A 55372-nucleotide genomic window follows, 5' to 3' on the forward strand; every position below is an offset into this window, starting at 1 on the left:
CGGCGACGATTTGTTCGTCACCAACGTCACCCGGCTTGCCGACGGCATCAAGCACGGCCGCGCCAATTCGATCCTGGTCAAGGTCAACCAGATCGGCACGCTGACCGAGACGCTCGCGGCGATCGAGATGGCCTACAAGGCCGGCTACACCGCTGTCATGTCACATCGCTCCGGCGAGACCGAGGACTCCACGATCGCCGACCTCGCGGTCGCCACCAATTGCGGGCAGATCAAGACCGGCTCGCTGGCGCGCTCCGACCGTACCGCCAAGTACAACCAGCTGCTGCGCATCGAGCAGCAGCTCGGCACTCAGGCGAAATACGCCGGCAGGGCGGCCTTGAAGGCGCTGGCCTAGCGCCCCAACTGATCGGGACTGAACAAGACTCAAAAAGGGGAGGTCGGGATGAGTGACGGCAAGAACGGTCTGCAACTGCGTTCGCTGCTCAAGAAGGATGGCGAACTGGAATTGTCACTGGTCAATGTCCCGACCCCCGAGCCCGGTCCCGACGAAGTCGTGGTCCGGGTCGAGGCGACCCCGATCAATCCGTCCGATCTCGGTCTCCTGATCGGCCCGGCCGACATGGCCGCCGCCAAGGTCTCCGGCAGCAAGGAATTGCCTGTGGTGACCGCGCGGGTGCCGGAAGCGGCGCTGCCGGGCCTCGCCGCCCGGCTCGACGAGTCGATGCCGGTCGGCAATGAAGGTGCCGGCGTCGTGATCAAGACCGGTTCATCGGACGCGGCGAAGGCGCTGATGGGCAAGACCGTCGCGATGATCGGTGGCGCAATGTATGCGCAATACCGCACCTTGCGTGTCAACGAATGTCTGCCGTTGCCCGAGGGCACCACGCCGGCGGAAGGCGCGTCCTGCTTCGTCAATCCGCTGACCGCGCTCGGCATGACCGAGACGATGCGGCGCGAGGGCCACAAGGCGCTGGTGCACACCGCGGCTGCGTCCAATCTCGGCCAGATGCTCAACAAGATCTGCCTCAAGGACGACATCGGCCTCGTCAACATCGTGCGCAACAGGGAGCAGGCCGAGATCCTGCACAAGATCGGCGCGAAGCATGTCGTCGATTCCAGCGCGCCCGATTTCATGGACAAGCTCACCGGTGCCCTGGTCGAGACCGGCGCGACCATCGCCTTCGATGCGATCGGCGGCGGCAAGCTCGCAGGCCAGATCCTGGTTGCGATGGAGACCGCGATCAACAAGACCGCCAAGGCCTATAGCCGCTATGGCTCGAACGTGCACAAGCAGGTCTATGTCTATGGCAGCCTCGATACCCGTTCGATCGAGCTGCCGCGCGGCTTCGGCATGGCCTGGGGCGTCGGCGGCTGGCTCCTGTTCCCGTTCCTGATGAAGATCGGTCCGGAGGCCGGCAACAAGCTGCGCCAGCGCGTGGTCGCCGAGCTGAAGACCACCTTCGCCAGCCACTACACCAAGGTGGTGTCGTTGCAGGAGACCCTGCAACTCGACAACATCGCCGTCTACGGCAAGCGCGCGACCGGCGAGAAATTCCTGATCAACCCGAACAAGGGCTGAGGATCGAGACAAGAGGGCCGTCCCGCAAGGGGCGGCCTTTTTGCGTTGTATAGACCAATTCCGCGAAACCCTGCGTTTCCGGAATTGGATGATCCATGCACTTGCATCTTTCTTGGCGCGCCGGTAGGTGAAGGCCACCCGTTTCACGCGCAACCCGAGGGGAATTTGCTATGGCCTATAACATCGTCACCATCGTCGGCAGCATCCGCAAACAGAGCTTCTCGCTCAAGATTGCCAATGCGCTGGCCAAGCTCGCGCCGGCTTCGCTGAAGCTCGACGTGACGACCCTCGAGGGCATCTCTTTCTTCAACCAGGACCTCGAGGCGGCCCCGCCCGCGGACTGGCTCGCCTTCCGCGACAAGCTGCAGAAGTCGAACGGCGTGCTGTTCGTGACCCCCGAATACAACCGCTCGATCCCGGGCGTGCTGAAGAACGCGATCGACGTCGCCTCGCGGCCCTATGGCAAGAGCTCCTTCATCGGCAAGCCGGTCGGCATCATCGGCAATTCGCCCGGACCGCTCGGCGGCGTCAGCGCGGTGAAGCACCTGCAGAACATCCTGCCGGGCATTTCCGGCCCGATCCTCGGTCAGCCGGAGACCTATCTCAACGGCGTCGGCGATGCCTTCGACGACAATGGCGAGCTGACCAAGGACTCGCTCAAGGGCGTGTTGCAGCAGTATCTCGACGCCTTCGCGGCCTTCATCGAAAAGCAGAACCGCTGACAGCATGATCCGGAAAAGTGCCTAGCGGTTTTCCGATCAAGATCATGCTCAAATAATAGCGTTTTAGCACTCCGTTAACCCCATGGCCGCATCTTCGCGGCCATGGTTTCCCGCACACGCCTCAAATCCATTCTGACCGGGCTCGCCCTCTATACGCTGGCGGCGCTGATGGTCGGTTATTTCGGCGTCAACGCCTATACCGGCAAATACGGCCTGAACGCGCGGCAGGAGCTCGACCAGGAAATCATCGCGCTGACCTCGGAGCTCGCGCGATTGAAGAAGGAGCGGGCCGAGGGCGAGCAGCGGGTGTCGCTGTTGCGGTCGGACCGGGTCGATCCCGACATGCTGGACGAGCGTGCACGCTTCCAGCTCGACTACGCCAACCCGCGTGATCTCGTCCGGATCAACAAGTCGAACTGACGCGTTCTCAAATTTCAAAAACACGCGCGCGCTATCACAAAAGTGTCGCGCCGCGCTGCACTGCGGCATAGCAAAATTCCATCGGGCGAACGCAATCCTTCCAAGGCGATTTGAGTTGGGTTAGAGAGGGTTCTTCGACTTCTCTCACCCGGAATTGCCATGGCCACACCCAAGAAAACCGTCGCAAAAGAATCAGGGCAGGAGAAGGCTGGCTCTCCCCCCGAATTCACTAGGGAGCAGGAGCTCAAGGCGCTGCGCGACATGCTCCTGATCCGGCGCTTCGAGGAGAAGGCTGGTCAGCTCTACGGCATGGGTGCGATCGGCGGTTTCTGCCATCTCTATATCGGCCAGGAAGCGGTCGTGGTCGGCATGCAGATGGCGCTGAAGCAGGGCGACGAGGTCATAACGGGCTACCGCGACCACGGCCACATGCTGGCCTGCGACATGGAAGCCAGGGGCGTGATGGCCGAACTGACCGGACGCCGCGGCGGCTATTCCCGCGGCAAGGGCGGCTCCATGCACATGTTCAGCAAGGAGAAGCATTTCTACGGCGGTCACGGAATCGTGGGTGCGCAGGTGTCGCTCGGCACCGGGCTTGCGTTCGCCAACCGCTATCGCGGCAACGATAACGTCAGCGTGACCTATTTCGGCGATGGCGCGGCCAACCAGGGCCAGGTCTACGAAAGCTTCAACATGGCGGAGCTGTGGAAGCTGCCGGTGATCTACGTGATCGAGAACAATCGTTATGCAATGGGCACCGCGGTGTCGCGCGCCTCGGCGCAGCAGGATTTCTCCAAGCGCGGCGTCTCCTTCAACATTCCCGGCAAGCAGGTCGACGGCATGGACGTGCGCGCGGTCAAGGCTGCCGCCGATGAGGCCACGGCGTGGTGCCGCGGCGGCAACGGTCCGATGATTCTGGAGATGCAGACCTACCGCTACCGCGGCCACTCGATGTCCGATCCCGCGAAGTACCGCACGCGCGAGGAGGTCGAGAAGGTTCGTCACGACCAGGACCCGATCGAGCAGGTGCGCAACCGCTTGCTGGCCTCGGGCGTGAGCGAGCAGGATCTGAAGGCGATCGATGCCGAGGTGCGCGAGATCGTCAACGAAGCCGCCGACTTCGCCCAGCACGATCCGGAGCCCGATCCGTCCGAGCTCTACACCGACATCTACCGCTGACCCCACCCGCGCAGACGAATTTCAAGACCGATTTCGGGAGCCGATATGCCCATTCAAGTGCTGATGCCTGCGCTGTCGCCCACCATGGAGAAGGGCAACCTCGCCAAATGGCTGAAAAAGGAAGGCGAGACCATCAAGTCCGGTGACGTGATCGCCGAGATCGAAACCGACAAGGCGACGATGGAGGTCGAGGCGACCGACGAGGGCACGCTCGGCAAGATCCTGATTCCGGAGGGCACCGCCGACGTCGCGGTGAATACGCCGATCGCCACCATCCTGGCCGACGGCGAAAGCGCCGCCGACCTCGCCAAGGCGCCGGCAGCTCCTGCGCCGCAGCCGAAGGCGGCGGAGGCTCCTGCTGCAGAAGCCAAGGTGGAAGCGCCGCAGCCCGCGGCGAAGGCGCCGGCCGCGCCCGCCAGCGAGCCGCTGCCTGATCCGGAAATTCCGCCCGGCACCGAGATGGTCACGCAGACCATTCGCGAGGCGCTGCGTGATGCGATGGCCGAGGAGATGCGCCGCGACGGCGACGTCTTCATCATGGGCGAGGAGGTCGCCGAGTATCAGGGCGCCTACAAGGTGACGCAGGGCCTGCTGCAGGAATTCGGCGCCCGGCGCGTGATCGACACGCCGATCACCGAGCACGGCTTTGCCGGTGTTGGCGTCGGCGCGGCGATGGCCGGCTTGAAGCCGATCGTCGAGTTCATGACCTGGAATTTCGCGATGCAGGCGATCGACCAGATCATCAACTCCGCGGCCAAGACGCTCTATATGTCGGGCGGCCAGATGGGCTGCTCGATCGTGTTCCGCGGCCCGAACGGCGCCGCCGCGCGCGTCGCCGCCCAGCACAGCCAAGACTACGCCGCCTGGTATTCGCAGGTGCCGGGCCTCAAGGTGATCGCGCCGTATTCGGCCGCCGACTACAAGGGCCTGCTCAAGGCCGCGATCCGCGATCCCAATCCGGTGGTCTTCCTCGAGAACGAGATGCTGTACGGCCACACCGGCGAGGTGCCGAAGCTCGACGATTTCGTGGTGCCGATCGGCAAGGCGCGGATTGCCCGCGCCGGCAATCACGTCACCATCGTCTCCTGGGCGATGGGCATGTCCTATGCACTGAAGGCCGCCGATGAACTCGCCAAGGAAGGAATCGAGGCCGAGCTGATCGACCTGCGCACCATCCGTCCGATGGACACCGAGACCGTCATCAACTCGGTGAAGAAGACCGGACGTGCGGTCGTGGTGGAGGAGGGCTGGCAGCAGAGCGGCGTCGGTTCCGAGGTCGCCGCGCGCATCATGGAGCACGCCTTCGATTATCTGGACGCGCCGGTCGCGCGCGTCTCGGGCAAGGACGTGCCGATGCCCTATGCCGCGAACCTGGAAAAGCTCGCTCTGCCCTCCGTCGCCGAGGTGGTCGCGGCCGCCAAGGCCGTGTCCTACCGGTAACGCCGATGGCTGGTCCCAAGGAGCAGCCGCTGCCGCCCGACGTGATGGGCCGCGACGACGCCATCGAGGTGCTGCGTGCCTTCGTCGTCGACGGCGGCCTGTCGATCGCGTTCCAGCGCGCCTTCGAGGAGCCGGACATGTGGGGGCTGATGCTCGTCGACATCGCCCGCCACGCTGCCCGCGCCTATTCGCGCGAGAGCGAATACACCGAAGACGAGGCGCTCGCGCGCATCGTCGAGATGTTCGAAGCCGAAATCGCCCGGCCGACCGACATGGGCCAAACCAAACCGCGGTCGCAACAAGGTCACTGACAATGCCGATCAATATTCTCATGCCCGCGCTGTCGCCGACGATGGAAAAGGGCAACCTCGCCAAGTGGCTCAAGAAAGAGGGCGACAAGGTCAAGTCCGGCGACGTGATCGCGGAGATCGAGACCGACAAGGCGACGATGGAAGTCGAGGCGGTCGATGAAGGCACGATCGCCAAGATCCTGGTGCCGGAAGGCACCCAGGACGTGCCGGTCAACGACGTCATCGCTGTCATGGCCGGCGACGGCGAGGACGTGAAGGCGGCAGCCAGCGCCGGAGCAGGCGCTGCACCCGCAGCCAAGCCTGCCGAAGCCCCGAAGCCGGCCGCGCAGGCTGCGCCCGCGGCGGCTCCCGCACCGGCGGCTGCACCAGCGCCGGCCGCCGCGCCGGCGCCCCAACCCGCTGCGGCACCCGCCGCGCAAGCCAACGGCCATGCCCGCGTCTTCTCGTCGCCGCTGGCGCGCCGGTTGGCAAAGGAGGCCGGTATCGACCTCTCGCGGATCACCGGCACCGGTCCGCACGGCCGCGTCATCGCGCGCGACGTCGACGACGCCAAGTCCGGCAAGGGCCTGAAGGCGCCGGCTGCGGCGCCCGCCGCGGGGCCGAGCATTGCGCCCTCGATGTCGGACAAGCAGATCCTGGCGCTGTTCGAGCCGGGCTCCTACGAAATCGTGCCGCATGACGGCATGCGCCGCACCATCGCGCAGCGCCTCACCGCCTCGGTGCAGAACGTCCCGCACTTCTATCTCACGATCGACTGCGACATCGGCAAGCTGCTCGCCGCGCGCGAGGAGATCAACGCCGCAGCGCCGAAGGACAAGGAGAAGAAGCCGCTCTACAAGATCTCGGTCAACGACTTCGTCATCAAGGCGATGGCGGTGGCGCTGCAGAAGATCCCGAACTGCAACGTCAGCTGGACCGAAGGCGGCATGCTGAAGCACAAGCATTCCGACGTCGGCGTCGCGGTGGCGATGCCGGGCGGCCTGATCACGCCGATCATCCGCAAGGCGGAGACCAAGACGCTGTCGACCATCTCCAACGAGATGAAGGATTTTGCCGCGCGCGCCCGGGCCCGCAAGCTGAAGCCCGAAGAATACCAGGGCGGCACCACCGCGGTCTCCAACCTCGGCATGTACGGCATCAACCACTTCACCGCCGTGATCAACCCGCCGCACGCTTCGATCCTGGCGGTCGGCACCTCGGAGGAGCGCCCCGTCGTGCGCGGCGGCAAGATCGAGATCGCGCACATGATGAGCGTCACGCTGTCGTGCGACCATCGCGCGATCGACGGCGCGCTCGGCGCCGAACTGATCGGCGCCTTCAAGCAGCTGATCGAAAACCCCGTGATGATGATGGTGTGACGGGCATCCGCCATGTACGCGATCTACGGTCCGTACGTCCTGCTCGCGGCCGCGGCCGCCGCGCTGCTCGTCGCGGTCAATCGCGACCTGATATCGACGTTCCAGTTCAGGATCATGATGATCGGCGCGGGCGTGCTGGCGCTGGCGTGGTCTGTATTCCTCGGTGCGGTATGGCACGAGTACCGATGAATGGCGGGCAGGGCTCCGATGCGCTTGCCGTGGATCTCGCTCTCGCTGTCGGCCGTATTGGTGCTCAACCCGGTCGGGTTGGATTTTCTGCATTCTGCGTTTTTCGCCGGCGAACAGCTGGCGCGGAACATCGCCCAGCCGATCGTGCTGACGGCCCTGGCCATCATGGCCGTGGTGATCGGGCTCGAATGGCTGGTCAGGTCGTTGATCGCAAGAAGCCGCGCCCGCGGCGTCACAGATTGAGTTGAACGGGAGCCGCCATGGCCGACACATCCTTCGACGTCATCATCATCGGCTCCGGCCCCGGCGGCTACGTGACCGCGATCCGTGCCGCGCAGCTCGGCTTCAAGACCGCGATCGTCGAGAAGTCCTATCTCGGCGGCATCTGCCTGAACTGGGGTTGCATCCCGACCAAGGCGCTGCTGCGCTCGGCCGAGATCTATCACTACATGCAGCACGCCAAGGATTACGGGCTGTCGGCCGACAATGTCTCGTTCGATCCGAAGGCCGTGGTGCAGCGCTCGCGCGGCGTTTCGAAACGCCTCAATGACGGCGTCGGCTTCCTGATGAAGAAGAACAAGGTCACGGTGATCTGGGGCGATGCCACGATCGACGCGCCTGGCAAGATCACGGTGAAGAAGTCGGCGGTCGAGGCGCCGAAGGGCGCGAGCGGCGAGGGCGTCTACCAGGCCAAGCACATCATCGTCGCGACCGGCGCGCGGCCGCGCGTGCTGCCGGGGCTCGAGCCCGACAAGAAGCTGATCTGGACCTATTTCGAGGCGATGGTGCCGGAGCGGATGCCGAAATCGCTGCTGGTGGTCGGCTCGGGCGCGATCGGTATCGAGTTCGCCTCGTTCTTCCACACCATGGGCGCCGACGTCACCGTGGTCGAGGTGCTGCCGCAGATCCTCCCCGTGGAGGATGCGGAGATCGCGGGTCTCGCCCGCAAGCGGTTCGAGAAGATGGGCATCAAGATCATGTCCTCGACCAAGGTGACCAAGCTGGAGAAGAAGGCCGACAGCGTGGTCGCGACCATCGACGACGGCAAGGGCCAGCCGCAGACCAAGGAGTTCGAGCGCGTGATCTCGGCGGTCGGCGTGGTCGGCAACATCGAGGGTCTCGGGCTCGAAAAGCTCGGCGTCAAGACTGACCGCGGCTGCATCGTGATCGACGGCCTCGGCAAGACCAATGTCCCCGGCATCTATGCGATCGGCGACGTCGCGGGCCCGCCGATGCTGGCGCACAAGGCCGAGCATGAGGGCGTGATCTGCATCGAGGCGATCAAGGGCCTGCATCCGCATCCGATGGACAAGCTGATGATCCCGGGCTGCACCTACTGCAACCCGCAGGTCGCCTCCGTCGGCCTCACCGAGGCCAAGGCCAAGGAAGGCGGCCGCGAGATCCGCGTCGGCCGCTTCCCGTTCGTCGGCAACGGCAAGGCGATCGCGCTCGGCGAGGATCAGGGCCTCGTCAAGGTGGTGTTCGACAAGAAGACCGGCCAGCTGCTCGGTGCACACATGATCGGCGCCGAGGTCACCGAGTTGATTCAGGGCTATGTCGTGGCGATGAACCTGGAGACCACGGAAGAGGAATTGATGCACACCGTGTTCCCGCATCCGACCTTGTCGGAAATGATGAAGGAAGCGGTGCTCGACGCCTACGGGCGCGTGCTGAATATTTGATTGGCTGGATTCAGCTCGTCATGCGCGGGCTTGACCCGCGCATCCATCAGGCGAGAGTCTTTTGCAGATGGATCGCCGGGTCGAGCCCGGCGATGACAAGCGGGAAGAGCCCTTGATGCAAGAAGCCTGAGAAAGAACAGAGCCAGTGAAAGACAACGACAACCTCACCATCGAACGCCCGACCTTCGTCACCCACCTCGAATGCGCGATGGAGGGCGATCATTATGCGGCCGACCAGGTCCACAACCTCTCCAAGGCCGGCAAGCCGCTCTTGGTACGCTACGACCTCGCCGGAGTGAAGAAGGCGCTCACCAAGGACGCGTTGGCCCAGCGTCCCGCCGACCTGTGGCGCTACCGCGAGCTGCTGCCGGTGCGCAAATGCCAGGACATCGTCAGCCTCGGCGAGGTCACGACGCCGCTGATCCGGCTGCCGCGGCTCGGTGCAAAACTTGGCGGCGGCGAAATCATCGTCAAGGACGAGGGACGGCTGCCGACCGGCTCGTTCAAGGCACGTGGCCTGGTGATGGCGGTGTCGATGGGCAAGGCGCTCGGCATCAAGCACATGGCGATGCCGACCAACGGCAATGCCGGCGCGGCGCTGGCGGCCTACGCCACGTCCTGCGGCATCAAGACCACGATCTTCTGCCCGGCCGACACGCCGGAGGTGAATGTCAGCGAGATCGAGCTGCAGGGCGCCACCGTCTACCGCGTCAACGGCTATATCGACGACTGCGGCAAGATCGTCGGCGAGGGCAAGGCCAAGGTCGGCTGGTTCGATACCTCGACGTTGAAGGAGCCGTACCGGATCGAGGGCAAGAAGACGATGGGCCTCGAGCTCGCCGAGCAGCTCGGCTGGGACGTGCCCGACGTGATCTTCTATCCGACCGGCGGCGGCACCGGCCTGATCGGCATGTGGAAGGCGTTCGACGAGCTCGAGAAGATCGGCTTCATCGGCTCGAAGCGCCCGCGCATGGTCGCGGTGCAGGCCTCGGGCTGCGCGCCGATGGTGCGGGCCTATGAAGCCGGCACCGAGCACGCCGCGCGCTGGGAAGACGCCCACACCATCGCCTCGGGCATTCGCGTGCCGCAGGCGATCGGCGACTTCCTCATCCTGCGCGCGGTGCGCGAGAGCAAGGGGTTTGCGATCGCCGTCGATGACGACAAGATCTCGGCCGCCCTCAACGAGGTCGCGCGCGAGGAGGGGCTCTTGCTGTGCCCCGAGGGCGCCGCGACCTATGCCGCCTACAAGGAGAGCCTTGCCGACGGCCGCGTCTCGAAGAGCGACCGCGTGATGCTGTTCAATTGCGCCAGCGGCCTGAAATACCCGCTGCCGCCGATCACCCGCACGCTGGACCGGCACAAGCCGATCGACTTCTCGCAGTTCTGAGAGCGCCGTCATTGCGAGCGTAGCGAAGCAATCCATTTTACCGCCTGCGCTGAAAGATGGATTGCTTCGTCGCTTCGCTCCTCGCAATGACGAGGTAAATGTTTCAGGAGGATGTGATGCGGAAGCTGGTGCTGGCCGTGTTGGCGATGTTGGCATTCACGGGAACCGCATCGGCGGAAACCTATCCCGCGCATCCGATCACCATCGTGGTGCCGTTCGCGGCCGGCGGCCCCTCGGATGCGATGGCGCGCATCCTCGGCGAGCGCATGAAGCAGTCGCTCGGCGAGGTGCTGCTGATCGAGAACGTGACCGGGGCGGGCGGCTCGATCGGCGTCGGCCGCGCGGTGCGCGCGGCGCCCGACGGCTACACCATCTCGTTCGGCCATCTCGGCACCCATGTCGCCAACGGCGCGATCTACAAGCTCGGTTACGACCTCGTCGCCGACCTCGAGCCGGTGGTGCTGCTGCCGAGCAATCCGATGATCATCGTCAGCAAGAACGCCGTGCCGGCGAAATCGCTGAAGGAGCTGCTGGAGTGGCTGAAGTCGCGGCCTCAGCCGCCGACCGCGGGCACCGCCGGCGCCGGCAGCGGCAGCCACATCGCCGGGCTGTATTTCGAGAACGTCTCCGGCATCAAGCTGCAATACGTGCCATATCGCGGCACCGGGCCGGCGCTGAACGACCTCGTCGCCGGCCAGATCGACATCATCGTCGACCAGACCTCGAACTCGATCAACCAGGTCCGCGCCGGCAATATCCGCGCCTATGCCGTCACCGATTCCAAGCGGGTCGCGAACGCGCCCGAGGTTCCAACGGTCGACGAGGCCGGCCTGCCGGGCTTCCACATGACGCTGTGGTCCGGCCTCTGGGTGCCGAAGGGCACGCCGAAGGAGATCGTGGCCAAGCTCAATGCCGCTGCGGTCCAGGCGATGGCCGATCCGGCCGTGCAGAAGCAGCTCGAGAATTTGGGCTTGCAGATGCCGCCGAAGGACCAGCTCACGCCGGAAGCGCTCGGCACCTGGCAGAAGGCCGAAATCGCAAAATGGTGGCCGATGATCAAGGCGGCCAATGTGAAAGTGGATTGAGAAGCAACCAGATTCCGGGTCAGCGAGGGAGGCTTCTCATGAGGAACCTTGTTCTTGCGTGGCTTGCGTCCAGCGTCGCCTTTGCGGTCGCCTTCGTCGGCTGGATGGTGCCTTGGGCGACGCCGGAAGGCGTGCACATCTTGTACTGGAGCGATTATCTTCGCTTGTTCCTCATGATGCTGGCCGCAGCACTGGCGTTCCAGTTCGTTTACGGCGGCCTCGTCTACGTCATTCTGAGCCGCTTTGGGCTCTGGAGCATCTGGACTGTCGCGTTCGCGTATCTGTTGCCCGTTTTCATCGTCGATCACTACAGAATCGACACTCCCGGCGAAGCTCGCGCGATGATCGTCTGGCTCGGATTTGCCTGTCTGATCGCAGGCGTCTCATGGTTCTTCGCGCGCAGAGAGGTTCGCAGGCCGGCGGACATCCCCTAGCGAGGCTCACTGCGCCGGCGCCGCGTTGCTCTCCTGCGTCACGACGGGCTCGCCGCTCTTGGCGGCCAGCGCTGTGCCGGCGTCCTCGAACCGCACCTGATAGACCGCGAAATTCTCCATGACGCGCTGCACGTAGTTGCGCGTCTCCGAGATCGGGATCCGCTCCACCCAGTCGACTGGATCAACGTTGGGATCGCGCGGATCGCCATAGGCCTTGATCCAGTCGCGGACGCGACCGCGGCCGGCATTGTAGCCGGCAAAGGTCATGATGTGGCAGCCGCGATATTCCGACAGCAGCGCGCTGAGCTCGGCTGCGCCCATCTGGGTATTGTAGACCGGATCGGACACCATCCGGCTCCAATCATAGCTGACGCCGAAGCGTTTTGCGGTGTCGCGGCCGGCCTCGGGGGTCACCTGCATCAGGCCGACGGCGTTGGCCGCCGATTTGTCGCGCTGGTCGAACGCGCTTTCGGTGCGGGCGATCGAGTAGGTCATGCTGCGCCCGATATCGGGAGCGATCGGGCTGTGCTTGGGAATGCCGATGACCGGGAAGGCGTAATGGTCAAAGGCAAAGCCCCGCCCGAGCGCGATCTTGCCGATCTGTAGCATGGCACGGGCATCGTTACGGCGGCCGGTGAGTTCGCCGAGCGCCTCGAGCATCCCGACATCCGTGCTCTCCTCGGCGAGGTCGGCGGCGAAATAGAGCACGATGTCGGGCTCGCCGATCGCATAGAGCATGTCGGCGGCGCGGACGCGCTCGTCGGCCGCCATGCTGCCGGCGCTGGCCGCCGGCGAGGGCGCGCGCAGCTCGACGCCGTCACGGCCGAGCTTGGCCAGCGCGAGCTGACCGTAATAGGCGGTCGGGTAGCGCGCGGCGGCCTGGTAATCGGCCCGCATCGCCGCGGAATTGCCAAGCGCCTCGGCGGCGCGGCCGCGCCAATAGGCGGCGCGCGCCAGAACGGTCGGATTGGTCTGCCCTTCGTCGATATGCGCGAAATGCGCCGCGGCGGTCCTGGCGTCGTTGAGATAACGCAGCGCGATCCAGCCGCGCATGAAGTGCATGTCGGAGCGGTAATAGGGGTTGTCCGGCGCCGCCGCGCCCCGGATCACGTCATAGGCCGCCTGGTATTCGCTCTGGTCGAGCAGCTTGCGGGAGAGGATGCGGCGCTCGCGCCACCACTGGTCGGTGTCCTGCTGCGCCATCGTCTCGGGCGCGGCGGCAATCGTCACGCGCGCCGCATCGTCGATCCTGTTCTTGGCGAGCAGCCACTGGATCCGGCAGAGCGTATAGCCGAGGTCGCTGCGGGCATCGGAAGGCACGTCGTTGAGCGTGTCCTCGGCCTTGCTGGATTGCCCGCGAACCGCGCCGCAGGCCTTCACGATGGCGAGCTGATCGCTGCCGAGCCGCTGCGCCGCGCGCCTGGCGGCGGCGAGATCCTTGGCGCCGATCCGCTTGTCCATGCGCGCACGATGATCGTCGCGCGTGAGCAGGTCCTTGAAGGCGTCGTAGGCGTCATTCTCGGTGCGCTCCAGCAATTCGTCCGAACGCCAGGCCTCGCGCACCAGCCGCGTAGCGCCGTCACGGTCGCCTTCGGCCAGCAGCGTGCGGGCGAGCGCGAACTTGCCCTTGGCGCTGATCGGCTGATCGAGGGTGAAGCCGTGCACCGTGGCCGGATCGCTGCGTTCCTGCCACAGCCGCGCTTCGGCCCGTCTGCGCAACAGCGAGACGCTCGGCCAGTCCGGGTTGGCGTTGACGAAGGCCGCATAGCGGCTGAACGGCGCATTCGATTCCGAGTGACGCAGCAGGTACCACTCGACGAGCTTGCGCCCGACCGGGTCGGTGATCTTGGCCTGGATATCGGTCGCGTCGTTGGTCTTGCCCCGGCGCGCAGCGAGGATGGCGTCCCTGATATTGGCGAGGTCGCCGGACAATTGCGGCCCGGCGGGTTTCTCCGGCTCGGGCGCCTTCTCGGCAGATTTGGAAGGCGCGGATTTGGCCTTCGCGGATTTACGCTTGTCGGCGCCGTGCCTGGCATGCCGGCGCTTGCCGGAGGCGCTCTCGCGTGCGGCCTTGCCGCCATGCGCCTTCTTGTCCCCGTGGCCGCTCTTGGCCTGGTGCTGGTGATGCGGCTTGGCGACTGCCTGAACGGGAAGCAGCGCGAGCGCGGCGGCGGTGGCGAAGCACGCCAGCGGACGTAGGCAACGGTTCATTCCCTGGTCCCCCCTGAGAAACCATGAGGCACAAACAGAACGCGTCATACGGCGGCACAACCGCCGCAGATTACCACTACCCTCGATTCTCGAGTGTTAATGCGCCGCAACTCAACAGGGAAAACGCGGCGAAATATGGAATATCACGTGTGGAACCGGAGGGAACCCGGGGATTCACGGGCAGAAAATGGCATTGGGGACCGCACTTTGATGGGTTCCCTGCGGGATGTATGCTCGTTGAACGTGTGCCGCGGGGAATGCCGATGTCACTGACAGATCACTTATCGACGGCCGAAGTGTCATGACGGCTCGGCTCACGACCATCCTCGACGGCGGCCGCTATTTCGAGGGCCCGCGCTGGCATCGCGGGCGGCTCTGGTTCGTCGACTGCATGGCGCGGACGCTGCTCAGCATCGGCCCGTCGGGCGATGTGCGGGAGCATGCTGTCGTGACCGACGACACGCCGTGCGGTCTCGGTGTGTTGCCTGACGGTGATATCGTCGTGCTGACGATGTTTCGGAAGCGGCTGCTGCGGTTCTCCGATGCGGGGCTGTCGCTCTATGCCGACCTTTCGGAGGTCGCGACAGGCACGATCGACGACATGATCGTCGACGGGCAGGGGCGCGCCTATGTCGGCGATCTCGGCTTCAATCTGCCGCCGCCGGAAGGCCGCGGCGCGGTGGGCCGGATCATCCTCGTGATGCCCGACGGCGGCGCCCGTATCGTGGCCGACGGCCTGCGCTTTCCCAACGGCATTGCCGTGTCCTCCGACCATCGCCGGCTCGTGGTTGCCGAAATGGAAGGGGCTGGTCTCGCCGACTACGACATCGCGCCGGACGGCGGCCTCAGCCTCCGCGGGCGGCTCGGCCGCGTCAACGATCCCGACGGCATCTGCCTCGATGGCGAGGGCGCAGTCTGGGTCGCCTCGTTCACGGAAGATGCTTTTGTGCGGATCGATCGCACGGGTGTTGAGCGCGCGCGCATCGCGGTACCCGGCCGCCGCGCGCTTGCCTGCGCGCTCGGCGGCGCGGACCGCAGGACGTTGTTCTGCCTGAGCGCGGAGACATCGTACGAGGAGCTGCGGAAGGGCAAATCGGTGTCGCGGATCGATGTGGTCGAGGTTGACGTGCCGGGAGATGGTTATCCCTAGTCGCTATCCGGGCGAGACGGCTTCTTCTTCCGCTTCTCTTTCTTCTTCAGAATATCAGCCTGGCTTCTGAAGGCGCGGGCGAGCGAGCGCATCTGGTTGGCGACGATAGCGTCGGCCGTCGTTGTCGCGACCCGCTCTGCGGTCTGCGCCTGCTTGCGAATTGCCTTGGCCATTTTCATGACAGAGCAAATCCGGCGACGCCGCTCTGGTTCCAGCGCGTGCGCCGGCAGCTTTCGGTCTTGAATTGCGTTCTCGTTTCGTTCATAGTGAGGTGCCCGGGAGTATGCCGCCATGGACGCCGAGCGAGACCGCGAAATCATCAGGCTGTGGAACGAGCTGCGCCGGCTGCAGCGCGAGGGACGTCCGACGGCGCTGCTGGTCCGCCGGATCGAGCAGGCGCTGGCGGCACGGGAGCAGGAGGCGGCCTGACCGCTCGCCGCCTCGCTCGAAAACGCCTCTAGCGTCCGCCGTCCGGCCCCATCACCAGGTTGGGCAGCGCGGTCGAGATCTCCGGGAAGAAGCAGAGCATCAGCACGGCGAACATCATCAGCAGCACGAACGGCAGCGTGCCCCAGATCACCTCGCTCAAGGGGATGTCGGGCGCGACGTTGCGGATGACGAAGATGTTGAGCCCGACCGGCGGGTGGATCAGGCCCATCTCCATCACGATGGTCATGACGACGCCGAACCAGATGATGTCGAACTCGGCGGCACGGAGCGGCGGCAGGATGATCGGCGCAGTCATCAGGATGATCGAGACCGGCGGCAGAAAGAAGCCGAGCACGATCACCATCACGAGGATCGCAAACAGCAGCTCCCAGCGCGGCAGATGCATCGCGACGATCGCTTCCGCCGCCGACTGCGAGATGTGCAGGTAGCTCATCACGTAGGAATAGAGCAGCGACATGCCGATGATCAGCATCAGCATGGTGGATTCGCGGATGGTCGATTTCAGGATCGGCGACAGGTCGCTCGGCTTCCACACGCTGTAGATCACCGCGATCAGCCCGAGCGCCAACAGGCCGCCGAGGCCGGCGGTTTCCGACGGCGTGGCATAGCCGCCATAGAGCGCGATCATCACGCCGGTCAACAGCAGCACGAACGGGATCACGCGCGGCAGCGCGCTGAAGCGCTCGGCCATGGTGAACTCGTCGCGCTGCAGGATCGCGGCGTCCTTGCCGGTCGCGTCATAGGCCGCCTTGGCCATGGCGTATTCCTTGCGGAAGCGGAACACGGCGTAGAAGCCGAACAACGACACCAGCAGCAATCCGGGGCCGATGCCGGCGAGGAACAGCCGGCCGAGCGATTTCTCGGCGGCGACCGCGAACAGGATCATCGTGATCGAGGGCGGCAGCAGGATGCCGAGCGTGCCGCCGGCGGCGATGATCCCCGCGGCAAAGCCGCCGGAATAGCCGCGCTTGCGCATCTCGGGAATGCCGGCCGAGCCGATCGCCGAGCAGGTCGCGGGCGACGAGCCGGCCATCGCCGCGAACAGGGCGCAGGCGAAGACGTTGGCGACGCCGAGGCCGCCGGGCACCCGGTGCAGCCAGGCGTGCAGCGCCGAATAGAGATCCTGGCCGGCGCGCGACTTGCCGATCGCCGCGCCCTTCAGGATGAACAGCGGGATCGACAGCAGCGTGATCGAGGCCATCTCCTCGTAGACGTTCTGCGTCACCGTATCGAGCGAGGCGGCGGGCATATAGATCGCCATGAAGACGACTGCGACCGCGCCGAGCGCGAATGCGATCGGCATGCCGGAGAACATCGCAAACAGGGTGGCAAGCCCGTAGGAGATACCAATACCAAACACGGTCATCGACGCGCGCCACCAGTCAGCGGAATGAGGATCTGCAAAAGCAGCTGGATGCAGAGCAGCGTCATGCCCAGCGCCATCAGCCCGTAGGGGATGGCAAGCGGCGGCGACCACATCGAGTTGGACACCTGGCCGTCGACATAGGCCTCGTGCGCCAGCGTCCAGGATTTCCAGGCGAAGAAGGTGCAGAACGCGAAGCTTGCGACATCGACCAGCCACAGCCGGATGCTGTTGGCGCGCGGCGAGAGCAGGCCGACGAACGCCTCGATGCTGACATGGCCGCGCTGGCTTTGCACATAGGCCGAAGTCATGAAGGTCGCGCCGACCAAGAGGAACACGGCGGCTTCGTCCTGCCAGTAGTTCGGGCTGTGAAACAGGGCGCGGCCGAGCACGCTGTAGCTCAGGATCACGCAGGCCGCGATCAAGGCCAGCGCGGCGAACACCACGATGATGTTGTTGCAGACGGACAGCGCCCGCCCGAGCATGGCCACGGGGCTGTTGCCCGTGGCCATGCTCGCGGTTTCGGCTTGATCCGCGACCGGACCATGCATCATGCGGCGACGTCGCTTGCGAGCTTCAGCAGGTTGGCGGCGGTCGCCGTCTTGGCGCCGTAGTCCTTCCAGGCGGTGTCGCGCGCGATGTCGCGCCACTTGCCGACGGTCGCGGCGTCGAGCGCGCTGACCTTCGCGCCAGCCTTCTCATAGACCTTGGCGACTTCGGCATCGTCGTCCTGCGCGCCCTTGCGGCCGAAGGCCTCGAGCTCGGTGCCGACGGCGAGGATGATGTCCTGCTGGTTCTTCGGCAGCTTGTCGAAGATCGCCTTCGACATCATCAGCGGCTCCAGCATGAACCAGTAGGAGGCGCCGGCGCCCGAGGTCAGCGACTTCGCGACCTCCTCGAGGCGGAACGAGATCAGGCTGGTGGAGGAGGTGATGCCGGCATCGCAGGCGCCGGTCTGCATCGCGGCGTAGATCTCGTTGGAGGGTACCGAGAGCACGGCGGCGCCGGCGGTCTGCAGCACCATGTCCATCTCGCGCGAGCCGCCGCGCACCTTGAGGCCCTTGGCGTCTTCTGGCGCCACGATCGCCTTGGAGCGGCTGGCGACGCCGCCGGCCTGCCAGACCCAGGAGATCAGCAGAATGCCCTTGTCGGCCAGGAAGTCGGTCAATGCCTTGCCGACCGGCTCCTTCTTCCAGCGCAGGCCCTGGTCGTAGGTCGTGACGAGGCCCGGCATCAAGCCGATATTGGTCTCCGGCAACTCGCCGCCGGCATAGGGCATCGGATAGAGGCTGAGGTCGAGCGCGCCCTTGCGCATCGCCGAGAACTGCGCGTTGGTCTTGATCAGCGAGGAGTTCGGGTAGATCTCGGCGGTGAGGTCGCCGCCGGAGCGCTTGGCGACCTCGGCTGCGAACATCCGGCACAGCCGGTCGCGGAAGTCGCCCTTGTCGATGGTGCCGCCGGGGAACTGGTGCGAGATCTTCAGCGTGGTCGCGGCATGCGCGGTCCCAATGCCCATCCGCAGGACGGCGGGCGCGGCGAAGGCGGAAGCGAGGACGTGGCGGCGTGTGAGCATGGTTCTTCCCCTAGGAGAGCTTCTTGAGTGGCTGCTAGGCCGGTGCGGAGCTTCAGCTTAGCCGTTCTTCGCGTGAATATACTCTAGTCTGATAGTTCGAGGCGCCCTGATAGTGCGAGCCGATACGTGGCCGCAAGTCCTTGCGTTCACGTCTTGCCGTTGCTGCGGCGCACACTGCCGCGTCGCCACGCAACCTTCGCGCGACTCCGCCTCGGGCGTGCGCGGCACGATGGCTCAAGAATTTGTTATTGGAGGTAACAACGGGCGGCGCAAGTGCGTCGAGGAGAGAGCGGCAAGTCGTCGCGCTCACATTCGACCACACAAGGGATCATCATCATGACCACCAAGACCCGCCTCGGCCTCACTGCCGCGCTGCTCTCGTTTAGCCTCGCGCTGGCGCCCGCCGCCTTCGCTCAGGACAAGATGGGCAAGGATGACGCGATGAAGAAGGACACGATGTCCAAGGATTCGATGTCCAAGGATGCCATGAAAAAGGACGATGGCATGAAGAAGGGCGACGCCATGAAGAAGGACGACGGGATGATGAAGAAAGATGACGGCATGAAGAAGAACTGACCGCCGCCACCGCTCATCGTCGGCAGGCCCGCCGTCATGGCGGGCCTGGTTGCGCCTCAGCGCTTCTTCTTGCCGCGCTCCTTGCGCGCCGCGTAGCGGGCGTCACGCTTGGCCTTCTGCTCGGCGAGCAGCGCCTCCTCGCGAGCGGATTCCTCTTCCTTTTCGCGCGCAATGCGCGCGGCCTCGGCCGCGGCGGCTTCTTCGGCGAGTCGCTTCTGCTCGGCCTTCTCGGCTTCACGGGCTTCCTTGGCCTGGGTGCGGCGCGCAGCGATTGCCGCGCGCTCCTCGGCCCGCGCCTTCACAGTGGGATCGTCGGCGCCCGGCTGGGCGCGAAACTTGTTGAGGAGGTTTTGCCGCGCCTGCAGGGCCGCCTTTTGGCGGTCGGCAAAACCCGGTTCCTTGAAGCCACTCATAGAGGAGCCTTGCTGCTTTCTGTTCGGGTGATGGAAGGGGTTGGGTTCGGCGCTTCAATAAGTGAACGGCGACGAAAACGCCAGTGGCGAACGGAGGGCTGTGGAGCAGGGGAGATATGAGCGCACAGCAAACGGTCGATGGCGGTGATTGCCTCCTGCCGGCCACCGGCGTGGTGAGTGGTTGGTCACCGAATCTGCCGACAAGTCTGGATCTGCCGAAAGGTCTAGCCGCGCTGATTCTGCTCGCGCCGGCCATTGCCCAGCACCTTGGCGACGGTCTCGGCGGTCATCGCGCTGCGGTCCGAGGCGCGCTGGACTTCCAGCCTGTCGCGGGCCTTTTCGCTGATCAGGAGGCTGATCAGTCGCAGCCTGCTGGTTTCGTCGACAGCCTCCGAAAGCAGCTGCCTGTAACGCTGATAATCGTAAGTCGATTCTTGTTCGCCCACCGGCACGCCCCGCACACGCGCTCCACTTCAGCGGGTAGTGTTTCGCGAGTCGCCGCTGCCCGCAATCGAATTGCGGCACTGACGGCCGCGGCTTGCGCATTTCGCTGTGCCACTGTTGCAGAATTGATCGCACGCAACCGTGCAAACCGTCATGATGCGCGCGTTGCAATCGGGAACCGAAACAAGGATGAGCGAACCCGAAGATGGAGGCAGCCGCCGGGGCGCGCTGATCGGATTGCTGGTGGCCGCGGTGATGCTCGCGGTCGGTCTTTGGCTTGCGCACAGCCTGACGGCGGCGAGCAAGCTGCAGGACTGCGTGATGTCGGGCCGGACCAACTGTAATGTGATCGAACCGGCGCGCTGATCCCGTCTTGCGGCAGTGCAATATCGATCCCACATCAACCCCAAAGACTCGGGCTGAACTGTTTGGTCCCGGTTGTGATTCCGGTCACACGCGGACGGGCGGGCTGCCTCATCTAGTCCCAGAGATCGGCGGGAACCAAGGCCATGATGTCCAAGCTGTGGTCCGTAAAGGGCGCGGCGCTGGCTGCTGCAGGCGCGGCGGGTGCCGTTTTGGTAGCGTTTCTATCCCTGACACTGGCGTCGCCCGAGCCGGTGACCAGCGCGGCTCTCGGGCCGGACTGGCAGTGCAGCCGGGTGGCTTTTGTGCTGACCACCTGCAGCCGCGCGACCGATACTGAGCGCGAGGCCAAGGTCGAGCGCGAGGCCAAGGTCGAGGGCGAAGCCAAGGCTGAGGGCGAGGTCAAGGCGATCCCGGTGCGGGCGAAGGACGACTGTCCGCCGGAGCTCTAGCTTCTTGCCTCCGCCGCGTTGTCTTCACGCAGGTGCGGGCAGCGAGCTTTGCTCTAAGGCGCCTTGGGGCAGACCGCTACGGCGGCCGCATTCCTTAGTCATTTCTTGGTGGCACTACGTGGCTTGATCGACAGGCCGAGGCGCATCGCCATCTTCTTGATGCGCTCCGGCGAGCGGCCGGTCGCCTTCACGACCTCCTCAAGCGACTTGGAGGAGCGTGCCAGTTCCATCAGTCGTCGGTCCTCCTTGAACGACCACCGCGGCTTTCGGGCCATCTTGTTGGTATCCTTGTGCATTGCTGGGCAACAAAGCCGCCAGGCGGGGTCGCCTGACGGCCTTGCCGGTGTGGGCCCGGACCTTGGGGAAATGTCCGGTGGATAAGCAATACTGCTTCCGGATAAGGTCGCAATTGAAACCGGAATTTAACCTAACCCATCAAGGTTACTGAGGTTTACGCGTGGCAGGAGGCCTTATGCGCAAGGTCGCCATTTTGAGTGCCGCAGCATTTTTACTGTCCGGCTGCTGGTCCGACCCCGAGGTCACGGGATCGACCAACAGCTGTGCGGCCAATCTCTATAGTCAGTACAATCCCAAGGTCATGGATCAGTGCGTCAACGCCTGCATCAAATGTGACCGCGGCAACGTAACGACCTGCACGACCTCCTGTACGCTGAAGGGCGCGCGGTAATCGATCCGCGCATCCTCAGTTGTGAGCGGGGCCTGAACGGGCGGGCTGCGCTATTGCCGGTCGCGGCCGCGCCATCAAAACTTAACTGCGCGGGTCTAACAAGCTGCCCATGGCGCTTGGGGGATCCTCGGAGGGATGGCGGCGGCACGCGATGCGGATCGGCATCGCGGCGGCGCTGACGGCCGCCTCCACCACGTTCTGCGCCGGCGCGGAACCGGCGGCGTTAGCCGACGATGCGGACGCGCGTGATCCTGCGCCGATCGAGCCGCCGGCTGTGGCGGGCGCGCAGGCCTATCCGGCGCGCGCGGCGATGCGCGCGCTGATCGCAAAGGAGACCGCCGGCAGCGGCCTGCCGGCCGATGTCGCCGAGGCCGTCATGTTCGTCGAGAGCCGCTACGATTCCAGCGTGATCGGCAGCGTCGGCGAGATCGGCGCGATGCAGGTGCGCCCGGAGACCGCGGCGATGCTCGGCTTTCGCGGCAGCAATGCCGAGCTGGCTCGGCCCGAGGTCAACATCCACTACGGCGTGATCTATCTGGCGAAAGCCTGGCGGCTGGCGCAAGGCGATCTGTGCCGCGCATTGATGAAATACCGTGCCGGCCATGGCGAGGAAACCATGACGCCGCGCTCGGTGATCTACTGCAACCGCGCCCGCAACCGCCTGGTCGCGATGAACTCGCCGTTTGCCGGGCAGGGCGTCGCCGCGCTCCCGGCGGCCGAGGCCGTGGCCGCGCCGGTCGTGCGCAGTCCGGCGGTGACACCGCTCAGCACCGGTATCAGGCCGACGAAGGCGCCGCCCGCATTGCCGGCCCGGCCGGCCAGCGTCTACGCCACCTACCGGCAGGGCACGGAAGCCGCCAGCCGCGCGTATTGGGCCGCGCACGAGGCAAGGGTTCGTGCCATCAAGGCCAGGATCGAAGCGAAATGGCACCGCGTTGCGTCGCGATAATCGGGCGCCTTGCGCGCCGCGATGAACGCCTTTATCGCGTCTTTGCAACGGCGCCATCGTCGCGCCGGCAACCGGAAGCGTGGAACAGGGCGCGATGAGCGGATCTTCCTATGTCGCGGTCGATTGGGGCACCAGCAGCTTCCGGCTCTGGCAGATGAATGCCGGCGGCCAGGTGCTCGGCGAACGCCGCAGCGACCAAGGCATGACCGTGGCTGCCAAGACCGGCTTTGCGTCCGTGCTGCAATCGCATCTCGACGCGCTGGGGGGGCCGGCCGATCTGCCGGTCGTGATCTGCGGCATGGCGGGCGCACGGCAGGGCTGGGTCGAGGCCGGCTATCTCGATACGCCCGCGCATCTCTCCGACATCCTCAGCGCCGCTGTCGTGGTCAGCGGGCAGCCGCGCGATATCCGCATCCTGCCCGGGATCGCGCAGCGCGATGCCGCCGCGCCCGATGTGATGCGCGGCGAGGAAACCCAATTGCTCGGCGCGCTCGGTCTCGACGCAGCCCGTGAGGCCCTTGTCTGCATGCCGGGAACGCATTCCAAATGGGTGCGCGTGCGCGGTGGAATGGTCGAAGGCTTTGCGACGTTCATGACCGGAGAGCTGTTCAGCGCGGTCGTGCGCGACACCATCCTGTCGCACGCCGTCGCCGAGGCGGACGAGGCGGTCGATGCCGATGCGTTCGGCGCGGCCGTCGCGGAAGCCTTCGCGGCGCCGGCGCTATCAGCCAATCTGCTGTTTCGGGTGCGCGCGCGGCAGCTGCTGTTCGCAGGCAGTGCGCAGGCCGCGCGTGAGACGATCTCGGGCACCTTGATCGGCGTCGAGCTGGCGGCGGGGCTTGCGGAGCGGGAGCACGCAACGCCGGTGACGCTGATCGCGTCGGGCCGGCTGCAGCGGCTCTATCAGATTGCACTCGAACGGCTTTCGATTCCGTTCAATGTCATGGATGCGGAGGAGGCGGTTCGCCGTGGCCTCGCCAGCGCCGCGACGGCGATCTGGAAAAATTGAGGGATCAACGCATGAGCATTGCATTTCCGCCGATGAAGCGCCCGCTGGTCGCGATCCTGCGCGGCGTCAAGCCGGAAGAGACTTCCGATATCATCAGCGCGCTGATCGAGGCGGGGCTGACCGCGATCGAGATTCCGCTCAACTCGCCGGAGCCGTTCCGTTCGATCGAGATCGCGGCGAAGCGCGCGCCCGCCGATGTGCTGATCGGCGCCGGCACGGTGCTGTCTGTTGTTGACGTCGATCGTCTCCATGACGCCGGTGGCCGCCTCATGGTGTCGCCGAATGTCGATGCCGACGTGCTGGCCCGCGCGCGGGACCATGCGATGGTGACGATGCCCGGCGTGTTCTCGCCGACGGAAGCGCTGCTCGCCGCGCGCGCGGGCGCGTCGAGCCTGAAATTCTTTCCGGCGAGCGTGCTCGGCGCTTCCGGCATCACTGCGATCCGTGCGGTGCTGCCGCCGGACGTGATGATCGCCGCAGTCGGCGGCGTCTCGGAGCAGAATTTCGCCGAGTATGTGAAGGCCGGCATTCGCGCCTTCGGTCTCGGCAGCAGCCTGTACAAGCCGGGCATCACGGCCGCGGACGTTGCCGTCCGCGCCAAGGTCACGATCGAGGCGTATGACAGGGCGCTGCAAGCCGCAAGCTAATGTGCTGCGAACGCGATCTTCAGCTGCCCGTTTACAGCAAAGTCGTTGCCGCCTTCTCGTGCAAAGGTGGTCGCTCCATTGACCGACAAGCCGATTCGATCGCTGATTTGTGTGCTGATGCCGCCAGCGACCTTGCCGTAAGTAACCTGTCCAGACCCAGGCACGAACGAGTAGATCGGAAGAAGAGGGGCTTGGGATTCAATCGAGAGCAACGTGCGATTTCCGTTCTTGAAGTCGTGCTCGGCCGTAATATTCAGGTACGGGCTAACGACGGTTGAGCCGACATCAAGCGGAACGCGGAACTGCACGCCGGCACTTGCAGCGAGCGATTCCAGGTTTGGTTGAGAAACCGAGAAAGTCAGCAAAGGATCGCCGGTTTCTGTGTAGGGGTGAATGCTCGATCTGGCATAGTTTATGCCGACGACCGGTCCCATCCTCACCGACGCAACGTCGAATAGATAGCCGCTCTTGAAGCCGGCAGTGAAGCTATTCCCGTCGGTTCTTCCATTGATTTTGTCGATGATGCCCACGCGATCGGTTTGGTAGTCGTTACGGCCATATGTAACTACGAAGTCGGAGAACCATGCAGGGAAATCCAGCGAAGCATACGCTCCGAATTGAAAGGCATTCAAGTTGATATGACCCGCTGCGTGATTCAAGTCCGCCGTCGGGTTGGCGTAGTTGAATGCGCCGCCAACGCGCAGGGTTCGATCGATCTTGTACTCGGCGCCGACGGTGCCGCCGACCATCTCGTAGCTATATCCTGTGGCGCCGAAGCGGTCGTCGCGCTTGCCGGCTGCGTAATCACCGGACACGTAGACCGAAAAAGGCTGCTCCTGGTAAGACATGGGCAAACGGCCCGTCGCGGCAGCCTTTTGATTTGCTCCCGGATCGGCAGTGCCCATTGTTGCGAAAGCAGACCGGCTGCTGCTTTGCCCAAACCCGCGATAGCTATCGAGTCTCTGGAAGATTGAGCCGGAAAAATTGTTGATGGCGATTTGGCTGAGATCGGCCTGCGCGGCAATTGTATCCGGTGCATTGACGAGGTTCGCCATGTACTGCGCTAGAATCTCATAGCCTCTGGCCGTTGGGTGAACTCCCCCGGGATCGAACAGGCTCGGTGTCTGCGCGTTGACGTATTCGTAGGAACGAAGGCCATACGCTGCGAGATTGTTCTTCGCCTGCCGCATCACGCCGGTGATGTCGACCAGGAAAATACGGACACCTGATTGCGCCAGTGGTGCGAGTCCGCTTTGCAAGCCCTGATAGTAAAGTTGGCTGTAGAGCGCCGATGAGCTCGGAATAGGGGTCGCCGCTACCAGAGGCAACAAGCTGATGTCCGTAAAGCCCCCGATCATGAAGTTGCGCGCTCCGGCGGAAGCCATCTGCTGCACGGCCGAAACCGTCGTGGCTGTGGCTTGTGTCGCCAAGGCGCTGGCTTGGGCCGGCACGAAACCCGTTCCATCGGGGCCCAGCCCGATCGCCTTGAAGACCACTCCGCTGGGCAAGAGCGCATCATTTCCTCCGATATTGACTGCAACCAATTCGTTGGGTCCGAACGGCGCTCCATTCCAACGGGCCAACTCGTAGGGAAAGCTCAACGCTGGTCCCTGAACATTGAGTTGCTGTGTCGTGGCTCCCCCGATCGCGTAGTTGGACACTTGCGAATTCGAGATGCCAAGCAAGCTCTGCAAATAGTACGGAAACGTGATGTTGGTGGCCGAAGGCGCTGCTCCCTGCGAAGGATAGAGCGCCAGGTTCTGGACGTTCGCCAAGGAATTTGCACTGCTGGCGGCATAGCTGTCACCGAACACTGTCATCCGGTCATAGCGCTGTTGGGCTTGGGCTCCTGATACCAGTGTCATGAGGCCTGAAAGTGCCAGGCCCCAGATGACGCCTGCTTGGGTTTTCCTCCCCGAGCGTCCTTGTCGAGAACTTCCCGCGAATCGAATTCTCATTGCGTTTTCTCCCCCAACTCAGCCGCTTATGGGCTGCTTTGGGAGGGGTACTACGCAAGATCAGCCTGAGCGGCTTTCAAAACGGCCACTCGTGTTCAATCGGGACATGAACTTGTCGCTTCAGTCCGGTTTTTTCTGACCGTTGCGAAAATGCGACGGTGGGGCTCCGAGCACTTTGCGAAATGCGCTTGCCATGTGGTTGCGATCAGAGAATCCCGATGACCACGCTACGTGGTCGTACGAAAGCGAAGTTGTCGAGACAAGATGCTGGGCGTGCTCCACACGAGTTCGGACGATGTACTGGTGCGGGGACAATCCCATCGTTGAGCGGAATGATCTCGACAAATGGCGAATGCTGACATCAGCTAGCTTCGCCAGGCTCTCCAGATGCAGAGGTTCGGATAGTTGAGCCTGAATATAATCTTTGATCATCACCATCTTTCGCGACGATATGGTCGGCGTACGGCGGTCACGAATCTCCATTTTCCCAAGCTCGACCGGATGTGCGAGGGCAATCATAGCATTGATGATTGCTTCTCCGAGCGTGGGTCCGCTTGGACTGCTTGCCTTCACGTCCTCGAGGAGCGCTTGCAGCAAATGAGCGATCGGCAGAGACGAGCGAACCCTGCGAAGATTGGTTGAGGCAACGCCTGGACTATATTTTACGTCCAGAACGCCTTCGATGAGCGATGGGACAATGAATACATTGGTGCTCCGAGTCGGCTTGCCACAAGCGCCGCGGTAGATTTCGTCTGGAATGTTCGCGAAAATGCCGTTGGCGAGATCAACTGCGCTCGGACGAAAGACATTCGCGAGATGTCTCGTCAGGCTCATAATACATAGAGAACCATGAGATACCTCGAACGAGAAATCGTCGTTCGTTTGTACGTGTGTGAGACCTGCACCTTGCCACGTGTGGATGCTTGTGTACTTGAACGAAATTGGGCGCGACGTTTCGAATTTGGTGTTGAGGAGTTTGGTCGCCATCTCGTTCATGCTGCGCTCCACGGAATGCGATACCTCTTTGATTGGCGACGTCCCAACAGCGATCTGGGGACGATACGCTCGTTTCGATTATTCTGACAGCCGTTTGAGGAGGCGACCGGGAAGCTCGGCGCAGTTGGTCATGTTCGGTTTGTCCGGTCGACCTTTTTCAAGGCGACAACGAGGGGCTTGCTGTCGCATGAAAACCACGAACCCCCGATCCTCCCAAAGACGGGGCGGTTATCCCTGCCGGTCGGCGTTGCGACAGCCGCTTCGCTGGAAAACGCTCCGGATCGCGGTTCGGCCGCAGCTAATCGTCCCGCTTGCCGCCGTCGATCACTCTGAACAGCGGCGCCGCCTCCCTGGGATTCTCAAGCAGTTCCTCGACCATCGCGATCGCGGCGGCGACGTATTTCCCGGTCGCGGCGTCCAGCGGACGCTCGGCTTCGTCCGATAGCGCGAGCTTGGCGCCTTCGAGCAATTGGCGGGTGCGCACGGCGGACTCGTCACCGGCGGTGAGGGCGGCACGCGCAATCGAGCGCAGCACGAACAACTCGCCTTCCAGCCGCAGCAGGCGGTCGTTCAGCTTGCTCAAGACAGTGTTCAGGTTCCGCATGACGTCCTCTCCGGGCATTGAACCCGTCTTCCATACACGGTCATTCCTGACGAAATTCTTGTGGCGGTCGCACACCATCTGGTTCGTTGCGTGGCGACCCGGGGCTCCCCATGTTCCCGGCGGCCATTGGTGGATCGCTGCGAACCGCCCGGTTAGAGTGATCCGCGGCGGGGGCGCGCGGGCCGACCTGCCTATCTCTGCAAGGACGAGGGAGTGCACATGAAGATTGCCGTCGAAACCACCATTGCTGCCCCGATCGCGGATGTCTGGCGTGCCTACACCACGCCTGACGACATCAAGCAGTGGAATGCGGCGTCTGACGATTGGCACACCACTGCTGCGACCGTCGACCTGCGCGCCGGCGGCGCCTTCTCGTCGCGGATGGAGGCCAAGGACGGCAGCATGGGGTTCGATTTCGCCGGCACCTACACCAAGGTCGAGGAACCCCGGCTGCTCGAATATTCGTTCGGCGATCGTACCGCGCAGGTCGCATTCACGCCGGAGGCCAGCGGCGTCAAGGTGCAGGTTTCCTTCGACAGCGAGGATACCCATTCGGTCGAGCAACAGCGCGGCGGCTGGCAGGCGATCCTGGATAATTTCAGGCGCTATGTCGAAGCGGAGCGGCGATCCTGATCAGGCGACCGGAGGACGGCGTGACGTTGAAGCGGTCCCGCGCGGCAATGCCGGCAAGGCTGCGTCGCGAACTCGATGCCCTAGGCCTGATGGAAGCGTTCAAGCAGCGCCCGCCGTATCAGCGCAACGACTATCTGCACTGGATCGACCGCAGCGTGCGAGCCGCAACGAAGCGCAAGCGGATCGACCAGATGCTCGCGGAATTGAAGGCAGGCGGGATTTACATGGGAATGGCGCATCGGCCGAGTAAGCGTGCACGGTGAGAATCCCGCGGCATGATCACCGAGCGCCGAGTCCGGCAGCCGGCCCCGCCAAAACTCAATCGCCGTCCTCTTCTTCAGACTGCCGCGCGTTCGATGCCGAGCGGCCGCCATACTGCCGCGAAACGCCTGCGGTCGTTCTCGGGCTGGCGCCCTCGCTCTCACGCAGCTCTTTCCGGGCGCGCCGCGCCGTTCGCATCGCGCGCTTGATGTTTGAATCGTGCGAATCCTCGTCGAAGAAAAGCACGATCTCGCAGCTTGGGCACTGGCGGGAATAGCCGTTCTGCAGCCGCTTGGCGCGATCGCGAAAGACGTTCTTGCAGCGTGTGCAACGGACTTGGACGGAGTCTTCCATATCGATCCCGGAATATCGACGAACAAATATCGACGAACGATGCAAGCACCCACAATCGCTTTGAGGAAGCAATTCCAGATTAAGAAATCACAAAGCATTGCGCCGAAGATCGCTGCGAGAATTGGAACCCGCACCGCGTCCGGAGCCTCAACCGCCATCGGAACTTTGTTCACGCACGGAGAACTACGGATCGTTTCGTGCGCTGAATGATAAAGAACGGGGCGCGATTTCGGAGCAGACCGCGAACTTCAAAAAGAGAGGCCTCAGCGCGTGGGCCACGCTGAGGCCAAGTTGACACTTTGGTCGTGAGGCACCGTCACCGGCGCCTCGGTGCTTAACCTACCCTCGTTTCTCTCCGGCTAAATGGCCCATTTGGGCCATGATCGCTGGCGGCGGACATGCGACTTGGACTCATCAGGATGTTGCACCACCTGGGGCCAGAGCCAACGCCGTCCGCATGTATTTCAGGCGGACGGCGTTGTGCATTCAGCGCACGGAATATCGTGCCGGCCTATCTGCAGCTCGACGCGCGCTGGGGCTGGATGGTCCGGCGGCGTGATAGCCAATTTGGGACATGCGCCGTTGGCACAAAGTGTGCAGACTTCGAGCTGTCAGGATTTTGCATCACCTTCCTGGGGCTAGAGCCAACGCCGTCCGCATGTATTTCAAGCGGGCGGCGTTGTGCTTTTCGGCGACCGCGCGGGAGTTCCCGCAGCCACCAGCAGGCGGCACTTTGGGATCAGTGATCCGCCGGCCGAAGCAGGAGGTTATCGATCTTCACGGGCGGAGTTGAGGACGCGTTCTGCTGATCCAACGGATGCAGCGTGATCGGCGCATTGGCGCCGCCGACCAGAACATTGGGGCCGGCGCCGCCGGCATGGCTATAGCCCCCGACGAGGTCGTCGCTTGCAAGCCACGGCACCGGCGCCATCACCTTCCAGGTCACGGCGACGTCTTGCTCGCCGATGAAGACGTCGAGGTTGCGAATGGCTGCGACGTAGCGGCTGTCCGGCGCGCTATCGGCATGCAGCACGCAATCCAGATTGGTCACCGGCCCCAGAATGAAGCCGGTGTCGGGCCCACCGTGACACTCGAGCGTTCCGGCCTGCACCTGCTGTGCATTGGCGTTCGCGACGGGTGTGAGGAGACCGGCCACGGCACACACGGCAGAGACGATCGAATGACCCAACGTACGCATGGTGCCGTACAACGCGCATGGGGACGCAATCGGCGCACCACCGCGCGCGCGGCCTGCGCTTGTGGTTAAGGGAGGCTTAGAATTTGGGTTTGGTTGCTGCCAAGAGAAACGCGGATCGTCCTGGGACTTCGCTCCGGGCCGTCCGGACAACGACGTTGCGCTTGTCCCGAAAAACTACGCCGCCGGGCTCGAAATGTATTGTCCCGGCGGCGCCCTGTTCCAATCTGGGCCCGCAATCCCAGTGATGTTTTGTCTGCAAGACCGGCGCCAAGGTTCGAAGGCACCGGAATCATACGGGCGCTAGCGTCTGGCGATGGATTGGTGTTGGTCGCCAACCGTCTTGTGCCCCGGCGGAGGCCCAATCGTCGCCCAGACCACCGCCGCGATCACGATGGCGGTCAGGATTGCCCCGGCCAGGGGCTGATCATTGTCCACGCTCCCGCCCGATCAGCTATGGTGCTCCAGCTTCCGCATCTCCTGCAGGCGAGCCAGGCAAAAATCCCGATACAATTCGTTGATGAAATCCCACATGACCGAATCCCCTTTGGTCCAATGTTGGGACGCTATGCCGCCTTTGTTTCCGGCCGGCTTCGCGGCTTCCGGAAAATGGTTTCGTTCGGGGGAGCGCGCCGAACCGGATCGTCCGGGTTCGAGAGCTGCGCGATCAAGTCGCGGACAGACGGCAGCAGGAACATCGATATTGTCGCCGGTTGCGCGTCTGGTATCGTGGCGTCGACCGCGCAGTCTTTCCTCTAGCCGGTCGACGACGACACTATCGCGCGCCAATTCCCGGGGCATCGAGGGGATGGAGGTCAGCCATTATCGTCGCGAAATCCAGATACGCCCGGCCAGCGCGCCGGCCGAGCGCGACCAGAGCCTTGTTGGCCGGCGGCGAGCCGGTCGAGTAACGCGCCGTGGATCCGGGCAGGCTGCCGAGGTCATTTCGCATCGCCCTGGTGGCCGGCCTTGTCCTGTTGGCAGGGGGCGCCGGCTTGCTGGCCTATCGCTGGTACACGCGGCCAACGACCCTGACGATTGCCGTGGGTTCGCTGGATGGCGAGGCGGGCAGGCTGGTCTCGGCGATCGCCGCAAAGCTCGCGCAGTCGAATGCCCCGGTCCGGCTCAGCCTGACCCAGACCCCGGGACCGCTTGAGTCCGCCAATGCATTCGCTTCCGGAAAGGTCGACCTTGCCGTCGTGCGCGGCGATGTCGGCGATCTTTCTCAGGCTCAGGCCGTCATCATACTGGCCCACGCCACCGTATTGCTGATCGCGCCGCCCGGCGCCGCGATATCCGACGTGGCGGAGCTGAAGCGCGCCACGATCGGCGTGATCGGCGCCGAGGCCGATCAGAAGCTGATCAAGGTGCTGACCGACGAATACGACCTGACGCGGGCAGGCGTGACGTTCAAGCCGCTTGCGCCGGCGGACGCGCGCCGGGCGCTCGACAGCAAGGATGTACGGGCGATCCTGGTCGTTATGCCCCTGACCGAAAAGTATCTGGCGCTGCTGCGCAACGTGTTTCCGCACAGCGGACGAGCCGGTCCGGTGTTGATCGCGATCGAGTCCGCCGGGGCGATCGCCGAACGGGAGCGTGCCTATGAGAGCTTCGACGTGCCGAAGGGCACCTTGCGCGGCTCGCCGCCAATTCCTGCCGACGACGTGACGACGCTCCGGACGTCGTTCTACCTGGTGGCACAGAAGAAGCTTGGAAATGACGTGATCGGTGATCTGACGCAGTCGATCATGAGCGCGCGCCGGGGCCTGCTGGCCGAATTGCCCGCGCTCTCCCAGATCGCGACGCCCGATACCGATGCGGGCGCCTACATCCCCGTGCACCCCGGGGCGGCCGCCGTCTATGACGGGACTCGCGAGAGTTTTCTCGACCAGTGGGGCAACGCGATCTTCCTGGCGCCGATGATCGCGGGCGGGCTCGCGTCCTTGCTTGCGGCCGCGTGGAAGTTCCTCCGCCCGCTCGAGACGCAGTCCCGCCAGGAGGCGCTCGACGCGCTCTATGCGCTGGGACCCCGGATCAGGCAAGCGGAACGCGCGGCTGACCTCGACGAGATCGAGCGCGAGATCGATCAGGTGCTTCGCACGCAGCGCAGCCAGCCGGTTGCAGATGAAGGGGCGGAGCGCGCGGTCACGGCGGCGAACGTTGCCGCCCACCGGCTCGAAAACCTGATCCACGACCGCCGCGTCCACCTCGCTTCGCAGCAGGTGAGGCATCCCGCAAGCTGAGCCCGCGAATGAACTGGCGATCCCGGCAGGAGCGCCACAAGCAAATCAATTCAAGAACTTAGACTGGATAACAGCGTTAAGCGCGCTTGCCGCCGTTAAAGGGCTTTCGCGATGGGTGGCTAACGGAGGCGGGCTCAATGCAGGCGCCTCCTGAGCCAGAAACGCGAAGGGCCGCCTCGGCAAAGGCAGCCCCAAATCGCAACTCGAAGTCTCGCACTTCTAGTGCTACCACCTTCGACCCTTCTCTGCAATCCGAGCCCGGGATAGCGGTCGCACAGGCCCGGCACCTTCGGCGCCGATTTGCCTTGGAAGGGCCAATCGCGGGCGTGATCGCCGAGCTTGCGTTCCACGTAGGAGCGCCGCGGTGAGGGCGCATTTCCGAACAGGACGACGAGGGCCGGGCAGGGCGCGAGCCGAGACGAAGTCTCGCGCTTCGTCACGGACCGTTGTCGCGGGCTGCTGTCAGGAGTTCTCGCGCGATCACGTTTCCGTGCTCCACGGACAAACCCCCGGAAATCCGTAAACGAAGCCCCAAGCAGCTGCCGGCAAGGCTCGGCTCTCCCGAGCAACTTACAAACGGAGGTCGACAATGGATGATCGCAAACTTCTCAGACGACGCGATGCCTCTGCGTATCTGCTGGCAAACTTTGGCATTGCCCGCTCAGTGCAAACGCTCGCGCATTATGCGTCTTACGGAGTCGGTCCGGAATTCCAGTACCTGCATCGAATTCCTGTTTACACGGCTGCGTCGCTCGACAAGTGGGTCGCATCAACGCTCTCAAAGCCCACCAGATCTACCTCTGAAGCACCTTCGCCTGCACACCACAGTGCACCAGCACTTCCGAGTTGAGCGACAAACGAAAACGCCCCCGGGTGACGAGTCCGGAGGCGCTCTGGAATTTTTACGACTCTCTCCTGGCCTCTACACCTTGAGAGAGCATCACATTCACAATTCGACAGGGATCGAAGTATGAACGGCTTATCTTTGACAGAAGCGGCTTCCGAGCGCAAGGAAAATCTAACCTCCCATAAAGCTACCAGGACGGAAGCGCGAAGTGCCGACGACTTCGATTGGGACGACACTGTCGTCACGGTGATCCCGGAACAGCCGCAGACCGCGGTCTATACGAATGCCGACGGCCAGGTCGTTGTGCGCCAGCATTGCTGGCCCGACGGCGATGATTTGGTGCTCATTAGCCCGTCCTACGCGATCATGGTTGCTCTCGCGATCCTGCGTGCCGCGGGGCACAACGATGTCGAATTCGTCCGCGCCTGCGGTGGTGGCGGATACGAAGATGTCGAGGTACCGGAACTACCGCAACGGCGGTCTGTCGAAAAACTGACGGCAGCCCGTCCGGACATCGATTGGGGGAAGGTCAACGCAGACTTCAACAAGTTTGAGTCCGGTCCGAAGGATCCGAAGGCGGCTGAACGGCAACGGCGTAGGCGAGAAAAGCTCCGTGACAGTCACGGCAAGAGCGTGACAGCCGAGCGCGACACCGTGACATCAGCCGTGACACCGTGCGCTCTGCCGATCGCACCCAGGGTCCTCAAGGAGGAAGTCAAGAATTTGGCGCTCGCGCGCTGATCGAACAACACGCGTTCGGTCGGTCGCGCACTGATTGTGGTGCTCGGTGGTCCCGCCACAAACGGCAACGTAGATCAACCGTCCGCTAGTGACGGGTTTTGATTCTGGCTTTCCCCGTCGCCGGCCAAATGCCGCCGATAAACGACAGCACGGTGCCGGCGCCTTCCCACCGGCAGGTTGTCGATCACTTGGATCGACTAGTTCGGGCCTCGAGGCGAGCATATCGAGGCGAAGTTACCCGGCGGGAACTTTATCGGACGACCAGGCAGAAAGCGCCTGGAGGTGGCACCTCAAGTTCGAATTTCCGACCGCGCTTAGGACGCCATGCCGAAGCGATAACTGCGCCCGCGCTTCAATGCGCGTAACCCCCCGCACCTCGGGACATCCGGGGAGGGAGACCGTCTGGCCCACATCACGGGCAGCGCAGCTAAACCGGGTGAGGAAGCTGGTGCTCTCAAGCTCAGACCCCGCAGTCTGGGCGTTTCTCCTGAGGGAGGGAGGGTAGCGGAAAGGAAACCCGTGTCCGGACCCGAGAGAGGCCAACTGGGGCGACCAAACGACCAGACTGCCAGACCAAACTGCCCAGTGAGTGGGGGCTCAGGCCCCAGGATTGTTAGCCCTGATCGACAATCCGAACGTAGCCCCGAATCTGTTCGCGATAACCACGCCCGTTGAGGGCCCGCAAGCGTACCGGTGACCACCCCAACTCGGCCATCAGGCTCGCTAGGTGCCGGTATGTCTCGGTAGTGCGTTTGCGCTGTGGGACCTCGAGTAGGTCGAGCAGGGTTTGCGTGGAAACACGCTCCAGACCATCGAAGCCGGTCTTCCCTTGCACGCGCTCCAGGCGCGGCAGCCAAGGATCTTGGTGCAACACCGCTGCGGCGCTTCGGTCGGCGGCGCTCCTCATTCGACTAGCGAAAGACATGTGGATCTTTTCGATTCAGTTTCAGCCTGATTTTTGATGAACATCTGTCTCACGCTGCATTGCTGCGATACCCTTAATGGGTCGCGGCAATTCTCGGGCACATCGTGACGACCCAGGGCGCTTGAGGCGTGCATGATGCGCTCGAATGGGACAGGATGGGCCAGGGCCAAGGCACGTTTGCGGCCTACAGGCATCCGCGCGGCGGCGGCGGGCGGTCCTCGGATTCCCGGGCGCGGGGACACCTTGTCTGTCCAGGCAGCCTTATCCGGGCACGATTATGCCGCCGCCGTCGAAAGGGCGCTCACCCCACGCGCGCGAGTTATCGCCAGCATCATCGCGCGTTCGTGCAGTCCTCCTTTGCCGGCGCATTGTCACGTCCGAGGGGGTAATACCAATCCCCTGAGGTGGTGATCCCCTTCGGGTATTCCCAAATCCGATGGTCGATGATTCAACATGGTAACTGGAGGGAGTTGCCATGGGCCTGCCGGTGCGCAATCGAATGAAACGGCGCACCTTCATCGCAGGCTCGTTCGCACTGCTTGCCGCGCCGGGCATCGTGCGGGCGCAAGCCTATCCGGCGCGACCAGTGCGTATGATCGTTCCGTTCGGGCCAGGAGGGAACGCCGACGTTTTCGGCCGGATCATCGCTCAGAAATTATCCGAGGAGTTTGGAGAGCCGTTCTACGTCGAGAACGTCAGTGGCGCAGGCGGCAACATCGGGGTTGGCCGAGCGGCGCAGGCGGCGCCCGACGGATATACTACTCTAGTTTCTCCACCCAGCTTCGTGATCAATCCCGCGCTGTACGATAAGGTCCCCTACAATGCCCGCACCTCCTTTGACGCGGTAACTCTCGCGGTCAGCACGACCGTTGTGCTCGCGGTCCATCCCTCTGTGCCGGCGCAGACGCTCGGGGAGCTGATTGCTCTCATCAGAAGCGATGCCAGCAAATACAACTATGCGACAGCAGGGGTGGGATCGCCCGGACATATCGTAGGCGAAATGCTGCGCCAGTCGCTGAGCCTCGACCTTGTGCATATTCCCTACAACAGCGCGGGTCTGGCGATCGGCTCGACCGTTGCGGGCCACACGACGATTTGCCTTGCCGCACCAGCGCCAATTGTGCCGCAGGTCAAGGACGGCAACCTGCGCGCGCTGGCGGTGGCATACAAGAGACGGTTGCGGGCGCTCGCCGACGTGCCGACAACGGCAGAGGCCGGTTATCCGGACATCGAGTTTGATAACTGGTTCGGCGTGTTTGTCCCGGCCGGCACCCGTGAGGATATCATTGCGGCCCTCAACCGCGATATCGTCAAAAGCATGACGCTTCCGGACGTAGAGGCACGCTTGCTGATGCTTGGTTTCGAACCGGTTGGGAGCACGCCGACGGCGTTCAGCAAACAGGTGGAAATCGAACTCGAAAAATGGGCCAAGATCATTCGGGCAGCGAACATCAAGTCCGAGTGAGGGGGTCTTCGTCCCTGCGTCGTCCTGGGCCTAACTCGGACAGGTAGCGCTTACCTTACGACGCCCACTGGCGGTGCCCGTGGCGGGGCGGGCGGTCCTCAAATCTCAGGCGCGGGACACTGCTCCCCGTGCGACTACGGTATGCCTTAAGCAACCGAGTAATAGGCCCAACCTGGGAGAAACAGTCCGCGGGCACAGGATTGTCAGATGAGCGAACGCGAACTCGAGATTGCTTGTGCAATGTTCGACGCCATAGTCGTGACATCCTTTGGCTTGCTCGCCTTCGGCGCATCTTTTCTTATGTCAATGTGACGCGCGTCCGCCCCTGTTGGTCCTGGCAGGAGGGACGGATCTTGATCCAATCCGCGATCTGCTCATCGCGCGCAGGCGGATGCGCTGGAGCTTGAGGCGGGAGCGAAGCGCCGCCTCGCTGATGAGTACGACGCGGCTCAGGAGCGAGGAGAGGTCGCCCGTCATAGCGGCGGCCGCAATTTCAAGGTTTCAGATCGGAACGTTGAATCTATTGCCGCCGAGATCGGCTTGACGCGCAAGGAAATCCACGAAGCTCGCAAGATCAGAGATGCTGAGTCACACCCCCCTCGGGCATGTGGTAGGCTTTAATCGTTGACAGAGGGCCGCGCGGGAAGAGGACCCTCATTGCGAATGCAGGCTCGACGTCTGTCGATATTGGAGTCTGACATGAACGATTTCGTTATGCCGCAGACGCAATACGCGCGCAGCGGTGACATAAATATTGCTTACCAAGTGGTTGGTGACGGGCCGATTGACCTGACAATAGTGCCCGGTTCAATCTCTCACCTTGAGCTCGTTCATGAGCTGCCATTTGTGAGCGGCAATGTGCAACGATTGGGCCGCTTCGCCCGCATCATAGGATTTGATAAGCGGGGTCATGGCCTCTCCGATCGCGTGTCGGGCGTCCCCTCCTTGGAGGAGCGGATGGACGATGTGCGTGCAGTCATGGATGCGGTAGGGATCCGCAAAACGGTACTGTTGGGCTTTTCGGAAGGTTGCCCCATGAGCCTGCTATTTTCTGCAACGCACCCAGATCGCGTATCGCACCTGGTGCTCCTCGGTGGCTACATGCGAGCGGGCCACTCGATCCCCGAGAGTCAGTTCAAATCGCATGCCGACGCGGTAGTTGCGAGCTGGGGCTCGGGACAAACGATGAAGCGCGTAACGGGAATGGCGGACGCGACCAAAGATCAGCTCGCGGTGCTCGGCAAGTTCGAGCGCATGTCCTGCAGTCCCGGCGCATTCAAAGCGATCATGATGATGGACCGGCGAATCGACGTCGGATCGATTTTGCAGAACGTTAGGGTCCCAACCCTGGTGCTGCATAGCAAGGCGGACGCAGTGGTACCCGTATCAGAGGGACGGAAGCTCGGGGCCGCAATCCCCGGCGCGAGGTACATCGAATATGAGGACCTACCGCACAGCTTCATTACTGCCGATTGCGAACGAGTGCTGGACGACATCGAAGAATTCATCACCGGCCACCGGTCCGAGGCAGCGGAAGAGGTCGATCGTGTGCTGGCGACCGTCTTGTTCACCGACATCGTGAACTCCACGGGGAGAGCCAGCGAAATGGGAGATCGTCGCTGGCGCGGGTTGCTGGACTCTCACGACCGTCTGGTAGCGAATGTTGTCGAGAGGTACCGCGGAAAACTGGTGAGAAGCACCGGAGATGGAATCTTGGCCACGTTTGACGGCCCCGGCCGTGGGGTCCGCTGCGCACTTGCGCTTGGCGAAGGGGCCCGGCAACTCGGCTTGCCTCTACGCGCCGGATTGCACACGGGGGAGATCGAGGTGCGCGGCAATGATATCGGAGGAATAGCCGTACACGTCGCCGCTCGTGTAATGGCACAGTCGGGCGCCAACGAGGTGTTCGTGTCCCGCGTTGTTACCGACTTGGTTGCTGGTGCCGGACTGAGGTTTTCGGAACGCGGGTCGTTCGAACTCAAAGGCATCCCAGGCTCCTGGGATTTGTTTGCGGCGGCCCAATAGCCTTCCCAGTCGCGATCCCTGATGCACACGGCCACCGAAAGCTCGCAGGGCTGCGCTGGTCAATGGCTCCTCCCAAAGTCGCTCAGGCCATTCTGGGGCCTCTCCCGCGCCCGCTCCTGTGGCTGCTGCATCAGGTCGCTTCCGTGGCGTGCGCCTAGATCGGCGAAAACTGGTTCATTTAGGGTCTGCCTAATTCAAACCAGACTCTCGATTGGTTCAATAATATGGTTTGACAATCCAAAACAGACTTATATCATGTAGACCATCCAAAACAGACTCTGGAGGTTCGCATGTTTGTCCGGGCGTACTTGAGAGCATCGACCCAGGATCAGGACGCAAACCGCGCCCGGGATCAGTTGACGGCCTTCGCAGCTGAACGTGGCCTACACGTCGCGGCTTGGTACGTTGAAAATGAGAGCGGTACGAAACTGGCGCGGCCTGAGTTGTTTCGTCTGCTTGCCGATGCGCAGCCTGGCGACGTGCTCCTTGTCGAGCAGGTCGACCGACTGTCACGGTTGACCACTGCTGACTGGGACAAGCTTAGGGGTGAATTGAAGACACGTCAGGTGCGCGTCGTCGCGCTGGATTTGCCGACATCGTGGATGATGGCGGCCGGCAACGGTGATGAGTTCACTGCGCGCATGTTCGACGCAATTAACGGCATGCTGCTTGATATGCTCGCTGCAGTGGCCCGCAAGGATTACGACGACCGGCGCCGCCGTCAGTCGCAGGGACAAGCTAAGGCCAAGGCTGAAGGCAAGTACAAGGGGCGCCCAGAGGATGCGCAGCGCAACGCCGGCATCGCCAGTCTACTCGCGGAAGGTCGCTCCTGGAGCTTTATTCAGGACATGACGGGCTGCAGCCGCGCCACCGTTGCGAAGGTGGCCAAGCGAGCCGCGACACAGCGCCTGTAATCACAGCGCGTTCTCAGCGCGATGGGCCGCCCGTAGTGTCCCGCTCGGACGGCTTCGCGTTCAGTAGGCTCGGCCGCTTCAGAGCGGCGGCATGGCTACTGGCCCTTTGGCGAACGCGATGGCCGCGCCATCCAAATTCTAAAATTCTTCCGCGGCCTTTCGAGATTCAAACGATAGCCCGCCGGCCGCGCTGAGCTTCACGCGTTGGCGCTTGATGGCCGACCCGGGGAGGGGCCTTGGCCAGGCCGGGTGCCTCGCGCGCTCTTTACGTGCCCCAAAAATATCTAGGACCCCGAAACCGAATTTGTAAACGAAGCCGCAAGGAAGCTGCCACACGGATTGATCTCGCGAGGTGTCGCGTCGTAACGCCGCAGATCGCCGCGCCCTATCTTTTTGCGACGAAGGAAGAAGACACGTCGCGAACAAGCCGGACAGCGCATCAACGGTTACGCGCGTGACTCTCTCGATGCCGTACACAAGGCCCTGAAGATGACGCTGCAGGCGATCCCCGGTTTGTCGTACTTCGGTCCTGACCCCTGGAAGGGGTTCGGTGCAGGTGCCATGCAGGCTATGGGCGGCGCGGGCTTTGCGAACCATTTCATTGGGCGGCTGATCACATCTGACGGCGGATCACACACAATCGATACGACTGGACAATCGGCACTGGGGTTCTTCACGTTTTCGACAACGCTCGCCAATGCAGCGTCCTCGTTCTCGTTCGGTATCGCGGCAGTGGACACGACCACAGGAAGACCCGGTCGCGGTGTCAGCTCGTCCGGCACCGTCACGTTTGACGTCAAGACCGTGGTTACGGGTGGAAGTGGTATTCTGGCTACCAATGGCTTCAACAACATCACTCCGACGTCAGGCTCCAAAACGATAGCGAACGGTGATCTTGTCGCCGTATGCGCGCAACTAACGGCCAAGGGCGGTAGTGACACGGTGGTGCTCAGCGTAGGAACATCGACTGTTCAATTTCAGCGCCCCATCAACACGTATTACAACGGCACCAACTTCTTTGCCGGGTCCGCCAACATCATTCCCGGTTTCTTCTTCACTTTCAGCGACGGTGCGTTCGGCTGGCTGGAAATGTCTGACGTGGTTTCGAGCTACGCCACCCGGGCGTTCAACAGTGGCTCATCTCCGGCAAAGGAGTACGGCCAACTCTATGTTCCTCCGTTCGCCGGCAAGGTGATGGGCATCTACGCCTATGCAGCTTGGGGTAACGACTGCACGCTCAGCCTCTACAGCGATCCGCTGGGGACGCCGGTGCAGCAGAAGTCATCGCTGATCGGCGCCAATGCCGTGACCAGTACGGCGCAGGGATGGGTCATGGACATGTTCGCTTCGCCATACTCCTTCACGGCGGGTCAGCCACTCGGTGCGGTGTTTACACCCGGCGCGGTATCCATCTCTGCCGGATACAAGACGCTCGCCGACGCCAAGCACCGGATCGTGGATAATGCTGGCACGTCGGGGTACGGGATCAGCCGTGCATCGGGCGCGTTCGCTAACGCGAACTCCAGTTTAGACCACTATCTGATCGGACTGATCATCAGCGCGTATGACGACGGTGTCGGCGGTGGCACTCGGTTCTCCGCTGCGTTTGTGGGGTAGGCGATGCTGTCGAAAAAGTCTAGCGAACTGGACGCTCAACTATAGTCCCCGGCTCTTGCCAGCGTCAGCGACATTGCCGAGGTAACAACGCAGATGGTCAACGCTTGCATGCTGCGGGAGCACCCTAATCAGGCGATTCTTTCGAGTAGATCTCCTCCGTTGCCCCGCAAGCGGCACGTCTTCAGCAATAGGAATCGACTAGGGCGCGTACTCATAAATCCGGAATTGTCCGCTTCCCGGGCTAGGGCAGACATTGGTCCTCACCGGCCGGGAGCGTCTGCAAATGACCCTCAGCGGACCCTTAAGCCGGCTTCTTCCGCTGGAGCCGGCAGGACGAACTGTCACAACCCACCGGGCGCGCGAAATCTCTATCATCGGCTGTGATCGTAACGGGCTTACCGTTTTGTTAGATGAAAATTTCGAGACGTGTGACACTATCGCTTACCCGCTCTCTTGTGAGAAGGTCGCCATGTCCATTACACGCAGAAAGATACTCCAGAGTTCGTTACTTTGCGCCGCGGGAATGGTCTACGGATCAGCCCCGGCTCTTGCTCAAGAACCCGCCTTGTCGCCGACGCCGGATGAGCGCAAGAGATTGGCTCGGTTGGCCGCTGCTTTCATGGAAACCTATGAGGTTCCGGGTCTCTCGGTTGCGATCGCAATTAAGGGAAAGCCTGCCTATGTTGAGGCGTTCGGCGTCGCAGACCGAGAGGCCGGGGAAGCGTTAATGCCGCAACATCGATTTCGAATGGCGAGCATTTCGAAGCCGATCACGTCGACCGGGATTTTCACACTCATCGAAGCGGGCAAACTACAGCTCGATAGCCATGTTTTTGGACCAAATTCTATTCTGGGACATGACTATCCGACGCCGCCCGATCGCTCTGTTATCGAACAGATTACAATTGAGCATCTGCTTACTCACACCACCGGCGGTTGGGGAAACGATAGCAACGATCCGATGTTCTTGAATCAGGAAATGCACCATCGAGAACTCATTGCTTGGACGTTGAATCACATGCCTCTCACTGATCCGGTAGGGAAGTCCTTTGCGTACTCCAATTTCGGCTATTGCCTACTTGGGCGCGTCATAGAAAAGCTCACTAATCAGACGTATGAGCAGTACATCAAAGACAATATCTTAAAGCGCTGCGGCATAACCGACATGGAGATCGCCGGAAATACGCTAGAGGATCGAGCGACCAATGAGGTCAAATACTATGATCAGAATCCAGGCGATCCGTATGGAATGAACGTCGCCCGGATGGATTCTCATGGCGGTTGGATTGCGACGCCAAGCGATCTAACAATGTTCTTCAATCATATCGACGGATTCAAAGATACGGATCAGCTGCTCAAGGATGACACCCTCCGCACGATGACGACCCCTTCAGCCGCAAACCCTCGCTATGCCAAAGGCCTCTTTGTTAATCCGCAAAATAATTGGTGGCACGACGGCTCGTTGCCCGGAACGGCAACCATTTCCGTTCGAACGCATAGCGATTTCTGCTGGTCAGCATTTACCAATACTCGATCGAAATTCGGCGACATGGGCTCCGCTCTTGACCGACTTCCGTGGCATATGGTGGCTTCCGTGGCTGATTGGGCATCCATGGCGAAGTAATGCGCCACCTTCCCTGGTGAGACGCTATCTTCATTTCGGGCTGCGGATGTCTCTTGTTGGCCCTTTGCGACAAATTCCGCCTGTCGCCTCCATGTCGACTCTGAGGGGTAGACCGGACCCAACCGAGATCGGGCAAAACCGCCGCGATTGACCCATTCCAGACCTTCACGGAATGCCGGCCTCGACCAAGGCATCGCCGCTTCGCGATCCTATTGAGCAACCGAAGGGTAGCTTTGTGGAGCCCAGCGATCGGTCCAAGGGCGGGCGGCTTCGAGCTGATAGGCCAAGCCGAACAAGGTCGCCTCGGCACCGACGCGAGCGACAAAGTGCGAGCCAACAGGCAGGCCGTTGGCGCTCCAGTTCAGGGGAACGCTCATTGCTGGTGTTCCCGCCGCGTTGATCACCGGCGTAAAGTCCGAGTTGTCGACGGCTCGCTCGAACAGAATATCGAACGGCAGGTCTGTGGCGTGTTCGCCGAGACGCTTCGGCGGATGGCGCGCCACGGGCGACAGCAGCACATCGTAGGTTTCAAAAAACGCGTCCAAGGCCCAACTGGCCTGCGCCAGTTGAGCGACCGCGCCCGCGACCCGATCGGGTGAAAGCGCTGCCCCTCGCTGCGCGAGCCCCAGCGTCCACGGCTCGAAGCTCTCCGTATCGGGCTGGCATCCGATCCAAGCGCACGTCGCTTGTACCGCGCCAGCGGCCACCACCGCCCATTCATCAAGGAAGGCCTCGATCGCTCTCGGGCCGGGAAACGGCCACGTCGTCGGCTCCACATTGTGGCCTAAGCTTTCGCAAAGCCGGGCTGTAGAAAGCAGTGCATCGTCCACCTCGGTAGCGGCGATGTTTCCGCTCAGGCCCTCCCGCACAAGGCCGATGCGAAGCCGCCTGCTGACCGGATCGCGCACGAAGCCCAACGGGCCAAGCCGCGTGTCAGGGTCCTCGGTGAGGCTGAGCATGAGCGCACTGTCGCGCACGGACCGGGTAAGGACATGGTTGACGGCGATGTCGGGCAGGCCGAACGGCATGGGTGGAGAGCCGTCGCTTCGATTGCGCCCGCGGCTGGGCTTGAGGCCGAAGACGCCATTGTGGCTTGCCGGATGACGGATTGATCCGCCTCCATCGCTGGCATGCGCCATCGGCGTCATCCCGGCGGCAACCGCCGCGCCAGCACCTCCCGAAGACCCGCCGGAGGACCGCGCAAGGTCCCACGGATTGTGGGTTGGACCGAACAGTCTGGGCTCGGTCGCGTCGATCAGAGCGAACTCCGGCGTGTTTGTCCGTCCCACCGTCACCAAGCCGCTTGCCTCAAGCGCCAGTGCGTACGGGGAGCTGTTCGGCGCGATGAAGTTGGCCAACGCGCGGCATCCGAACGTGTTCGGTGCACCCGCCACCGAAAGCAGATCTTTGATCAGAAACGGAACGCCTGCGAATGCCCCAGCCAAGGCCGGGTCCGTCGTTCGCTCCCGCGCCTTGGGATAGAGTTTGTGTGTGACGGCGTTGAGCGCCGGGTTGGTGGCCTCGATCCGCGCGATCGCGGACTCGACAAGTTCAGCTGCACTGGCTTGACCGGACCGGACAAGGTTGGCTTGGGCGGTGGCGTCCATCTTGGCGAACGCATCAACGGCGCCTGGTGGGTGCTGGGTTCGCGACATGTATGGCCTCTCGGATTTTTATGATCTCTCGCTGGTCTCATTCATGGCCGGTGGAGCAACGGTATCAATGCGGGAGAGACGAGAGCAAGTTCGTTGTGGGCTCAGAACGGGCAGCTGGGTCAATAAGACAGGCGCTCATATTCGTGACGACCTCCCATGAGGAAATCTATGCGTGGATAGGTTCACCGCTCTGCTATAATAGCCGCTTGTGGCCGGAGGCGTCTGTGAGGGCAGCGCAGAGCGCGTCTGCTCTGCCCCCGAAATCAGACGTCGACTTGTTCTGCTATTGCGAGGGCATCGTCGACCTCGATGCCGAGATATCGAACGGTGCTCTCGATTTTGGTATGCCCCAGAAGGAGCTGCACGGCTCGCACGTTGCCGGTTCGGCGATAGATCAAGGTCGCCTTTGTCCGGCGAAGGGAATGCGTTCCGAACAGATGCGGATCCAATCCGATGTCGGCGAGCCAGCGGGATAGCAGGCGGGCATACTGGCGGGTCGTCATATGTTCACTCAGCCGTCGGCCAGTGAACAGGTAATCTCCTGACTTCTTGCCCGTAATCCGCAGGTAATCGTCGATTGCCTGCCGGGTCGACTCCGTCAGTTCGAATTTGACTGGCCGGCCGGTCTTCTTCTGCCGGACCGTCGCGCGGTCGGCCGAATATCCACCCGGCGCAAGGTCCTCAACTTTCAAGGCTACGACGTCGCAGCCACGCAGCTTGCTATCGATAGCGACGTTGAACATTGCCAAATCGCGCATCCGGCCTTCGACCTGGAGTTTGGTTCGGATTGACCAGACGTGCTTCGGACGGAGCGGCGGCTTTGCGCCGACAATCTTCCCCTTGTTCCAAGGAGCGTGCTTCGAGACGGCGGGGATGGTGCTTGGCGTAAGGGTCATGTTGACCTCCTCAGCTAGTGAGGCTGGTCATGTTCAGCGCGGAGAACTTCCAATCCGGCGTCCGCTTCTAGACGATTGGAGACGTACTTGCGTCCAATTCGAGCGATGGCAGGACCGATTTTGACCCGTTGCAGACATGCCGATCTCACGGAGCGGCCCCAATAAACATGTAACTGCCTATCGCGAGGTTGTTCGGAAGGTACAACCTGTTTGTATCTGGATATAAGTCGACCCATGGAAGCTTTTGACGAATGTCGATCACAAGTGGATCGCTTGTCATTTCAACGGATGCTCCGGCAAACCGCGCGGACGGACCGAGCACGGACGCGATCTCGTCTACTAATATTGTCTTTGCCGTGTGTGGGTCTTGCGGATTTGAGAACCACAAAAGGCGTGGGAGGTTGTTGAGACCGAGTTTGCGTTTGCCACGCAGACGCGTGACCGCGGGCAATCCGTCAATCGTGTCCTCAACGCCAAATGCACGAGGAACAAGCCACAGTGCTCCCCATCCCGCATTGGTGTTATGCTCGCCCCAATCGTTCGCGACCAGCGTCGCGACCACAACGCCACGCGGTCCGAGATCAACCAGAGCAGCCTGACCGCGCAATTCGGACGAAAACGACACGAGCGCTGGCATAAGGTGCGCATACCAGATCACTTCAACGACGCTCGAACCTGAATGCAGTTTGCCATCTGTCTCGATATCGATTGTTAGACGATAGCGGTAACTGTACGTTGGATACGCCCATTGATAGACCGCGACGGCAGCGACGAAGACCATTAGCGTAATAAACAAGGATCGCTTCATGAAGCACAACTTAAGGGTTTATGACGCGCAATGCACCCGATCTTTGCCGTTGCGTTAACAGAGGCTTGCTTGTTCTGTTCCCAAAGGGTGACGTCCGGTTCTGGCCCTTAGTGGACATTGCGTTCGTCCGGGTCTTATGTCCGATTTCGGAGCCTAACCGGACTTCAACTATCCTGCCGCGAGGGCCGTTTTATGAGTACACGCCCTAGGTTTCAGCTACTGACTTCGTGGCGCGTTCCCATGAAGTGGATTTCGCAATTTGCATCCTTGGGATCGCCGTCGACTAAAACCTCATCGCAAAACGTTAGGAAATGGCTTTCGTTGAACACATCCTCGTAGTCGATGCGCCCCCAAACGTAGATACGTTTTATTTTCGATACCACATCGTCAAGATCGGATACGTCGAGAGTGACGGTCGGAGATTTATAGCTGCCGGTCGGAGTGATATATTCCAAAGGTTTGTCCGGCGATGAGGTCAGGCCGCAATCGAATGCCTTCGGCATGCCATCCTTACCGAAAATTTGGGTTGCAAAAGAGCTTTTGACGTTCATCGCTGGAGTCTGTCCCCGGTTTTTCCAGTCAACGTGGAGGTGCCATTTGAGAACGTGGAGTGGGTTTTCTGCATCGGGCATTGGCGGCACGCTGCGCGTCATCGTTGAAACCAATGGCGTCAAGCGCGATCGACTGCGCCTTATCGGTCGCCGTGGAGCCGCCGATCATGCCGAGCAGTCCGCCGATGATTGGTCCGGCCGGCGCAAGGGGGCCAAGGAATGGCGCTGCCGCCGTACCTAGTGCAACGCCGGCTCCGGCACCGCCAATGCCGCCGACCGCCGGTAGCACGCCATGTGCGGCCTCACGCCCGAACGTCTTCAGTTTGCTTTCGGCTTGGGGACGTTGTGGCGCGCTGTCCGGCATGTCGTCGAACGACGGCAAGTCATCGAACATGAGGGGACGTTCAGGCTGAGGAGCCTGCTGGCCGTCCGGAATGTCATCGAACGACGGCATTTCATCGAACGATGGAAGGGTATCTTTGTCGGCCATGGCAGCGCCTCGCTGACGGGATCATTCCCGTCCGAGCGTGCGCTGAACTGTGTTTATAGGAGCTTAGTGTATTTCGAGCCCGGCGGCGTACTTTTGTCGGCCGCGATGACTTATTCAGCCTCGCTGCGTTTCTCTGTGCGGTCAGTGGAAAGCAGACGTGGAAGGGGGGCCATCTGCGGTCGCGGCCGCGGCTCTTTGTCCGATTGCACCGGTTCAAATCGCTTCTGCCGCGATCTGGCAATCAGGCCAGTCAGGACCAAGATGAGGCCTATCGCAATCATCACGAGCGAAACCATTGGGCCATTCAGCCAGGCCGAAACTAACTCGTTCACTCAAAACTCCCGCGACATGGCGTGCTCGACCTTGATCCAGCCGCGGTGGGGATGCATGGCTGGAAAAGCCGGACAGGCACCTCAGCCCGCTTTGCGGCGCGGCTTCGCCGATGTCTTCTTTGCCTTTGCGGCCTTGGCCGCCGGCGCGGACTAGAACCGCAATTATTCGGGCTGAAGCCCTTCGGTAGCTCGAGCCACCTGTATGTTGCTTGATGCAAGGTTCACGGCTTGGCTGGTTCGCTTCTGCACGACTGCTGCGGCCAAACCGAGTGCGAGCAGCAACATGTTATCTCGGCTTGTCCTTCCATAGACAGCCGACATGAGGACTTCGAAAATCAGGAAGCAATAGACGAACCTGGCGATCGGGACTGATCGGGCCAATGCAAATGCCCGGGGGCGAAGGCCAAGGACAACCAGCGCGATCATCGCCAGGCATGCCGGCCACCCGAACTCAATGGCTCCCTGAAGAAAAGAGTTGTGCACTGGGTATCCGGGCAAGCAGCTTCTCTTGTCGAAGCCGTTAAAGCCTATACCCGTAAGGCCTGCGACGGGCAGCAGATTGGCAGCTTCGGCCAAAAGACGCCGTCGGATATCGATCGAATTGTTGGTGTCTACTGCTGGACAGTCTGTGCGGGGAATCGGCGGCGGGACCACTATTGCTGGCGGGGCCGCGGAAGCCAAGAGCTGGGCGTCTTGACCGAGATCCGGCGGCGGCTCGAACGCGGGGCCCAAGTTGACCCCAACCATCTTAGAAATCTGCCCTATGTACACGGATGTTGCCGAAGACCGCATTGCCGATCCGGCAATCATCGCGATTACAGCAGCTACGATAATGATCCCGGTTTGAACTCGTTGCGTGCGGGGGCCGATAAGGAAAACCGCGCCGAGGGCGATCAACATCGCCAACAATGCAAACCGGACCATACTTGCGGTGTACACCGCTATGGGCACAAAAGCGGCGACGGCGATCCATGCGGCCTGCCGTCGTGTTAGATTCTGGCTAGCTAGCAAGGTTAGGAGGACGCAAAGCGTGGTAGCAAATTGAGTGGCGGCTGAATCGAACAAGCCGAATACCAGCGGTTTGCCGTGAAGATTTGACCATTGCTCCGTCAGCGCGGGAATAGTGACTAGCGTGCCCAGAGCCACCACAGCGATCAGCACTCCTGCAAGGACGGTGCGGTCGACGCTGAGCATGAGTCGAGCGGCAGGGTAGGCCGATAACGTTAAGAGCAGCAGTGCAAGTTCTTTGCGATTGTCATCCCATCCGTTCACTATGAACGACAAGGCAACGAAACTGATGAGGGCGAAATACACGGCGTCGGCCGCGTCCGGCTGGCAGCCTCGCCAAGGAGCGCTCAAGATCAATACTGCCGTTGTTGTCGCGAGAAGGATGGCTGTCGTGATCGAGCCGGCCCCGAGGCCGTGGGCCAGCACAAAAATTGATCCCGACGATAGCAGAATGCCCAGCCAGAACGATCGGTCAAATACGATCAATGTCCACTTGCCGCCTCTTTATGAAGCAGCATCCCTCAACAATTGCTCAGTATTTCTGAGGGTTGCCACAACGTAAGCGAGCGGGCAAGAATTAATTCAGCTAGTCCGGCACATCGCGCTTTGCCAGGAAATCCCAAATGATCGTCAGCGTGCTCCACAGGGCCGAACGCTTGAAGCGCTTGATCAGGCGTCCTGAAAGCGTCCTGTCGCTGGCTTCACTGTGGTCGTTCATGGCAGGCCGCTTTGGTTGCCGGTCTGTCGCTAGGCGTCCGAACATTGTTTTGTATTGGCAGGCAATGCAATAGGAAAATTAAGAGGTTAGGCTAAGAATCGGCGTGTTAAGCGGGGTGGCGGGACAGCCCGCGAATGTTCATAATGCCATATTGTGAAACGATTTTGGGGGCGTCTTGAATTTTGGTGCTCGAGAGAATGCCCAGACGCTAGGCAGTCTAGCCGGGAACTGCCGCGCCATGATGGATTCAAAGGCTTGGCGCATATCCCTCGATGTCTACCCAATGCTGATTGCCGTAGCGATCCCGTGGTCGACGACGGCCGTTTTGGTCTTTTGGGTGCTATGGCTCGCCGCAATTCTGCCAAAACTCGACCAGTCGTTTACAGACATACTTTGGCACCCAGTTTCGGTTTCGGCGGTGACTCTGGTCGTAGTCGCCGCTGCGGGAGTGCTCTGGTCGGCTGGCCCTTGGGGGCAGCGAATCGTAGCAATTGGGCCCACCGTAAAACTACTGTTCCTGCCCCTTCTGTTATTCCATTTTCGTCGGTCTGAACGAGCGCACTGGGTTTTCATCGGCTTTGCGGCGTCGTGCACTGTGTTGCTTGCCTATTCCTATGTGATCTTTGCGCATCCGACATGGCGCGTCATCTCAGCCCACGGCTTCGATACAACTGGGGTTCCGGTAAGGAACGCGATCGATCAGAATCAAGAATTCGCTCTCTGCGCCTTTGGCATCGCCGCAGTAGCCATCGACAAGCTTCGCCGTCATCAATGGCTTACGGCGATTGCTCTCGGCGGCTTGGTGGCACTGTTCCTCGCGAATATCGTGTTCATCGCGCTAGCCCGAACGTCATTGGCTTATGGCCTCGTACTGGCGGTCATGTTCGTGGTGAAATTCTTCTCTCGCCGCACGGCGACCGCCGCACTTTCGGTTATGGCGATCTTGATCTGTGCGGTTTGGGCGACATCGGCAAACTTGAGGGATCGTGTCGAGCACGTCGCTCTTGAATATAAGGAGTATCGGGATACGAACCGTCCGACGTCAGCCGGCCAGCGATTGCAATATTGGTCGAGCTCGGTTGAGTGGATCCGCGAAGCTCCCTTGATTGGACACGGAACCGGATCAACAAAACGCCTCTTCAATGAAGCCGCGGCGGGAAAGGAGGGGGCGTGGGGCGAGGAGATCGGTAACCCGCATAACCAGGTGCTCTACATCGCGATTGAATGGGGAGCTCTCGGGATTGTTGTCGTGTTGTGGATGTGGTTTTGCCACTTTCGATTTTTCCGCGGCGAGGGGCTGGTGGCATGGATCGGTACGGTCGTCGTCGTGCAGAACGTACTGAGTTCAATGTTGAACTCCCACCTATTCGATTTCACAGAAGGTTGGATCTACGTGCTCGGCGTTGGCATTGCCGCCGGTTCGGTGCTCCAAATGGCATCCAAACCTGAGCAAACAGCCATCGAAAATTGCCATCGAGGCGCAGAGAGAATCAAAGCGAACTAATTGATGCGAAGTTGCGGAGCGATCTTCTGAACGACGAACTCAGATCCCGCTTTTGTAAGATGGATGATGTCCCTCGCGGTCAGAGAGCCGTCTACATGCGCCAAGCATTCGTTGCCGCGGCAAAGGGCACTTCTAATCGACACGTATTCGACGCCTAAGTCTCTCGCTATGTCGTTCATGAGTTTGTCTCCCGATTCTTGATCTACGAACTGAGAGGTTCGCTCGGGTATGACTTTTCCGGTTTGCCTAAAATAGGCCACAGCGGCGTTTGGGAGGCCGCCACGCCAGACGGGGACCGGTCCCAAAATGATGATCCGAGCAACGCCGGCGGCGCGGAGGGCGTCGATCGTCGGTCTAGTTGTTTCCAGGCGATCGTTGACGTCCCAAATGGCCTCAAGAACCACGATGTTCGGTTTGATTTCTGCGATGCGACGCACGATCTCGGCATTCTTTTCCAGGCAGTATTGGCTTAATGTGTGCGCGTGAACCAAGAGAGGAGGGCAAGAGCTCACAGTGAGCTGAGCAAGCCCAAACTCAAGCGTCTCTTGCAGCTTCTTAAAACCTGGAATGAGCGCTGACGCAGTAGAATCCCCCCAAACAGCGATCAGTGGTCGCTTGTTCTCCGAACAGTTTTGGAAGTCGCCCGCTTCTCCGTCGAGCAGCATGCAATCGTGCACTCGCCAGGCATCGACGCCATTTGGCGCGTTGAGCATGGCTTGGAGTTGGCTTGGCAGGTCCGGCACTTTGACGAAGGCAGCGAACAGCCCAAGCGCTCCTACAACCGACATCGCCGCCGCGAGTTGCCAAACCCGGGATCGGCGCCGCAAAGGTCGCTCGATCGCAAAATAGGTCAATACTGCCAGAACCAGCGCCAGTACGACGGCGACAAACCCAATCGTGTCGTTGAGGGGCCGGAAAAGGTAGACTTGGAGGAGAACCAGAACTGGCCAGTGCCATAGGTAAAGCGAATAGCTGATTAGCCCAATGCCGACACAAGGCTTAAGCGATAGAAGCCGATTTATTAGCGCTCCTTCAGACATGATGATCAGTGCCGCACCGCCGACTGGAAGCGCTGCGGCCCAGCCTGGGAACTGAGTTTTTGCGTTGAAGAGAAAGAACGACCCCTCTATGGCAACGATGCCAATGACGGCCGCGATTTCTCGTACAGCCCTCGACTGCGGCGGAGTAAAAACAAGACATGCGCCGGCCATGAGTTCCCATGCGCGAGTAAACGGCAAAAAGAACGTCGCGGTAGGGTGGCTCCCGACCATTGCAATGTTGAGAGCAAAGGATGCAACTAGCCCGATGATGACCGCTATCGGTCTTCGGCGCTGAGGGAGGGCCCATAGAATCAGGGGCCAAACCAAATAGAACTGTTCTTCAATCCCAAGAGACCACAGGTGCAGCAACGGTTTCAGATGCGCGTCAATGTCAAAGTAATTGACCTCAGACAGCAGCAGCAGATTCGCAGAGAATAGCACGCTGGCGACCGCATTCCTTCCGAGCGAATGAAGTTCGTCGGGAGGCAAGAGGTGCAGACTTGCAAACACCGTTGTGGCCAGAACGGCGATCAAAGCCGGAAAGATGCGTCTAATGCGCCTTTGGTAGAATGTGGTTAGACTGAACGTCTTTGCTTGGAGATCAGACGTTACTATGCCGGTAATGAGGTATCCGGAGATGACGAAGAAGATGTCGACGCCAACGAACCCGCCGGGCAAAAACTCGGGGAAGGCGTGAAATAATACAACGGAAGAAACGGCAACTGCGCGCAATCCGTCGATATCGGGTCTATAAGCTACGCTCATGCGGGCACGCTATATCACGATCATAGGATGATCGCGCAAGCCGCTTGAACCTTAGATTTTAGGCTGACGTCCTAGGTCTACACCGGCTTTTCCCCTCTTTGGCTTCCACGCCAGTCCCCCGCTAAAGAAAGCTGATGAGAACCGAAGATCTCAGCAACGCACCGAGACATGGCGGGCTATTCGCCTCGGGCTCCTTGTGTCTCGCGACGGCGTCATTGACCTTCTGACGGTCTAGCCGATCCTCGGGAGACATCCGGGAAATAGGACGCCAGATTGCGACGTCGATCGCCAGATGCGAATTCTCCGGCTTATTCGCCCATACCCACCATGTGCCGAACGCGTCTTTCATCGCATCAACTCGAACAGTTCGAGGACATCGGCCAGCCGCAGCTTCGCGCCTTTCGGCATATGTTGAAGGAGCAGGTGCCTAGTATCCGCGGCGATCTCGTCCCGCTTGAGAGGATCGTACTCCGCTTGGAACAGCCGCATGTTGGTGGCGAACTGCCGGGCGACCTCAGGCGGGATTTCCAGCGGCTTTCGGGTGATCGGCATACCCGGAAGATAGGTATCCGGGGCTGGTTTGGCGAGTTCCGTATAGACCATTGGCCCATTGCTCTGCGCAGGCCTATTTGGGGAAGCTCACGTCACGCAGCGGCGACGCTACAACGCTTGCGGAACTACAGCACCAGCGCGGCGTAGGGGCGCTGGTGTTTTTATGAGATGGGCTGCATGAAGAAGCTGCCCCAGTGGGGAGGCCTAGATGGGTCTGCCAATTAACAAAGGTCCCGACTGGAACTCCTCGCAATACACGGCGGCCGCCGTGGGATCTTTTGCGGGATGTGTCGCGACCCAAGTGCTCCTGTACTATCACCTTATCCCACGGAATTTAGCCGTGGTGTTGGTCGCCGCTGCGATGAGCGTACCTCCCGCCATTGTGAGATGGCGGCAAAAGCGCAAACACGGCCCGTTCTACAACGAGCCCAAATAGTTCGCCAAATAGTTCGTCAGCCTCGCGGTGACGCCAAGATATCTTCCTTCGCCTCACCCCGGGCGACGATCTTCAGCACATCATCGGCCAATGGGCGTTGTAGCGCCTTCGCCTCATCTCACGGCGCTCGCATCCAGACGTCGCGTTCTTCATCGGTCGTCAGGATGACCGGCATGGCTTTGGGGTGAATCGGCTCGACAACCGCATTCGGCGCCGTTGTCAGGAAGCCATAGACCAGATGGGGCCCAGGGATCGGCTTGGACTTCGTGCCGCGATCGCCTTTGAATTCAGTCCAGATGCCGGCGAAAGCTGTCAGCGGACGATCGTCATCGATCGCAAACCAGACGACGTCCTTTTTTTGGTCTCGGGGTTTGGCTCGGGTGCGTATTCGGCGAAGCTGTTGAATGGGACCAAGCACCGGTTTTCCGGCTTCAGCCAGCCGCGCCGGTGCGGCGAGGACGTATTGCGGACGTTGGTCACCGGCGGGCCGCCCGTCCGCGGTGGCGGCATGCCCCACCGCATTAGGGTCATCTCACGCTCGTCACCAGCACCACGGATGACTGGAGCAAGATAATCGGGAAAAACGCTCGGCAGTGGGGCGAGGTTTCCGACGTATCGATTCACGACCCGGAATAGATTCAGGATCGCAGCCTGGTTAGTCGTGATGCTGTATAGGTTGCACATCACCTAAACATGTGATGTTCGGCACCGGCCGTCGAGCGCTTACTCGGCTCCTGATCCTCGCTCATGATACTTTTGCTAACAATGGTGCCGGGCGGAACGATTACCTTGCTGCCGATCTGTACACCGCGGAGGATGATTGCTCCGGCTCCGATTTGAGCGCCATCGCCGATTATCACCGGCCTTTCGGCCAACTCAATTTGCTTGGGGTGCCCGACGGTGAAAATGCTTCTGATCTGGGCATGTCGTTCAGCTGCACGCAATGGGTGTGTGTGATTGTCGAAGACGCTTACGTCGGGCCCAATCACGACGTTGTCGCCGATCTTGATTGACCCGCCAGACCATATTCGAGCGCCGGCATCGATGAAGCAGTTGCTGCCGATTTCTATATCGCCGCCGTGGGCGAAAACGAACAGCTCGCCGGCCACAAAGGTGTCGGGGCCGATCCTGATGTGCTCGCTACTTTGGCGCGCGTTTAGTATCCGAGCTCTCCAGCCTAGCCTCGCGCCTTTCCCGAGCCTGCAGGTGGGCCGACCGAGCAGGGTTTTTGTCAGGAAACCTAGGTTCGCTTGAACCATCGTGCGATATCGGCCTTGAGGAATAGCCATGTAGATTTCAGGACGACCTTCCAATAGGGCAGAATACGCGGGTCTCGTGCATGTCGCGGCATTTCTTCAGTTTGCATGCCTCCGTGCTTATCATCACAACCCACAATAGACAATGTTTGGAAATTATACGGAGGCATTCCGCAACACTATACCCACAATGTCCGGCGAATGCGTCGCGCCGTGGCCCTTTCCGGCTAAAGGGGAACGCGCCAGCCATTGTGCAGGACGGCCGCGAAGGCGGCGGTCACTATCGCAGCCAAGGCATTCCAGAACGTCGTCCCGCCGCGGGCCGCGCTCAATGAGCGGAGAAACAGAAAAGCACCAATAGCTATTCCATAGTTCTTCCGAAAATCTCCGTTCCGCTTCACCACTTCGATCAGGCTCATATTCTTCTGTTCGTCCGACATGCGCGTAGCCTCGCTCGCTCGCCCGCGCGCGTGACGCCGGGCCGGTTCAGTTGGTTCGATTTTGGGATGATTGCATTGGACCACTGAGTTGCCCGACGGCGCAAGTGATTTCTTTAAGACCGAATTTTGCGAACTTTCCATGCCGCCAGGCCGAAAATCCTACCTTCAGGCCGTGGCTGTGTTGGAGTAGGTTGGTCCCATCGGGGTGCCTATGGCCAACGCGCTTACGATAAGGAAGGATCACCTTCCACAAGGTCAGCTGGAAAGGCGAGCGGCACAGTACGTTCGCATGTCCACCGAGAGGCAGGTCTACTCAATCGCAAACCAGATGACAGTGATCGCGGCTTACGCCAGCGCGCACAATCTAGCGATCGTCGAGACTTATGCAGACGAAGGCAAGAGTGGCCTTCAGATCAAGAACCGCCCCGGTCTTCAACGGCTGATCAAAGACGTCACAACGGGCGCAGCCGATTACGGCCAGCTT

57 protein-coding genes and 2 pseudogenes (1 of these 59 cut by a window edge) are annotated in these 55372 nt (G+C 61.8%); 34 read left to right on the forward strand and 25 right to left on the reverse strand.

The annotated features are described in order from the left end of the window. The 14 genes and pseudogenes from eno to BI327_RS07715 all read left to right on the forward strand — a co-directional run. Positions 1 to 355: pseudogene (gene eno / locus BI327_RS07655) on the forward strand (phosphopyruvate hydratase); the annotation flags it as partial. A 48-nt stretch (positions 356 to 403) separates the two neighbouring features. Next, positions 404 to 1540, forward strand: coding sequence for a zinc-binding dehydrogenase (locus BI327_RS07660; RefSeq protein WP_076859326.1), 1137 nt, complete (start codon positions 404 to 406; stop codon positions 1538 to 1540). 170 nt (positions 1541 to 1710) lie between these two features. Continuing rightward, positions 1711 to 2262: an NADPH-dependent FMN reductase gene (locus BI327_RS07665; RefSeq protein WP_076859328.1), complete on the forward strand. Its 552-nt coding sequence runs from the start codon at positions 1711 to 1713 to the stop codon at positions 2260 to 2262. A 102-nt stretch (positions 2263 to 2364) separates the two neighbouring features. Then, the gene (locus BI327_RS07670; RefSeq protein ID WP_021079258.1) at positions 2365 to 2682 is read left to right on the forward strand and encodes an FtsB family cell division protein; all 318 of its coding nucleotides are present in this window, start codon (positions 2365 to 2367) and stop codon (positions 2680 to 2682) included. A 159-nt stretch (positions 2683 to 2841) separates the two neighbouring features. After that, positions 2842 to 3861: a pyruvate dehydrogenase (acetyl-transferring) E1 component subunit alpha gene (gene pdhA, locus BI327_RS07675; protein WP_076859330.1), complete on the forward strand. Its 1020-nt coding sequence runs from the start codon at positions 2842 to 2844 to the stop codon at positions 3859 to 3861. Between the two features lie 45 nt (positions 3862 to 3906). Beyond that, positions 3907 to 5301: a pyruvate dehydrogenase complex E1 component subunit beta gene (locus BI327_RS07680; protein ID WP_076859332.1), complete on the forward strand. Its 1395-nt coding sequence runs from the start codon at positions 3907 to 3909 to the stop codon at positions 5299 to 5301. A gap of 5 nt (positions 5302 to 5306) precedes the next feature. Continuing rightward, complete coding sequence (locus tag BI327_RS07685) at positions 5307 to 5612, forward strand: DUF5076 domain-containing protein (RefSeq protein WP_024583574.1); 306 nt, start codon at positions 5307 to 5309, stop codon at positions 5610 to 5612. A 2-nt stretch (positions 5613 to 5614) separates the two neighbouring features. Next, positions 5615 to 6970 carry a pyruvate dehydrogenase complex dihydrolipoamide acetyltransferase gene (locus BI327_RS07690; RefSeq protein WP_076859334.1) on the forward strand — a complete coding sequence of 452 codons (1356 nt, stop codon included), beginning with the start codon at positions 5615 to 5617 and terminating at the stop codon, positions 6968 to 6970. Between the two features lie 12 nt (positions 6971 to 6982). Further along, the gene (locus tag BI327_RS42620; RefSeq protein ID WP_167386853.1) at positions 6983 to 7159 is read left to right on the forward strand and encodes a hypothetical protein; all 177 of its coding nucleotides are present in this window, start codon (positions 6983 to 6985) and stop codon (positions 7157 to 7159) included. Next, positions 7160 to 7402: a hypothetical protein gene (locus BI327_RS07695; protein WP_076859336.1), complete on the forward strand. Its 243-nt coding sequence runs from the start codon at positions 7160 to 7162 to the stop codon at positions 7400 to 7402. A 17-nt stretch (positions 7403 to 7419) separates the two neighbouring features. Continuing rightward, positions 7420 to 8841 carry a dihydrolipoyl dehydrogenase gene (lpdA, locus tag BI327_RS07700; protein ID WP_076859338.1) on the forward strand — a complete coding sequence of 474 codons (1422 nt, stop codon included), beginning with the start codon at positions 7420 to 7422 and terminating at the stop codon, positions 8839 to 8841. Between the two features lie 145 nt (positions 8842 to 8986). Next, on the forward strand, positions 8987 to 10228 hold the full coding sequence (locus BI327_RS07705) for a threonine synthase (RefSeq protein ID WP_076859340.1): 1242 nt from the start codon (positions 8987 to 8989) through the stop codon (positions 10226 to 10228). A gap of 116 nt (positions 10229 to 10344) precedes the next feature. Beyond that, positions 10345 to 11313 carry a tripartite tricarboxylate transporter substrate binding protein BugD gene (locus BI327_RS07710; protein ID WP_076860667.1) on the forward strand — a complete coding sequence of 323 codons (969 nt, stop codon included), beginning with the start codon at positions 10345 to 10347 and terminating at the stop codon, positions 11311 to 11313. A 38-nt stretch (positions 11314 to 11351) separates the two neighbouring features. Further along, positions 11352 to 11747 carry a hypothetical protein gene (locus tag BI327_RS07715; protein ID WP_076859342.1) on the forward strand — a complete coding sequence of 132 codons (396 nt, stop codon included), beginning with the start codon at positions 11352 to 11354 and terminating at the stop codon, positions 11745 to 11747. 6 nt (positions 11748 to 11753) lie between these two features. On the opposite strand, the gene BI327_RS07720 is transcribed toward BI327_RS07715, so the two are convergent. Then, positions 11754 to 13958 (reverse strand): lytic transglycosylase domain-containing protein, encoded by a 2205-nt coding sequence (locus BI327_RS07720; RefSeq protein WP_076859344.1) that lies wholly within the window; start codon positions 13956 to 13958, stop codon positions 11754 to 11756. 301 nt (positions 13959 to 14259) lie between these two features. Between BI327_RS07720 and BI327_RS07725 the strand changes: the two genes are divergently transcribed. Further along, entirely contained in the window at positions 14260 to 15108 is an 849-nt protein-coding gene (locus BI327_RS07725) for an SMP-30/gluconolactonase/LRE family protein (protein ID WP_076859346.1), read from the forward strand. On the opposite strand, the gene BI327_RS07730 is transcribed toward BI327_RS07725, so the two are convergent. Next, complete coding sequence (locus BI327_RS07730; RefSeq protein WP_076859348.1) at positions 15105 to 15287, reverse strand: hypothetical protein; 183 nt, start codon at positions 15285 to 15287, stop codon at positions 15105 to 15107. The genes BI327_RS07725 and BI327_RS07730 overlap by 4 nt on opposite strands. Before the next feature lie 112 nt (positions 15288 to 15399). On the opposite strand from BI327_RS07730, the gene BI327_RS42225 reads away from it, so the two are divergent. Next, a complete protein-coding gene (locus BI327_RS42225) occupies positions 15400 to 15537 on the forward strand; it encodes a hypothetical protein (RefSeq protein WP_158231348.1) in 138 nt (45 codons plus the stop codon). 28 nt (positions 15538 to 15565) lie between these two features. Here BI327_RS42225 and BI327_RS07735 read toward each other — a convergent pair whose 3' ends face one another. From BI327_RS07735 to BI327_RS07745, 3 genes are read right to left on the reverse strand one after another with little or no spacing between them, the layout of a single operon-like run. Further along, positions 15566 to 16924: a TRAP transporter large permease gene (locus BI327_RS07735; RefSeq protein ID WP_076859350.1), complete on the reverse strand. Its 1359-nt coding sequence runs from the start codon at positions 16922 to 16924 to the stop codon at positions 15566 to 15568. Next, positions 16921 to 17433, reverse strand: a complete 513-nt coding sequence (locus BI327_RS07740) for a TRAP transporter small permease (RefSeq protein ID WP_394329842.1) — start codon at positions 17431 to 17433, stop codon at positions 16921 to 16923. Before BI327_RS07740 ends, BI327_RS07735 begins: the two co-directional genes overlap by 4 nt. A gap of 38 nt (positions 17434 to 17471) precedes the next feature. Next, positions 17472 to 18494, reverse strand: a complete 1023-nt coding sequence (locus BI327_RS07745; RefSeq protein ID WP_076859351.1) for a TRAP transporter substrate-binding protein — start codon at positions 18492 to 18494, stop codon at positions 17472 to 17474. Positions 18495 to 18830: 336 nt separating this feature from the next. Between BI327_RS07745 and BI327_RS07750 the strand changes: the two genes are divergently transcribed. Continuing rightward, positions 18831 to 19070 carry a pentapeptide MXKDX repeat protein gene (locus tag BI327_RS07750; protein WP_076859353.1) on the forward strand — a complete coding sequence of 80 codons (240 nt, stop codon included), beginning with the start codon at positions 18831 to 18833 and terminating at the stop codon, positions 19068 to 19070. A gap of 56 nt (positions 19071 to 19126) precedes the next feature. Here BI327_RS07750 and BI327_RS07755 read toward each other — a convergent pair whose 3' ends face one another. Together BI327_RS07755 and BI327_RS07760 are read right to left on the reverse strand one after the other, a co-directional pair. After that, entirely contained in the window at positions 19127 to 19483 is a 357-nt protein-coding gene (locus BI327_RS07755; protein WP_076859355.1) for a DUF6481 family protein, read from the reverse strand. Positions 19484 to 19707: 224 nt separating this feature from the next. Further along, on the reverse strand, positions 19708 to 19929 hold the full coding sequence (locus BI327_RS07760) for a hypothetical protein (protein WP_076860669.1): 222 nt from the start codon (positions 19927 to 19929) through the stop codon (positions 19708 to 19710). A gap of 187 nt (positions 19930 to 20116) precedes the next feature. Between BI327_RS07760 and BI327_RS42625 the strand changes: the two genes are divergently transcribed. Together BI327_RS42625 and BI327_RS42875 are read left to right on the forward strand one after the other, a co-directional pair. Beyond that, positions 20117 to 20293, forward strand: a complete 177-nt coding sequence (locus tag BI327_RS42625; protein WP_167386854.1) for a hypothetical protein — start codon at positions 20117 to 20119, stop codon at positions 20291 to 20293. Between the two features lie 143 nt (positions 20294 to 20436). Next, positions 20437 to 20742, forward strand: a complete 306-nt coding sequence (locus BI327_RS42875) for a hypothetical protein (protein WP_076859359.1) — start codon at positions 20437 to 20439, stop codon at positions 20740 to 20742. 98 nt (positions 20743 to 20840) lie between these two features. Here BI327_RS42875 and BI327_RS42940 read toward each other — a convergent pair whose 3' ends face one another. Then, positions 20841 to 21017, reverse strand: coding sequence for a hypothetical protein (locus BI327_RS42940; protein ID WP_198964853.1), 177 nt, complete (start codon positions 21015 to 21017; stop codon positions 20841 to 20843). A gap of 197 nt (positions 21018 to 21214) precedes the next feature. Between BI327_RS42940 and BI327_RS07780 the strand changes: the two genes are divergently transcribed. From BI327_RS07780 to BI327_RS07795, 4 genes are all read left to right on the forward strand, one after another. Next, a complete protein-coding gene (locus BI327_RS07780; protein ID WP_026192800.1) occupies positions 21215 to 21430 on the forward strand; it encodes a hypothetical protein in 216 nt (71 codons plus the stop codon). Between the two features lie 151 nt (positions 21431 to 21581). Continuing rightward, positions 21582 to 22379, forward strand: a complete 798-nt coding sequence (locus BI327_RS07785; protein WP_076859362.1) for a transglycosylase SLT domain-containing protein — start codon at positions 21582 to 21584, stop codon at positions 22377 to 22379. A gap of 94 nt (positions 22380 to 22473) precedes the next feature. Continuing rightward, positions 22474 to 23388: a 2-dehydro-3-deoxygalactonokinase gene (locus tag BI327_RS07790; RefSeq protein ID WP_076860670.1), complete on the forward strand. Its 915-nt coding sequence runs from the start codon at positions 22474 to 22476 to the stop codon at positions 23386 to 23388. A gap of 11 nt (positions 23389 to 23399) precedes the next feature. Further along, positions 23400 to 24035: a 2-dehydro-3-deoxy-6-phosphogalactonate aldolase gene (locus tag BI327_RS07795; RefSeq protein ID WP_076859364.1), complete on the forward strand. Its 636-nt coding sequence runs from the start codon at positions 23400 to 23402 to the stop codon at positions 24033 to 24035. On the opposite strand, the gene BI327_RS07800 is transcribed toward BI327_RS07795, so the two are convergent. The 3 genes from BI327_RS07800 to BI327_RS07810 form a co-directional block, all read right to left on the reverse strand. Next, on the reverse strand, positions 24032 to 25993 hold the full coding sequence (locus tag BI327_RS07800; RefSeq protein ID WP_083741971.1) for an autotransporter domain-containing protein: 1962 nt from the start codon (positions 25991 to 25993) through the stop codon (positions 24032 to 24034). The genes BI327_RS07795 and BI327_RS07800 overlap by 4 nt on opposite strands. Before the next feature lie 120 nt (positions 25994 to 26113). Further along, positions 26114 to 26989, reverse strand: a complete 876-nt coding sequence (locus BI327_RS07805) for a helix-turn-helix domain-containing protein (protein ID WP_076859368.1) — start codon at positions 26987 to 26989, stop codon at positions 26114 to 26116. Positions 26990 to 27287: 298 nt separating this feature from the next. Continuing rightward, positions 27288 to 27593 carry a hypothetical protein gene (locus BI327_RS07810; RefSeq protein WP_076860671.1) on the reverse strand — a complete coding sequence of 102 codons (306 nt, stop codon included), beginning with the start codon at positions 27591 to 27593 and terminating at the stop codon, positions 27288 to 27290. A 219-nt stretch (positions 27594 to 27812) separates the two neighbouring features. On the opposite strand from BI327_RS07810, the gene BI327_RS07815 reads away from it, so the two are divergent. Beyond that, entirely contained in the window at positions 27813 to 28226 is a 414-nt protein-coding gene (locus tag BI327_RS07815) for an SRPBCC family protein (RefSeq protein ID WP_076859370.1), read from the forward strand. A 20-nt stretch (positions 28227 to 28246) separates the two neighbouring features. Next, entirely contained in the window at positions 28247 to 28489 is a 243-nt protein-coding gene (locus tag BI327_RS07820) for a YdeI/OmpD-associated family protein (RefSeq protein ID WP_083741972.1), read from the forward strand. Between the two features lie 55 nt (positions 28490 to 28544). Here BI327_RS07820 and BI327_RS07825 read toward each other — a convergent pair whose 3' ends face one another. Beyond that, entirely contained in the window at positions 28545 to 28886 is a 342-nt protein-coding gene (locus tag BI327_RS07825; protein ID WP_347337663.1) for an OapC/ArvC family zinc-ribbon domain-containing protein, read from the reverse strand. 694 nt (positions 28887 to 29580) lie between these two features. After that, positions 29581 to 30051: a DUF992 domain-containing protein gene (locus tag BI327_RS07830; RefSeq protein ID WP_083741973.1), complete on the reverse strand. Its 471-nt coding sequence runs from the start codon at positions 30049 to 30051 to the stop codon at positions 29581 to 29583. Positions 30052 to 30953: 902 nt separating this feature from the next. Here BI327_RS07830 and BI327_RS07840 point away from each other — a divergent pair. The 7 genes from BI327_RS07840 to BI327_RS07880 all read left to right on the forward strand — a co-directional run bounded on the left by BI327_RS07840 (position 30954) and on the right by BI327_RS07880 (position 42437). Continuing rightward, positions 30954 to 32279, forward strand: coding sequence for a TAXI family TRAP transporter solute-binding subunit (locus tag BI327_RS07840; RefSeq protein WP_076859375.1), 1326 nt, complete (start codon positions 30954 to 30956; stop codon positions 32277 to 32279). A 970-nt stretch (positions 32280 to 33249) separates the two neighbouring features. Beyond that, positions 33250 to 33867: a hypothetical protein gene (locus BI327_RS07850; protein ID WP_076859381.1), complete on the forward strand. Its 618-nt coding sequence runs from the start codon at positions 33250 to 33252 to the stop codon at positions 33865 to 33867. Positions 33868 to 35267: 1400 nt separating this feature from the next. Further along, entirely contained in the window at positions 35268 to 36257 is a 990-nt protein-coding gene (locus BI327_RS07860; protein WP_083741974.1) for a Bug family tripartite tricarboxylate transporter substrate binding protein, read from the forward strand. Between the two features lie 699 nt (positions 36258 to 36956). Further along, positions 36957 to 38282, forward strand: coding sequence for an adenylate/guanylate cyclase domain-containing protein (locus BI327_RS07865; protein ID WP_076860675.1), 1326 nt, complete (start codon positions 36957 to 36959; stop codon positions 38280 to 38282). Positions 38283 to 38572: 290 nt separating this feature from the next. Further along, complete coding sequence (locus BI327_RS07870) at positions 38573 to 39196, forward strand: recombinase family protein (RefSeq protein WP_076859385.1); 624 nt, start codon at positions 38573 to 38575, stop codon at positions 39194 to 39196. A gap of 489 nt (positions 39197 to 39685) precedes the next feature. Continuing rightward, positions 39686 to 40813, forward strand: a complete 1128-nt coding sequence (locus BI327_RS07875; RefSeq protein ID WP_143271552.1) for a hypothetical protein — start codon at positions 39686 to 39688, stop codon at positions 40811 to 40813. Between the two features lie 283 nt (positions 40814 to 41096). After that, positions 41097 to 42437: a serine hydrolase domain-containing protein gene (locus BI327_RS07880; RefSeq protein WP_245334745.1), complete on the forward strand. Its 1341-nt coding sequence runs from the start codon at positions 41097 to 41099 to the stop codon at positions 42435 to 42437. Between the two features lie 209 nt (positions 42438 to 42646). Here the strand turns inward: BI327_RS07880 and BI327_RS07885 are convergent, their stop codons facing one another. The 7 genes from BI327_RS07885 to BI327_RS43505 form a co-directional block, all read right to left on the reverse strand. Then, complete coding sequence (locus BI327_RS07885; RefSeq protein ID WP_083741975.1) at positions 42647 to 44092, reverse strand: amidase; 1446 nt, start codon at positions 44090 to 44092, stop codon at positions 42647 to 42649. 263 nt (positions 44093 to 44355) lie between these two features. Next, the gene (locus BI327_RS07890) at positions 44356 to 44988 is read right to left on the reverse strand and encodes a tyrosine-type recombinase/integrase (protein WP_076859389.1); all 633 of its coding nucleotides are present in this window, start codon (positions 44986 to 44988) and stop codon (positions 44356 to 44358) included. A 145-nt stretch (positions 44989 to 45133) separates the two neighbouring features. Continuing rightward, positions 45134 to 45796, reverse strand: coding sequence for a hypothetical protein (locus BI327_RS07895; protein WP_143271553.1), 663 nt, complete (start codon positions 45794 to 45796; stop codon positions 45134 to 45136). 212 nt (positions 45797 to 46008) lie between these two features. Beyond that, positions 46009 to 46347 (reverse strand): hypothetical protein, encoded by a 339-nt coding sequence (locus BI327_RS07900; protein WP_076859393.1) that lies wholly within the window; start codon positions 46345 to 46347, stop codon positions 46009 to 46011. 28 nt (positions 46348 to 46375) lie between these two features. Next, positions 46376 to 46837: a hypothetical protein gene (locus BI327_RS07905; RefSeq protein WP_076859395.1), complete on the reverse strand. Its 462-nt coding sequence runs from the start codon at positions 46835 to 46837 to the stop codon at positions 46376 to 46378. A 494-nt stretch (positions 46838 to 47331) separates the two neighbouring features. Then, a complete protein-coding gene (locus BI327_RS07915; protein WP_076859399.1) occupies positions 47332 to 48663 on the reverse strand; it encodes a hypothetical protein in 1332 nt (443 codons plus the stop codon). Between the two features lie 100 nt (positions 48664 to 48763). Next, complete coding sequence (locus BI327_RS43505; protein ID WP_283807768.1) at positions 48764 to 48895, reverse strand: hypothetical protein; 132 nt, start codon at positions 48893 to 48895, stop codon at positions 48764 to 48766. A gap of 238 nt (positions 48896 to 49133) precedes the next feature. Between BI327_RS43505 and BI327_RS07920 the strand changes: the two genes are divergently transcribed. Further along, positions 49134 to 50399: an O-antigen ligase family protein gene (locus BI327_RS07920; protein WP_083741976.1), complete on the forward strand. Its 1266-nt coding sequence runs from the start codon at positions 49134 to 49136 to the stop codon at positions 50397 to 50399. Here the strand turns inward: BI327_RS07920 and BI327_RS07925 are convergent. The 5 genes and pseudogenes from BI327_RS07925 to BI327_RS07945 all read right to left on the reverse strand — a co-directional run bounded on the left by BI327_RS07925 (position 50396) and on the right by BI327_RS07945 (position 54888). Further along, positions 50396 to 52204 carry an acyltransferase family protein gene (locus BI327_RS07925; protein WP_076859403.1) on the reverse strand — a complete coding sequence of 603 codons (1809 nt, stop codon included), beginning with the start codon at positions 52202 to 52204 and terminating at the stop codon, positions 50396 to 50398. The genes BI327_RS07920 and BI327_RS07925 overlap by 4 nt on opposite strands. A gap of 345 nt (positions 52205 to 52549) precedes the next feature. Continuing rightward, positions 52550 to 52807: a hypothetical protein gene (locus tag BI327_RS07930; protein ID WP_076859405.1), complete on the reverse strand. Its 258-nt coding sequence runs from the start codon at positions 52805 to 52807 to the stop codon at positions 52550 to 52552. Positions 52808 to 53208: 401 nt separating this feature from the next. Continuing rightward, positions 53209 to 53876 (reverse strand): annotated as a pseudogene (locus BI327_RS42880) (SOS response-associated peptidase). Further along, on the reverse strand, positions 53876 to 54481 hold the full coding sequence (locus tag BI327_RS07940) for an acyltransferase (RefSeq protein WP_083741978.1): 606 nt from the start codon (positions 54479 to 54481) through the stop codon (positions 53876 to 53878). Before BI327_RS07940 ends, BI327_RS42880 begins: the two are co-directional and overlap by 1 nt. Before the next feature lie 194 nt (positions 54482 to 54675). Further along, positions 54676 to 54888, reverse strand: a complete 213-nt coding sequence (locus BI327_RS07945) for a hypothetical protein (RefSeq protein ID WP_076859409.1) — start codon at positions 54886 to 54888, stop codon at positions 54676 to 54678. A 211-nt stretch (positions 54889 to 55099) separates the two neighbouring features. Here BI327_RS07945 and BI327_RS07950 point away from each other — a divergent pair, with 211 nt between their 5' ends. Further along, positions 55100 to 55372: the beginning of a recombinase family protein gene (locus tag BI327_RS07950; protein ID WP_076859411.1), read on the forward strand. Its footprint extends 681 nt past the window's final position; the window shows 273 of its 954 coding nt (coding positions 1-273); it begins with the start codon at positions 55100 to 55102; its stop codon lies off the right edge, out of view.

The organism is Bradyrhizobium mercantei (genome assembly GCF_001982635.1).
Lineage (GTDB): Bacteria > Pseudomonadota > Alphaproteobacteria > Rhizobiales > Xanthobacteraceae > Bradyrhizobium > Bradyrhizobium mercantei.

What these genes read in the sequence shown, in the direction of transcription:
- BI327_RS42225 (WP_158231348.1), top strand. Translation starts at nt 15,400, where the DNA reads ATGGACGCCGAGCGAGACCGCGAAATCATCAGGCTGTGGAACGAGCTG.
- BI327_RS07715 (WP_076859342.1), top strand. Translation starts at nt 11,352, where the DNA reads ATGAGGAACCTTGTTCTTGCGTGGCTTGCGTCCAGCGTCGCCTTTGCG.
- BI327_RS07925 (WP_076859403.1), bottom strand. Translation starts at nt 52,204, where the DNA reads ATGAGCGTAGCTTATAGACCCGATATCGACGGATTGCGCGCAGTTGCC.
- BI327_RS07790 (WP_076860670.1), top strand. Translation starts at nt 22,474, where the DNA reads ATGAGCGGATCTTCCTATGTCGCGGTCGATTGGGGCACCAGCAGCTTC.
- BI327_RS07945 (WP_076859409.1), bottom strand. Translation starts at nt 54,888, where the DNA reads ATGTCGGACGAACAGAAGAATATGAGCCTGATCGAAGTGGTGAAGCGG.
- pdhA (WP_076859330.1), top strand. Translation starts at nt 2,842, where the DNA reads ATGGCCACACCCAAGAAAACCGTCGCAAAAGAATCAGGGCAGGAGAAG.
- BI327_RS07730 (WP_076859348.1), bottom strand. Translation starts at nt 15,287, where the DNA reads ATGAAAATGGCCAAGGCAATTCGCAAGCAGGCGCAGACCGCAGAGCGG.
- BI327_RS07870 (WP_076859385.1), top strand. Translation starts at nt 38,573, where the DNA reads ATGTTTGTCCGGGCGTACTTGAGAGCATCGACCCAGGATCAGGACGCA.
- BI327_RS07785 (WP_076859362.1), top strand. Translation starts at nt 21,582, where the DNA reads ATGCGGATCGGCATCGCGGCGGCGCTGACGGCCGCCTCCACCACGTTC.
- BI327_RS07735 (WP_076859350.1), bottom strand. Translation starts at nt 16,924, where the DNA reads ATGACCGTGTTTGGTATTGGTATCTCCTACGGGCTTGCCACCCTGTTT.
- BI327_RS07665 (WP_076859328.1), top strand. Translation starts at nt 1,711, where the DNA reads ATGGCCTATAACATCGTCACCATCGTCGGCAGCATCCGCAAACAGAGC.
- BI327_RS07755 (WP_076859355.1), bottom strand. Translation starts at nt 19,483, where the DNA reads ATGAGTGGCTTCAAGGAACCGGGTTTTGCCGACCGCCAAAAGGCGGCC.
- BI327_RS07745 (WP_076859351.1), bottom strand. Translation starts at nt 18,494, where the DNA reads ATGCTCACACGCCGCCACGTCCTCGCTTCCGCCTTCGCCGCGCCCGCC.
- BI327_RS43505 (WP_283807768.1), bottom strand. Translation starts at nt 48,895, where the DNA reads ATGAACGACCACAGTGAAGCCAGCGACAGGACGCTTTCAGGACGCCTG.
- BI327_RS07805 (WP_076859368.1), bottom strand. Translation starts at nt 26,989, where the DNA reads ATGAACGAGATGGCGACCAAACTCCTCAACACCAAATTCGAAACGTCG.
- BI327_RS07780 (WP_026192800.1), top strand. Translation starts at nt 21,215, where the DNA reads ATGCGCAAGGTCGCCATTTTGAGTGCCGCAGCATTTTTACTGTCCGGC.
- BI327_RS07860 (WP_083741974.1), top strand. Translation starts at nt 35,268, where the DNA reads ATGGGCCTGCCGGTGCGCAATCGAATGAAACGGCGCACCTTCATCGCA.
- BI327_RS07890 (WP_076859389.1), bottom strand. Translation starts at nt 44,988, where the DNA reads ATGACCCTTACGCCAAGCACCATCCCCGCCGTCTCGAAGCACGCTCCT.
- BI327_RS07895 (WP_143271553.1), bottom strand. Translation starts at nt 45,796, where the DNA reads ATGAAGCGATCCTTGTTTATTACGCTAATGGTCTTCGTCGCTGCCGTC.
- BI327_RS07880 (WP_245334745.1), top strand. Translation starts at nt 41,097, where the DNA reads ATGACCCTCAGCGGACCCTTAAGCCGGCTTCTTCCGCTGGAGCCGGCA.
- BI327_RS07710 (WP_076860667.1), top strand. Translation starts at nt 10,345, where the DNA reads ATGCGGAAGCTGGTGCTGGCCGTGTTGGCGATGTTGGCATTCACGGGA.
- BI327_RS07920 (WP_083741976.1), top strand. Translation starts at nt 49,134, where the DNA reads ATGATGGATTCAAAGGCTTGGCGCATATCCCTCGATGTCTACCCAATG.
- BI327_RS07865 (WP_076860675.1), top strand. Translation starts at nt 36,957, where the DNA reads ATGAACGATTTCGTTATGCCGCAGACGCAATACGCGCGCAGCGGTGAC.
- BI327_RS07810 (WP_076860671.1), bottom strand. Translation starts at nt 27,593, where the DNA reads ATGCGGAACCTGAACACTGTCTTGAGCAAGCTGAACGACCGCCTGCTG.
- BI327_RS07940 (WP_083741978.1), bottom strand. Translation starts at nt 54,481, where the DNA reads ATGGCTATTCCTCAAGGCCGATATCGCACGATGGTTCAAGCGAACCTA.
- BI327_RS07750 (WP_076859353.1), top strand. Translation starts at nt 18,831, where the DNA reads ATGACCACCAAGACCCGCCTCGGCCTCACTGCCGCGCTGCTCTCGTTT.
- BI327_RS07885 (WP_083741975.1), bottom strand. Translation starts at nt 44,092, where the DNA reads ATGTCGCGAACCCAGCACCCACCAGGCGCCGTTGATGCGTTCGCCAAG.
- BI327_RS07680 (WP_076859332.1), top strand. Translation starts at nt 3,907, where the DNA reads ATGCCCATTCAAGTGCTGATGCCTGCGCTGTCGCCCACCATGGAGAAG.
- BI327_RS07795 (WP_076859364.1), top strand. Translation starts at nt 23,400, where the DNA reads ATGAGCATTGCATTTCCGCCGATGAAGCGCCCGCTGGTCGCGATCCTG.
- BI327_RS07800 (WP_083741971.1), bottom strand. Translation starts at nt 25,993, where the DNA reads ATGAGAATTCGATTCGCGGGAAGTTCTCGACAAGGACGCTCGGGGAGG.
- BI327_RS07690 (WP_076859334.1), top strand. Translation starts at nt 5,615, where the DNA reads ATGCCGATCAATATTCTCATGCCCGCGCTGTCGCCGACGATGGAAAAG.
- BI327_RS07875 (WP_143271552.1), top strand. Translation starts at nt 39,686, where the DNA reads ATGACGCTGCAGGCGATCCCCGGTTTGTCGTACTTCGGTCCTGACCCC.
- BI327_RS07815 (WP_076859370.1), top strand. Translation starts at nt 27,813, where the DNA reads ATGAAGATTGCCGTCGAAACCACCATTGCTGCCCCGATCGCGGATGTC.
- BI327_RS07695 (WP_076859336.1), top strand. Translation starts at nt 7,160, where the DNA reads ATGGCGGGCAGGGCTCCGATGCGCTTGCCGTGGATCTCGCTCTCGCTG.
- BI327_RS07660 (WP_076859326.1), top strand. Translation starts at nt 404, where the DNA reads ATGAGTGACGGCAAGAACGGTCTGCAACTGCGTTCGCTGCTCAAGAAG.
- BI327_RS07685 (WP_024583574.1), top strand. Translation starts at nt 5,307, where the DNA reads ATGGCTGGTCCCAAGGAGCAGCCGCTGCCGCCCGACGTGATGGGCCGC.
- BI327_RS42940 (WP_198964853.1), bottom strand. Translation starts at nt 21,017, where the DNA reads ATGGCCCGAAAGCCGCGGTGGTCGTTCAAGGAGGACCGACGACTGATG.
- BI327_RS07725 (WP_076859346.1), top strand. Translation starts at nt 14,260, where the DNA reads ATGACGGCTCGGCTCACGACCATCCTCGACGGCGGCCGCTATTTCGAG.
- BI327_RS07850 (WP_076859381.1), top strand. Translation starts at nt 33,250, where the DNA reads ATGAACGGCTTATCTTTGACAGAAGCGGCTTCCGAGCGCAAGGAAAAT.
- BI327_RS07740 (WP_394329842.1), bottom strand. Translation starts at nt 17,433, where the DNA reads ATGGCCACGGGCAACAGCCCCGTGGCCATGCTCGGGCGGGCGCTGTCC.
- BI327_RS07670 (WP_021079258.1), top strand. Translation starts at nt 2,365, where the DNA reads ATGGTTTCCCGCACACGCCTCAAATCCATTCTGACCGGGCTCGCCCTC.
- BI327_RS42620 (WP_167386853.1), top strand. Translation starts at nt 6,983, where the DNA reads ATGTACGCGATCTACGGTCCGTACGTCCTGCTCGCGGCCGCGGCCGCC.
- BI327_RS07900 (WP_076859393.1), bottom strand. Translation starts at nt 46,347, where the DNA reads ATGAACGTCAAAAGCTCTTTTGCAACCCAAATTTTCGGTAAGGATGGC.
- BI327_RS07930 (WP_076859405.1), bottom strand. Translation starts at nt 52,807, where the DNA reads ATGGTCTATACGGAACTCGCCAAACCAGCCCCGGATACCTATCTTCCG.
- BI327_RS07720 (WP_076859344.1), bottom strand. Translation starts at nt 13,958, where the DNA reads ATGAACCGTTGCCTACGTCCGCTGGCGTGCTTCGCCACCGCCGCCGCG.
- BI327_RS42875 (WP_076859359.1), top strand. Translation starts at nt 20,437, where the DNA reads ATGATGTCCAAGCTGTGGTCCGTAAAGGGCGCGGCGCTGGCTGCTGCA.
- BI327_RS42625 (WP_167386854.1), top strand. Translation starts at nt 20,117, where the DNA reads ATGAGCGAACCCGAAGATGGAGGCAGCCGCCGGGGCGCGCTGATCGGA.
- BI327_RS07905 (WP_076859395.1), bottom strand. Translation starts at nt 46,837, where the DNA reads ATGGCCGACAAAGATACCCTTCCATCGTTCGATGAAATGCCGTCGTTC.
- lpdA (WP_076859338.1), top strand. Translation starts at nt 7,420, where the DNA reads ATGGCCGACACATCCTTCGACGTCATCATCATCGGCTCCGGCCCCGGC.